The 56073-nt window shown below is 64.9% G+C and carries 55 protein-coding genes and 1 tRNA gene (2 of these 56 only partly in view); 33 read left to right on the forward strand and 23 right to left on the reverse strand.

The features are described 5' to 3' along the window. On the forward strand, positions 1-600 hold the 3' portion of the coding sequence (locus tag IVB40_RS02110; RefSeq protein WP_247432431.1) for a 2-dehydropantoate 2-reductase. 402 nt of this gene lie to the left of the window's left edge; 600 of the gene's 1002 nt are visible here — the last part of the coding sequence; its start codon lies beyond the left edge, outside the window; it ends in the stop codon at positions 598-600. A gap of 36 nt (positions 601-636) precedes the next feature. Continuing rightward, positions 637-852: a hypothetical protein gene (locus IVB40_RS02115; RefSeq protein ID WP_247363028.1), complete on the forward strand. Its 216-nt coding sequence runs from the start codon at positions 637-639 to the stop codon at positions 850-852. Between the two features lie 114 nt (positions 853-966). Here IVB40_RS02115 and IVB40_RS02120 read toward each other — a convergent pair whose 3' ends face one another. Beyond that, entirely contained in the window at positions 967-1599 is a 633-nt protein-coding gene (locus IVB40_RS02120; RefSeq protein WP_007599309.1) for a hypothetical protein, read from the reverse strand. Between the two features lie 208 nt (positions 1600-1807). Between IVB40_RS02120 and IVB40_RS02125 the strand changes: the two genes are divergently transcribed. The 6 genes from IVB40_RS02125 to IVB40_RS02150 all read left to right on the forward strand — a co-directional run bounded on the left by IVB40_RS02125 (position 1808) and on the right by IVB40_RS02150 (position 6830). Further along, on the forward strand, positions 1808-3325 hold the full coding sequence (locus IVB40_RS02125; RefSeq protein WP_247817975.1) for an AMP-binding protein: 1518 nt from the start codon (positions 1808-1810) through the stop codon (positions 3323-3325). Between the two features lie 25 nt (positions 3326-3350). Then, the gene (locus IVB40_RS02130) at positions 3351-3989 is read left to right on the forward strand and encodes an RraA family protein (RefSeq protein WP_247432426.1); all 639 of its coding nucleotides are present in this window, start codon (positions 3351-3353) and stop codon (positions 3987-3989) included. Between the two features lie 26 nt (positions 3990-4015). After that, entirely contained in the window at positions 4016-4387 is a 372-nt protein-coding gene (locus tag IVB40_RS02135) for a cupin domain-containing protein (protein WP_247432423.1), read from the forward strand. 47 nt (positions 4388-4434) lie between these two features. Next, positions 4435-5391, forward strand: a complete 957-nt coding sequence (locus IVB40_RS02140) for a tripartite tricarboxylate transporter substrate-binding protein (RefSeq protein ID WP_247817976.1) — start codon at positions 4435-4437, stop codon at positions 5389-5391. A gap of 97 nt (positions 5392-5488) precedes the next feature. After that, positions 5489-5565, forward strand: a tRNA-Arg gene (locus tag IVB40_RS02145). 125 nt (positions 5566-5690) lie between these two features. Beyond that, complete coding sequence (locus IVB40_RS02150) at positions 5691-6830, forward strand: amidohydrolase/deacetylase family metallohydrolase (RefSeq protein ID WP_247817977.1); 1140 nt, start codon at positions 5691-5693, stop codon at positions 6828-6830. A 23-nt stretch (positions 6831-6853) separates the two neighbouring features. Here IVB40_RS02150 and IVB40_RS02155 read toward each other — a convergent pair whose 3' ends face one another. After that, a complete protein-coding gene (locus IVB40_RS02155) occupies positions 6854-7999 on the reverse strand; it encodes an acyl-CoA dehydrogenase family protein (RefSeq protein WP_018452979.1) in 1146 nt (381 codons plus the stop codon). Positions 8000-8125: 126 nt separating this feature from the next. On the opposite strand from IVB40_RS02155, the gene IVB40_RS02160 reads away from it, so the two are divergent. Then, positions 8126-8803, forward strand: coding sequence for an alpha/beta family hydrolase (locus tag IVB40_RS02160; protein WP_247817978.1), 678 nt, complete (start codon positions 8126-8128; stop codon positions 8801-8803). A 4-nt stretch (positions 8804-8807) separates the two neighbouring features. On the opposite strand, the gene IVB40_RS02165 is transcribed toward IVB40_RS02160, so the two are convergent. After that, positions 8808-9782: a ketopantoate reductase family protein gene (locus IVB40_RS02165; protein WP_027569978.1), complete on the reverse strand. Its 975-nt coding sequence runs from the start codon at positions 9780-9782 to the stop codon at positions 8808-8810. Positions 9783-9936: 154 nt separating this feature from the next. On the opposite strand from IVB40_RS02165, the gene IVB40_RS02170 reads away from it, so the two are divergent. From IVB40_RS02170 to IVB40_RS02180, 3 genes are all read left to right on the forward strand, one after another. Next, on the forward strand, positions 9937-10740 hold the full coding sequence (locus IVB40_RS02170; protein ID WP_247817979.1) for an enoyl-CoA hydratase-related protein: 804 nt from the start codon (positions 9937-9939) through the stop codon (positions 10738-10740). 161 nt (positions 10741-10901) lie between these two features. Beyond that, positions 10902-11888: a TRAP transporter substrate-binding protein gene (locus IVB40_RS02175; RefSeq protein WP_247283086.1), complete on the forward strand. Its 987-nt coding sequence runs from the start codon at positions 10902-10904 to the stop codon at positions 11886-11888. A 15-nt stretch (positions 11889-11903) separates the two neighbouring features. Beyond that, positions 11904-13940 (forward strand): HAMP domain-containing methyl-accepting chemotaxis protein, encoded by a 2037-nt coding sequence (locus IVB40_RS02180; RefSeq protein WP_247283088.1) that lies wholly within the window; start codon positions 11904-11906, stop codon positions 13938-13940. Positions 13941-13986: 46 nt separating this feature from the next. Here the strand turns inward: IVB40_RS02180 and IVB40_RS02185 are convergent, their stop codons facing one another. Beyond that, on the reverse strand, positions 13987-14871 hold the full coding sequence (locus IVB40_RS02185) for a LysR family transcriptional regulator (RefSeq protein WP_247363017.1): 885 nt from the start codon (positions 14869-14871) through the stop codon (positions 13987-13989). A 111-nt stretch (positions 14872-14982) separates the two neighbouring features. Between IVB40_RS02185 and IVB40_RS02190 the strand changes: the two genes are divergently transcribed. From IVB40_RS02190 to IVB40_RS02205, 4 genes are read left to right on the forward strand one after another with little or no spacing between them, the layout of a single operon-like run. Next, positions 14983-16347, forward strand: coding sequence for an FAD-dependent oxidoreductase (locus IVB40_RS02190; protein ID WP_247432409.1), 1365 nt, complete (start codon positions 14983-14985; stop codon positions 16345-16347). A gap of 33 nt (positions 16348-16380) precedes the next feature. Continuing rightward, complete coding sequence (locus tag IVB40_RS02195; protein ID WP_247283094.1) at positions 16381-17385, forward strand: ABC transporter substrate-binding protein; 1005 nt, start codon at positions 16381-16383, stop codon at positions 17383-17385. A gap of 16 nt (positions 17386-17401) precedes the next feature. Further along, positions 17402-18175, forward strand: a complete 774-nt coding sequence (locus IVB40_RS02200) for an ABC transporter ATP-binding protein (protein WP_247817980.1) — start codon at positions 17402-17404, stop codon at positions 18173-18175. Then, positions 18168-18992, forward strand: a complete 825-nt coding sequence (locus tag IVB40_RS02205) for an ABC transporter permease (protein ID WP_247283097.1) — start codon at positions 18168-18170, stop codon at positions 18990-18992. The genes IVB40_RS02200 and IVB40_RS02205 overlap by 8 nt, the downstream gene beginning before the upstream one ends. A 108-nt stretch (positions 18993-19100) precedes the next feature. On the opposite strand, the gene gtdA is transcribed toward IVB40_RS02205, so the two are convergent. Continuing rightward, a complete protein-coding gene (gene gtdA, locus IVB40_RS02210; protein ID WP_247817981.1) occupies positions 19101-20141 on the reverse strand; it encodes a gentisate 1,2-dioxygenase in 1041 nt (346 codons plus the stop codon). Positions 20142-20230: 89 nt separating this feature from the next. Between gtdA and maiA the strand changes: the two genes are divergently transcribed. After that, complete coding sequence (gene maiA, locus IVB40_RS02215; protein WP_247817982.1) at positions 20231-20863, forward strand: maleylacetoacetate isomerase; 633 nt, start codon at positions 20231-20233, stop codon at positions 20861-20863. Further along, on the forward strand, positions 20853-21362 hold the full coding sequence (locus IVB40_RS02220) for a MarR family transcriptional regulator (RefSeq protein ID WP_247817983.1): 510 nt from the start codon (positions 20853-20855) through the stop codon (positions 21360-21362). The genes maiA and IVB40_RS02220 overlap by 11 nt, the downstream gene beginning before the upstream one ends. A 168-nt stretch (positions 21363-21530) precedes the next feature. Here the strand turns inward: IVB40_RS02220 and IVB40_RS02225 are convergent, their stop codons facing one another. The 4 genes from IVB40_RS02225 to IVB40_RS02240 form a co-directional block, all read right to left on the reverse strand. Further along, the gene (locus IVB40_RS02225) at positions 21531-23144 is read right to left on the reverse strand and encodes a benzoate-CoA ligase family protein (RefSeq protein WP_247817984.1); all 1614 of its coding nucleotides are present in this window, start codon (positions 23142-23144) and stop codon (positions 21531-21533) included. Further along, positions 23141-24280, reverse strand: a complete 1140-nt coding sequence (locus tag IVB40_RS02230) for an FAD-dependent monooxygenase (protein WP_027515222.1) — start codon at positions 24278-24280, stop codon at positions 23141-23143. The genes IVB40_RS02225 and IVB40_RS02230 overlap by 4 nt, the downstream gene beginning before the upstream one ends. Positions 24281-24545: 265 nt before the next feature. Beyond that, complete coding sequence (locus IVB40_RS02235) at positions 24546-25391, reverse strand: cysteine rich repeat-containing protein (protein WP_247817985.1); 846 nt, start codon at positions 25389-25391, stop codon at positions 24546-24548. A gap of 152 nt (positions 25392-25543) precedes the next feature. Continuing rightward, entirely contained in the window at positions 25544-26545 is a 1002-nt protein-coding gene (locus IVB40_RS02240) for an NADP-dependent oxidoreductase (RefSeq protein WP_247817986.1), read from the reverse strand. A 208-nt stretch (positions 26546-26753) separates the two neighbouring features. Between IVB40_RS02240 and IVB40_RS02245 the strand changes: the two genes are divergently transcribed. Together IVB40_RS02245 and IVB40_RS02250 are read left to right on the forward strand one after the other, a co-directional pair. Continuing rightward, the gene (locus IVB40_RS02245) at positions 26754-28049 is read left to right on the forward strand and encodes a dicarboxylate/amino acid:cation symporter (protein ID WP_027569994.1); all 1296 of its coding nucleotides are present in this window, start codon (positions 26754-26756) and stop codon (positions 28047-28049) included. Positions 28050-28061: 12 nt separating this feature from the next. Further along, the gene (locus IVB40_RS02250) at positions 28062-28982 is read left to right on the forward strand and encodes an amino acid ABC transporter substrate-binding protein (protein WP_247817987.1); all 921 of its coding nucleotides are present in this window, start codon (positions 28062-28064) and stop codon (positions 28980-28982) included. Positions 28983-29054: 72 nt separating this feature from the next. On the opposite strand, the gene IVB40_RS02255 is transcribed toward IVB40_RS02250, so the two are convergent. From IVB40_RS02255 to IVB40_RS02270, 4 genes are all read right to left on the reverse strand, one after another. Further along, positions 29055-29420 (reverse strand): nuclear transport factor 2 family protein, encoded by a 366-nt coding sequence (locus tag IVB40_RS02255; RefSeq protein WP_027569996.1) that lies wholly within the window; start codon positions 29418-29420, stop codon positions 29055-29057. 158 nt (positions 29421-29578) lie between these two features. Further along, complete coding sequence (locus IVB40_RS02260; RefSeq protein ID WP_007599359.1) at positions 29579-29929, reverse strand: RidA family protein; 351 nt, start codon at positions 29927-29929, stop codon at positions 29579-29581. A 115-nt stretch (positions 29930-30044) separates the two neighbouring features. Next, on the reverse strand, positions 30045-30965 hold the full coding sequence (locus tag IVB40_RS02265; RefSeq protein ID WP_247817988.1) for a PHB depolymerase family esterase: 921 nt from the start codon (positions 30963-30965) through the stop codon (positions 30045-30047). Then, positions 30966-32624, reverse strand: coding sequence for an FAD-binding dehydrogenase (locus tag IVB40_RS02270; protein ID WP_247819646.1), 1659 nt, complete (start codon positions 32622-32624; stop codon positions 30966-30968). Between the two features lie 293 nt (positions 32625-32917). Here IVB40_RS02270 and IVB40_RS02275 point away from each other — a divergent pair, with 293 nt between their 5' ends. The 5 genes from IVB40_RS02275 (at position 32918) to IVB40_RS02295 (ending at position 37342) form a co-directional block, all read left to right on the forward strand. Continuing rightward, positions 32918-33388 carry a hypothetical protein gene (locus IVB40_RS02275; RefSeq protein WP_027569999.1) on the forward strand — a complete coding sequence of 157 codons (471 nt, stop codon included), beginning with the start codon at positions 32918-32920 and terminating at the stop codon, positions 33386-33388. 305 nt (positions 33389-33693) lie between these two features. Beyond that, on the forward strand, positions 33694-33885 hold the full coding sequence (locus IVB40_RS02280; protein ID WP_247817989.1) for a hypothetical protein: 192 nt from the start codon (positions 33694-33696) through the stop codon (positions 33883-33885). Between the two features lie 24 nt (positions 33886-33909). Next, positions 33910-34500: an SCO family protein gene (locus IVB40_RS02285; RefSeq protein WP_247283115.1), complete on the forward strand. Its 591-nt coding sequence runs from the start codon at positions 33910-33912 to the stop codon at positions 34498-34500. Positions 34501-34592: 92 nt separating this feature from the next. Continuing rightward, a complete protein-coding gene (locus IVB40_RS02290; protein WP_247817990.1) occupies positions 34593-35519 on the forward strand; it encodes a transporter substrate-binding domain-containing protein in 927 nt (308 codons plus the stop codon). Positions 35520-35698: 179 nt separating this feature from the next. Further along, positions 35699-37342 (forward strand): lysine--tRNA ligase, encoded by a 1644-nt coding sequence (locus IVB40_RS02295; RefSeq protein ID WP_247817991.1) that lies wholly within the window; start codon positions 35699-35701, stop codon positions 37340-37342. Positions 37343-37469: 127 nt separating this feature from the next. On the opposite strand, the gene IVB40_RS02300 is transcribed toward IVB40_RS02295, so the two are convergent. Then, entirely contained in the window at positions 37470-38123 is a 654-nt protein-coding gene (locus IVB40_RS02300) for a helix-turn-helix transcriptional regulator (protein ID WP_247817992.1), read from the reverse strand. Between the two features lie 204 nt (positions 38124-38327). On the opposite strand from IVB40_RS02300, the gene IVB40_RS02305 reads away from it, so the two are divergent. Beyond that, a complete protein-coding gene (locus IVB40_RS02305) occupies positions 38328-38672 on the forward strand; it encodes a DUF952 domain-containing protein (protein WP_247283121.1) in 345 nt (114 codons plus the stop codon). Beyond that, complete coding sequence (locus IVB40_RS02310; RefSeq protein ID WP_247283123.1) at positions 38669-39766, forward strand: quinone-dependent dihydroorotate dehydrogenase; 1098 nt, start codon at positions 38669-38671, stop codon at positions 39764-39766. The genes IVB40_RS02305 and IVB40_RS02310 overlap by 4 nt, the downstream gene beginning before the upstream one ends. A gap of 100 nt (positions 39767-39866) precedes the next feature. Here IVB40_RS02310 and IVB40_RS02315 read toward each other — a convergent pair whose 3' ends face one another. The 5 genes from IVB40_RS02315 to IVB40_RS02335 form a co-directional block, all read right to left on the reverse strand. After that, complete coding sequence (locus tag IVB40_RS02315) at positions 39867-41198, reverse strand: MATE family efflux transporter (protein WP_247464276.1); 1332 nt, start codon at positions 41196-41198, stop codon at positions 39867-39869. Between the two features lies 1 nt (position 41199). After that, a complete protein-coding gene (locus IVB40_RS02320) occupies positions 41200-41934 on the reverse strand; it encodes an MBL fold metallo-hydrolase (RefSeq protein ID WP_247817993.1) in 735 nt (244 codons plus the stop codon). A gap of 78 nt (positions 41935-42012) precedes the next feature. Next, positions 42013-42315: a DUF6460 domain-containing protein gene (locus tag IVB40_RS02325; RefSeq protein ID WP_247362992.1), complete on the reverse strand. Its 303-nt coding sequence runs from the start codon at positions 42313-42315 to the stop codon at positions 42013-42015. A 121-nt stretch (positions 42316-42436) separates the two neighbouring features. Continuing rightward, entirely contained in the window at positions 42437-44095 is a 1659-nt protein-coding gene (locus IVB40_RS02330; RefSeq protein WP_247817994.1) for a cisplatin damage response ATP-dependent DNA ligase, read from the reverse strand. After that, positions 44092-45129 carry a ligase-associated DNA damage response exonuclease gene (locus IVB40_RS02335; RefSeq protein WP_247819647.1) on the reverse strand — a complete coding sequence of 346 codons (1038 nt, stop codon included), beginning with the start codon at positions 45127-45129 and terminating at the stop codon, positions 44092-44094. Before IVB40_RS02335 ends, IVB40_RS02330 begins: the two co-directional genes overlap by 4 nt. Before the next feature lie 66 nt (positions 45130-45195). Here IVB40_RS02335 and IVB40_RS02340 point away from each other — a divergent pair, with 66 nt between their 5' ends. From IVB40_RS02340 to pdeM, 4 genes are all read left to right on the forward strand, one after another. Next, positions 45196-46122 (forward strand): methyltransferase domain-containing protein, encoded by a 927-nt coding sequence (locus IVB40_RS02340; RefSeq protein ID WP_247817995.1) that lies wholly within the window; start codon positions 45196-45198, stop codon positions 46120-46122. Positions 46123-46236: 114 nt separating this feature from the next. Beyond that, entirely contained in the window at positions 46237-47466 is a 1230-nt protein-coding gene (locus IVB40_RS02345; protein WP_247817996.1) for an ABC transporter substrate-binding protein, read from the forward strand. Between the two features lie 274 nt (positions 47467-47740). After that, positions 47741-50317, forward strand: a complete 2577-nt coding sequence (locus IVB40_RS02350) for a ligase-associated DNA damage response DEXH box helicase (protein ID WP_247817997.1) — start codon at positions 47741-47743, stop codon at positions 50315-50317. Between the two features lie 53 nt (positions 50318-50370). Next, positions 50371-51042 (forward strand): ligase-associated DNA damage response endonuclease PdeM, encoded by a 672-nt coding sequence (pdeM, locus tag IVB40_RS02355; protein ID WP_247283134.1) that lies wholly within the window; start codon positions 50371-50373, stop codon positions 51040-51042. On the opposite strand, the gene IVB40_RS02360 is transcribed toward pdeM, so the two are convergent. Beyond that, on the reverse strand, positions 51039-51902 hold the full coding sequence (locus IVB40_RS02360; RefSeq protein ID WP_027570015.1) for a LysR family transcriptional regulator: 864 nt from the start codon (positions 51900-51902) through the stop codon (positions 51039-51041). The genes pdeM and IVB40_RS02360 overlap by 4 nt on opposite strands. A 99-nt stretch (positions 51903-52001) precedes the next feature. On the opposite strand from IVB40_RS02360, the gene IVB40_RS02365 reads away from it, so the two are divergent. Continuing rightward, a complete protein-coding gene (locus IVB40_RS02365) occupies positions 52002-52913 on the forward strand; it encodes a DMT family transporter (protein ID WP_247432344.1) in 912 nt (303 codons plus the stop codon). A gap of 12 nt (positions 52914-52925) precedes the next feature. After that, a complete protein-coding gene (locus IVB40_RS02370) occupies positions 52926-53699 on the forward strand; it encodes an MBL fold metallo-hydrolase (protein WP_247817998.1) in 774 nt (257 codons plus the stop codon). A 104-nt stretch (positions 53700-53803) separates the two neighbouring features. Here the strand turns inward: IVB40_RS02370 and IVB40_RS02375 are convergent, their stop codons facing one another. The 3 genes from IVB40_RS02375 to IVB40_RS02385 form a co-directional block, all read right to left on the reverse strand. After that, entirely contained in the window at positions 53804-54574 is a 771-nt protein-coding gene (locus IVB40_RS02375) for a TIGR02186 family protein (RefSeq protein WP_247432341.1), read from the reverse strand. Then, positions 54571-55488, reverse strand: coding sequence for a sulfite exporter TauE/SafE family protein (locus tag IVB40_RS02380; protein ID WP_247817999.1), 918 nt, complete (start codon positions 55486-55488; stop codon positions 54571-54573). Before IVB40_RS02380 ends, IVB40_RS02375 begins: the two co-directional genes overlap by 4 nt. Before the next feature lie 332 nt (positions 55489-55820). Further along, positions 55821-56073, reverse strand: the 3' end of a protein-coding gene (locus tag IVB40_RS02385; RefSeq protein ID WP_247818000.1) for a tetratricopeptide repeat protein. It continues 3212 nt past the right edge of the window; 253 of the gene's 3465 nt are visible here — the last part of the coding sequence; its start codon lies off the right edge, out of view; its stop codon occupies positions 55821-55823.

Raw genomic sequence — 56073 nt, forward strand, 5'->3', positions numbered from 1 at the left:
AACGTGGTCGGGATGGGCGAGGGCCGCTTCCACCGCTCGACCTCCGGCGACATTCATGTCGGCGAGGATGATGCGAGCACGGCCGCAGCGCTGTCGGTGCCGGGGCTCGCCATGCGCGCGAGCCACGACATCACCGGCGTGCAATGGGGCAAGCTGATCATCAATTTGAACAACGCGCTCAGCGCCTTGTCCGACATGCCGCTCGCCGCGCAATTGGCGAACCGCGATTGGCGAAGGCTGTTCGCCGACCAGATGGCGGAGGGGCTGGCTGCGATGAGGGCCGCGGGCATTACACCGGTCTCGGCGACGCCGATCCCGTCATCCTGGACGCCCAGCTTACTGAGACTGCCTGATCCGATTTTCAAGCTGATCCTGGGACGGACCATGAAGATCGATCCCGAGGCGCGTTCCTCAATGTGGCAGGATTTGAAGCAGGGCCGCAAGACCGAGATCGACTATCTCCAGGGCGCGATCATCGCGCTCGCCGAACAAAACAATGTCGACGTGCCGCTGTCGCGCCGCATTGTTGCGCTGATCAAAGAGGCTGAGGCCGCGGGCAAGGGCTCACCGCGGCTGACGCCGCAGCGGGTTCGCGGATAACGCATGAGTGCAGGCTGCGCGACGGGAGGAGCAACGATGAAACGTCGTCTGACGATCGGATTCGCGTTGGCCGTGCTCTGCGCCGCGTCCTCGGTCGCGGAGGCCCGGCCGCCGACGGTCATGAACTCTCCCGGCTATGACAGGCGATTGCAGGAGAGCAGGTCGCAATTGGGCAGTTCTCCGACGACAACGGCGCCTGCGAATGCACCCGTTGCGTCTCCCAAGCGCAGCAAGAAGAAGCCTCCGAACTGAGGATGTAAGCGCGGTCTCCATCACACCCGTCATTGCGAGCGCAGCGAAGCAATCAGAATCCCCACGCGGAAAGACCCTGGATTGCTTCGCTGCGCTCGCAATGACGGCGGAGACTCAGCCCTTCTTCGCCGGCTTGCTCGGCGTAGGGCTGAACAGCTTCTTGATGTCGTTCAATCCATCCGACAGCCGTGGCCATTCGCAGGAGAACGAGCCCTTGGTGCAGGGCGCGCCCTTCGGCCGCGGCCGCGCGTCGCCGATGGCGGCCTGCTGGACTTTCGGCCGCTCGACCGGCACCGGCACGCGCTCGACCTCGGTTCGCAACGCGACCCGCTGGAGCTGCTGCACCTGTTGTTCCTGCTGCTCGCGCTGCTGGCGCGCGGTGGCCTGCGCGGCTTCATTGCTGCGGCGCTGATTGGCGAGATAGGCGGTGTAGGCTTCGTCGATCTTCTTCTGCTCCTCCGGCGTCGGATTGGGGCCGGCGATATCGAAGGTGCGGTCCTGGAGGAAATCGTAATAGGAATAGCCGCCGCCTGCCTTGCGCCGGCCGGCGAATTTGGCGTTGCAGTCGGCAAGCGCAGCCGTCTTCTCGGATTTGGTCGTGGCTTTTTCGGCGGCGTCGGCGCAGGCCTCGAAGTCAACAGGCGCGCGCTTCCACCATTGTGCCTGGGCATGCGACGGCGCCAGCAGGAAAAATCCTGCTGCGGCAACCACAAGCGCCGCACGACGCGATGCAACTACGTCCGACATTCTACGAGAGCATTCCTTGCAAAACTCAACCCGAACTGAGTCGGGCTGATTTTTGCCCCTTTATGGCCGGCTTGTCACCCATGGAACCCGGGAATTTCATGACTGCGATGCTGACATTTTTTGCTTGACGTGGCGCAGGAGTCACAGCGTCACTTCATCCTGCGGTCGCCTCATTGGCGACGCCAAGAAAACGAAGTGGAAACGCCTGATGCTGCTGCCCCTGTCCGATGTGCCGCGCTGGTACGCCGAGCGCAAACCGCAAGGCACGATCGCCGTCCGTCACGGGCAGGATACGCTGACATGGAACGCGCTGGAGCGCGGCGCCAATCGGCGCGCGCGGGCGTTCATGGCCAAGGGCGTCAGGCCCGGCGACTTCGTCGCGATCGGTTTGCCAAACGGCAATGCGTTCTTCGAGACCTCGTTTGCGGTGTGGAAATGCGGGGCAACGCCGACCTCGCTGTCATGGCGGCTGCCGCGCGGCGAAGCCGCCGCGGTGCTCGATATCCTGAAGCCGGCGCTGGTGGTCGGCGGCGAAGCCGACTGGAACGCGCCGAACCGTCTGCCCGCGGATTTCGTGCCGGAAGGGTTTTCGGACGAGCCGCTCACCGCACCGGTGGCGCGCTATTGGAAAGCGATGACCAGCGGCGGATCGACCGGCCGCCCGAAGGTGATCCTCGATCACCAGCCGGCGGTGACCGACACCATCGCCGCGCCGCCGCTCAACATCCCCTTCGGGGTCTCGCTGCTCAATCCCGGTCCGCTCTACCACAACGCGCCGTTCATCGTGTCGCACTACGCGTTGTTCACCGGCGGCCAGCTCACCGGGCTTACCAGGTTCGACGCCGAGGAGACGCTGCGGCAAATCGCGCAAGAGCGCGTGCAATGGGTCAATTTCGTGCCGACCATGATGCACCGGATCTGGGCGCTGCCGGAGAGCGTGCGCAACGCCTACGACGTCTCGAGCCTTCAGACCGTGTTTCATATGGCTGCACCCATGCCGCCCTGGCTGAAGGAAAACTGGATCGCCTGGCTCGGACCTGACAGGGTCTGGGAGCTCTATGGCGGCACCGAACGCCAAGGCTCCTGCGTCATATCAGGCACGGAATGGCTGACGCATAAAGGCTCGGTCGGCAAGATCGGCGAGACGGCGAAGCTGCGTGTCATCGGCGAGGACGGCAACGACGTCGCGCCGGGCGAGACGGGCGAGATCTATTTCCTCAACAATGACGGCCAGGACGCCACCTATCACTATCTCGGCGCGGAGCCGAAGCGCCGCGCGGACAGCTGGGAATCGCTCGGCGACATCGGCCGGCTGGATGCGGAAGGCTACCTCTATCTCGGTGATCGCCTTGCCGACATGGTGTTGCGCGGTGGCGCCAACATCTATCCGGCCGAGATCGAGGCGGCGGTCTCCGAGAGTCCCGGTGTGCGCTCCTGCGTGGTGGTGGGATTGCCCGATCCGGAATTGGGCCAGCGCGTGCACGCCATCATCGAGCCGGAGGGCGATACGGATGGTCAGGCCATCGCCGACGGCATGGCGGACTTTTTGAAGGACAGGCTCAGCCGCTACAAACATCCCGAGAGTTTTGAGATCGTCAGCGTCCCGCCGCGCGATGATTCCGGTAAAGTTCGCCGCACGCTGTTGCGCGACGAGCGCGCGGCGTGGATGAAGGAGGGGCGCGCCTTCCGGATTTGGCCGGCGAAGGCGCGGGCGCACGCCGAGTAAGACAATTACGGAAGGATTTCTGGACATGACCATCACCATCGCTGCGAACAGCGTGCCGAAGCCGCCGGCCGAGATCATCGAGGGTTTTCGCGGAGCGCCGACCTCGGTCATTTCGGACAACCTCGGCCGGCTGCCGGGCGCAGTGGGGCTCAAGCCCTATCACCGAGGCGCCAAGCTGGTGGGCACGGCCTTCACGGTCCGCACCCGTCCCGGCGACAATCTCGCCATCCACCGCGCGCTCGAGCTGGTGGGCCCCGGCGACGTCATCGTGATCGATGGCGGCGGCGATGAGACCCGGGCGCTGGTCGGCGAGATCATGAAGAACATCGCGCAGTGGCGCAAAGCCGAAGGCTATGTCATCGACGGCGCGATCCGCGACGTCGCTGCGTTCGCGGCCGATGATTTTCCCTGCTACGCCCGCGCGGTGATCCACCGCGGCCCCTACAAGAACGGCCCCGGCGAGATCAACGTGCCTGTTTCGATCGGTGGCAGCGTGATCTCGCCCGGCGACATCGTCGTCGGCGACGAGGACGGCGTGGTGTCGTTTGCCGCCTCCGGTGCCGCGGCGCTGCTGGATGCCGTGCGGGCCCAGGTCGCGCGCGAGGAGGAGACACTGAAGGCGATCCGCGAGGGCCGTTATCAGGGCTCGTATGGCAAATCCTGAACAGAGAAAAAGAAGGGGAGGATGGCGTGAGCCAGAAAGAGGAATTCCACAATCTCGACGACACCGGCGACGGGCTGTTTCGCGAACTCGCGGCGGGGGTGACCACGCGCATCTTCTCCGGCGAGCAGGCGATGCTGTCGGTGGTGACGCTGGCGCCGCATGCGCAAGGCACGCTGCACCATCATCCCGAGGAGCAATGGGGCGTGCTGCTCGACGGCTCCGCCATCCGTGTCCAGGGCGATGAGGAGATTGCCGTGAAGAAGGGCGATTTCTGGCGCACGCCCGGCAACGTGCCGCACACCATGCGCGCCGGCCCCGACGGCGCTCGCGTGCTGGACATCTTTAGTCCGCCGCGGCCAGAATACAGAAAAGCGGGATCCGGTTTCGGAACGACCTAAAGCGCCAAGAGCAAAAGCCGGGCGCGAGAAAACAGGGGAGGGATAACATGACCATCACACGACGGACGCTGCTCGCAGCGCCGGCTATTCTCGCGATGACGCCGGCGTTGGCGCAGGCTTCAAAAATCACGCTGGTGGTGCCGTTTCCGCCGGGCGGATCGACCGATGCGATGGCACGGCTGCTCCAGAGTCATCTGCAAACCAGGCTCAACCGCATCGTCATCGTCGAGAACAAGTCGGGCGCCGCCGGCGCGCTCGGTGCGGCGCAGGTCGCCAAGAGCCCGCCTGATGGCTCGACGTTCCTGGTCACCTTCGATTCCCACGCGGTGATCCCCTCCATCCTCGACAAGCCGCCCGTCGATGTCGAGCGCGAGCTGATGCCGGTGTTGCTGGTCGGCACCGCGCCGTATGTGATCGCGGCCGGTGCGGGCCGTCCCTACAAGAGCTTTGCCGACGTGGTGGCGGCCTGCAAGGCGACGCCCGGCGCGGTGAAATATGCCTCCGTCGGCATCGGCACGCTCGGCCATCTCGCCATGACCGTGCTCGGCAACAAGGCCGGTGTCGAAATCATGCATGTGCCCTATCGCGGCGGCGGCCCCGCGATGAACGACGTGCTCGGCGGCCATGTCGATCTGATCGCGGGATCGGCGGCGCTGGTCTCAGCCCAACTCGGCACCAACATGCTGCGTCCGATCCTGCAACTCGGCCGCGAGCGGCTGCCGGGCCTGCCGGAGACGCCGACCGCGATCGAGGCCGGCTTTCCGGATTTCGAGACGCTGGCCTGGTGGGGCATCTTCGCGCCCACGGGCACGCCGCCGGACATTGTCGCAGCCCTCGCGACGGCGTCCAAGGAGATCCTGAGCGAGCCCGCGACCGCCGCCCAGCTCAAGGAGACGCAGCAGATGACGCTGCTGCTCGAGGATGGTCCCGCCTTCAAGACCTTCTTCGACAAGCAGGTCGCCATTTGGGGCAAAGTGGTGAAGGATAACAATATCCGGGCGTGAGGCTGTCCGGCTGGCGTTTGCATTGATCGAGGTGAGGGCTTCCGATCCCGCCTCCGCTTTGATATGAAGCCCCGGTAACCCGCTCTGCGGGTTCCGCGGTCCCGTAGCTCAGCCGGATAGAGCGACGGTTTCCTAAACCGTAGGTCGCATGTTCGAGTCATGCCGGGATCGCCAATTTTTCAGTGAGCAATCGTCGCGTTTGCCACGCTTGTCGGCGCAAAAATTGCTAGAAGCGCGAAGCTTCCTTCCTGGCCCGGACTGACTGCCGGCCCGCCTCACCGCCCCATCCGGAGACCACGATGCCCTTCGACTTGATCCTGCGCGGCGGCCGTGTGGTCGACCCGTCCCAGAAGCTCGATGCCGTGACCGATGTCGCCTTTTCCGGCGGAAAGGTCGCTGCGATCGGTAGCGGGCTCAAGGCCGATCCGGGCACCGATGTGCGCGATGTGTCACGCTACATCGTGATGCCGGGGCTGATCGATCTCCACACCCATGTCTATTGGGGCGGCACTTCTCTCGGCATCGATGCCGAGGAATTCTGCCGTCTCTCCGGCGTCACCACCGCCGTCGACACCGGCAGCGCGGGGCCGGGCAATTTCGCGGGCTTCCGCAAGCATGTGATCGAGCCGAGCCAGGTCCGCATTCTCGCTTATCTGCACGTCTCGCATGCCGGCATTTTCGGCTTCTCGCACCGGATCATGGTCGGCGAGAGCGAGGAATTGCGGCTGATGAATCCGATCGAGGCCGCCAAGGTGGCCGACGCCAACCGCGATCTCATCGTCGGCATCAAGGTGCGCGTGGGGCTGCACTCTTCGGGCACGTCGGGCGTCGTGCCGCTCGACATCGCGCTCGAGGTCGCGAACGAGGTCGGCATGCCGCTGATGGCGCATATCGATCATCCGCCGCCGAGCTACGAGGAGGTGCTGGCGCGCCTGCGCCCCGGCGACGTGCTCACCCACGCGTTCCGGCCCTTCCCCAACACGCCCGCGACCGCGCAGGGCACGGTGAAACGTGCGGTGCTCGACGCCCGCGAGCGCGGCGTGCTGTTCGACATCGGCCACGGCAAGGGCTCGTTCGCGTTCAAGACCGCGCGTGCCATGCTCGCCAACGGCTTCTATCCGGACACCATCTCGTCCGACATTCATCAGCTCTGCATCGACGGCCCGGCCTTCGACCAAGTGACGACCCTGTCGAAATTCCTGTGCATGGGCATGCCGCTGTCCGACGTCGTCGCAACCTCGACCGTCAACGCCGCGATGGCGCTGCGGCGGCCCGAACTCGGCAGCCTCAAGCCGGGCAGCGTCGGCGACGCCACGCTGATCTCAATCAAGCAAGGCCAGTTCGACTATGAGGACGTCGTCGGCGAGCACCTGATCGGTGACCGCAAGATCGTCTCCGAAGGCGTCGTGATCGGCGGCCGCTGGTGGCATCCGAATTGAGCGGCGGGCCGCTCACGACCTGCTTACAGCGACCTCGCGATCAACAGCTTCATGATCTCGTTCGTGCCGCCATAGATCTTCTGGATGCGGGAATCGATGAAGATGCGCGAGATCGGATATTCCTGCATGTAGCCGTAACCGCCGAACAGCTGGAGGCATTCGTCGGCGGTCTCGACCTGCTTCTCCGAGCACCAGTATTTCGCCATCGACGCCGTGACGGTGTCGAGGTCCTTGGCGACCAGCCGCTCGATGCACCAGTCGACGAAGACGCGCGCGATCATCGCTTCGGTCTTGCGCTCGGCGAGCTTGAAGGCGGTGTTCTGGAAATCCATCAGCGGCTTGCCGAACGCCTTTCGCTCCTTGGTGTAGTCGACGGTGAGTTTTATCGCGCGCTCCATCGCGGCGACCGCGCCGACGGCGAGCGCGAGGCGCTCCTGCGGCAATTGCTGCATCAGCTGCACGAAGCCCTGGCCTTCCTCGCCGCCGAGCAAATTGTCTGGCGGGACCGCGACGTTGTCGAAGAACAGCTCGGACGTGTCGGAGGCATGCAGGCCGATCTTGTCGAGGTTGCGCCCGCGCTTGTATCCATCCGCGCCTGAGGTTTCGACCACGATCAGCGAAATGCCCTTGGCGCCGACATCGCCGGTGCGCGCGACCACGATCACGAGATCGGCGGCCTGGCCGTTGGTGATGAAAGTCTTCTGTCCGTTGATGACGTAGGAATTGCCCTGCTTCCTGGCGGTGGTCTTGACGGCCTGCAAATCCGAGCCGGTGCCGGGCTCGGTCATGGCGATGGCGCCGACCATCTCGCCCGAGGCCATCTTCGGCAGCCAACGCTTCTTCTGCTCCTCGGAGCCGTAATTGAGGATGTAGTGGGCGACGATGGCGCTGTGCACGGAGACGCCGGTCGTCAGCTCCGGTACCGTGCTTTCGAGGTCGTCGAGCACGGCGGCGTCATAGGCGAAGGTCGCGCCGAGGCCGCCATATTCCTCCGGCACGCTCGCCAGCAGCGCGCCCATCTCGCCGAGCCCGCGCCAGGCAAAGCGGTCGACCATCTTCTGCTCGCGCCATTTTTCGGCATGCGGGGCCAGATCCTTGGCAAGGTATTTCCGGAACTGGTCGCGGAAGATTTCGAGCTCTTCGGTCATCCAGGAGGAGCGGTAGGACATGGAAACCTCGGTTGATGCAGTGTTCCGGCTTGGTAGGCCAGTCGGCAGCGGCAATTATTGTGTTTTCAGGCTGCGCCGGTGACGCTACCAAGGCGGCCGGAGTAGCGTCTGTCGGAATGGTTGATCTTGGCCGTCAAAACCAAAGAGCTCAAGCTCGACATCGAGCGCATCGGCACGGTCTCGGCGATCCTGATACAGCCGGACAATGCGCGCGCCTGTTACGTGCTGGCCCATGGTGCCGGCGCAGGGATGCGGCATGCATCCATGGACAAGATTGCGGAGGGGCTCGCTGCTCGCGGTATCGCGACTTTCCGCTTCAATTTTCCCTACATGGAGAACAAGCTGGGCCGTCCCGACCAGCCGGCAGTCGCCCATGCCACGATCCGCGCGGCAGTCGAGGAAGCCGCGCGGCTCTGCCCAGGTGTGAACCTTGTCGCGGGCGGAAAATCCTTCGGCGGGCGCATGACATCGCAGGCGCAGTCCAAGACGCCGCTGCCTGATGTCAAAGGGCTCGCCTTCCTCGGCTTTCCCCTGCACGCCGACAAGAAGCCGTCGACGGAGCGCGCCGAGCACATGGCCCGTGTCGAGATCCCGATGCTGTTCCTGCAAGGCACCCGCGACGGGCTCGCCGATCTCGGCCTCCTCAAGCCCGTCATCGCCGCTCTTGCCCCGAAAGCGACGCTGCACGAGGTCGAAGGCGGCGATCACTCCTTCGCGGTGCTCAAAAGGTCCGGCCGCAGCAATGAGGAGGCGCTTGCGGAGGTGCTTGATGCGCTGGTGGTCTGGATCGACAAGCTCGCCTGAAATCTCACGACGAATAAAGCCCTTTGTCGCGCGCTTTCTGGATCGCGAGGGCGGCGATCAGGTCGAGCGTTGGCGTGGACAGGCCGGCGGTGCGCGCGAAGGCTTGGGGCGCCTTCACCAGGACGTCGATCTCCATGGCGCGGCCGAGCTCGTAATCCTGCAGCAGCGACGGCTTGTGATTGGGGGCGGGGCCGCTGCGTGATACGCGCTTGACCTCGGGGATGAAGTGCTGGGCGATCTCGTTGGCCTCGTTCAGCATCCGCGGGATAACCTCGGCGAACGCAGGATCGTCGCGCACGCCGCGCGCGGTCTGGCCGGTGAGCAGGCACAGCACCGACAACGACATGTTGGTCAGCAGCTTTGACCAGATCGCCTCGCGGATCTCGGCGACCGGCGGCGATTCCAGCCTCGCGTCTGTGAAGACACCGCGCAGCGTCGTGATGCGCTCGCAATTGCGATCGTCGCATTCGCCGATCAGCAGGCGGTTGCGGTCCGGCGTCAGGTTCTGCACCACACCGGGCGCGATCACCTCATTGGAGGAGAAGACCACGCCGCCGACGATCCGCTCCTTCGGAATGCAGGCGCGCAAGCGCCCGCCCGGGTCGAGGAACGAGATGTCGGGCGGAGTCGGGTGTCGCGGCGGCAGGCCGATCCCGTACCACCAGGGAATGCCGTTCTGCGCGAACACGATGGCGGTGTCGTCCTGCAGCAGCGGCTTGAGACTGGAGACCAGCCCGGTCAGCGCGGTTGCCTTCAAGGTGCTGATCACGACGTCCTGGGGGCCGAGCTGGGCCGGATCGCCGGAGGCGTTCACCTTGGCGGAGACCTCGGAATCGCCGACGCGCAGCTTGAGGCCGTTGGCCCGGACCGCCTCCAGGTGGGCGCCGCGCATCACGCACGAGACCTCGTGGCCGGCGCGGGCCAGTCTGACCGCGAGATGGCTGCCGACGGCGCCCGCGCCGAAAATGCAGATGCGCATGTAATGTCCGTCCCTGATCCCTTGATGCCGCCCCGCGACAGCATGACACAAGCCGCCATGCGATGGACGCGGCTGCCCTACGCTCGAAAGATATGGATCAAGGTGCGGAGCCTCGGTCATAGTGCGCGCCAAACAAACGAGCGGAGGAACACCAATGACCGACAGCCCCGTCCTGTGGACCCTGGACGCGCGTGGGGTTGCGACCGTCACGTTGAACCGGCCGGAGGTCAACAACGCCTATGACGGCGCATTGATCGCGGGCGTGCTTGCGGCCATGGACGATCTCGGCAGCAAGCCCAACCTTCGCGTCGTCGTGCTCCGGGGTAATGGCAAGCATTTCCAGGCCGGCGCCGACCTCAAATGGATCAACGGCGTCCGGCCGCAATCGACTGAGGTGAACGAGGCCGCGTCGCGTGCGACGTTCGAGGCCGTGCAGCGGCTCAACACGCTGCCGATCCCGACGGTTGCGCTAGTGCAGGGCGGCTGCTTCGGCGGCGGCACCGGCGTGATCGCAGCCTGCGACGTCGTGATCGCGGCCGACAACGCCCTGTTCTCGATCACCGAAGTGCGCTGGGGCCTGACCGCGGCCATCATCATCCCGCAGCTCTGCGATGCCATCGGCGTACGGCAAGTCCGCCGCTACGCGCTGACAGGTGAACGTTTCGGTGCCGAGGACGCCCGCCGCATCGGCCTCGTCCACGAGGTCGTGCCGCTCGCCGATCTCGAGGCCGCCGGCGCCAAGGTGGTCGAGCAGTTGCTTGCCAACGGACCGGAGGCGATGGCCGAGACCAAGCGGCTGGCGCTGGAGAGCTCGTTCGGCGGCATGGCGGTGGACGATGCGGCTTACACTCGGCTCGTGCAGCTGCATTCGCTGAAGCGCCAGAGTGCGGAAGCCGCGGAGGGGCTGGCGTCGTTCGCGGAGAAGCGCGCGGCGAATTGGAGTGGCGGCAAGGCCTGAGCGCGCCGCTCAGCAGCAATTCGATACGATCTGCATCGTGCACCATCCCAAATCTTGCCCACGGGACCGATTCGAATCCCCGTAATTCCGCGGGGCCGTCCTTAAGAGTTCAATCATTCCCGGCCATTATGGTTACGACAATTGTCACGCCATGGTGTCGAATGCACAGAGAAGTTCTGGGGTTTTGGAAGGCTGGATCGATCGTCGCGGCGGCAACGCTGCTGGTCCTGCATCCGGTTGCCGCTTCACCTCGGCTGGTCTCTCTGGCGTTCAATTCCCAGCTTGGGAGCCCCCAGCAGATCGGGGCGGATGAGTTTCGCCAGAAGCTGGTGGCATTGCCCGGCAAGCCCATCGTGATCGATCAGCGCGCCACCAATGCGCTCGGGAGCGAGAACGCCATTCTCGCAGCGACGCAGTCCGGCGCCGTCGATATGGCGGTGCTGTCGGGTTCGGTGGTCAGTGCGGTCGTCCCCGAACTCGGCGTGTTCGACATTCCCTTCCTGTTTCGCGATACGGCTCACGCCAAGGCCGTGGCGCAAGGTCCGGCCGGCGCGGCAATCGCCGCCAAATTCGGCGATAAGGGGCTGACCCTGCTGGCGATTGGCCGACAGGGCTTCCGCAACGTCACGAATTCAAAACGGCCCGTTCGTAGCCCCGACGATATCAAGGGTCTGAAGATTCGTGTCATCCCGAACCCGATCTATCAGATGACGTTCAAGGCGCTCGGTGCTGAAGTGGTCCCGATGGAATTTCCGCTGGTCTATACCGCGCTCAAGGACGGCCGGCTCGATGGGCAGGAAAATCCGGTGCCGACCATTGCCGGCTCGCGTCTCTATGAAGTCCAGAAATACCTCACATTGACCGGCCACTTCTTCGCGCCGGTCGTGTTCATCGCCAACCGGGCCATGTTCGAGCAGCTCACTCCGGCCGACCAGGCAACGTTGATCGCGCAGGCAAAGGCGGGAGCGGAGGCGACATGGCAGGCGAAGCTCGATGCCGCGTCGCTCGAGCAGGTGCGCAGCGGCGGCATGGACGTGATCGAGAAATTCGATCGCCAACCCTTCGTCGACGCGGTCAAGCCGCTCGATCAGGAATTCGAGAAGCGGTTCGGCAAGGATCTGCTCGCCACCATCCGGTCCACCCAGTAAGAATTTCGGGATCCCATGAAATTATCGCACATGATGTCCCGGGTCGGCATCCGTCCGCGCGTGTTTGGCGGTTTCGCGCTGGTTCTCAGCTTCCTGATCCTGCTGGCGGGCTTTGCCGTGGTCCAGGTCGAGCGGATCGGCGGAACGGTCAATGACCTCGTTACCAGCGCTGCTGGCGACGCGGGCATGTCACAGGCGCGTGCCGCGCTTTTGGAAGCGAACTCGGCGGTCGAGAAATTCATCCGAACCTGGAATGTCGGCGACAAGGATGCCGCAGCCAAGGCGATCGACGGCGTGGGCAAACTGGCCGATCAGGCCGATCGGCAATTCGGCAAGCTGCAAGCGATCGCGGAAGGCATCGGCCCGGTCAAGACGGCGCTCGAAACCTATCGTTCGTCGTTCACCGCGGCGGCGGATGCCGCGGATCGGCTGCGCGCCGCCACCACGAAGACCGACGCCCAGGGCGCGGCCGCCGGTCTCAATGTCAGCGGCATTCAGGTTGCGCTCGCCAATCGCTCGGATGACGCGGAACGGCTTGTCAACCCGATGCGGCTGGCCGGCGTCGTCGACGCGCTGCGCGTCACCGTGATGCGCTATGGCTCCACTTTGTCGACAGGCGATGCCGACGACGCCAGACAGGCGTTGTCCTACGCCCAGTTGGCGATCGCAGACACCGAGGCTGAGCTGGCGACGGCGGACGCCCCCAAATTGAAGACACTGGTCGCAGCACTCAAGACCGCGATCGCCGCCGACACGACGGCGCTCGAAGAGGTCATCAAGGTTGCCGCCGATCTACGCGCCAGGCAGGCCGAACTGAAGAAGGCGAGTGCGGCGATCGACGATCAGGTCAACAAGATCAATGCGAAGCTCGGCACCGTGCGCGCCGAGCAGGGTGACAAGACCTCGGCAGCGGTCGATCAAACCAAACAGACCGTCATCGCGACCGCGGCCGGCGCGCTGCTGCTGGGAGCGGTGCTCGCATGGCTGATCGGCGCCAGCGTATCCGGCCCGATTCGCGGCATGACAGACCGGATGCAATCGCTGGCGGCGGGCGAGCTCGATGATCCCATTCCGGGCGGCGAATCGCGCGACGAAATCGGCCGCATGGCGCGTGCCGTCGAGGTGTTCCGCGAAAACGCACTGGCGGTTCGTCGTATGGAAGGCGAAGCCACGGCACAGCGCGAAGCTACCGAGGCCGACCGTGCCCGCATGATGTCTGATCTTGCCGGCCGCTTCGAGCAGGGCATGCAGGGGGTGATTGCCGGTGTCGGTGGTCGCGCCGACGACATGGGGCGCAGCGCCGAGGAGTTGGCAAAGGTCGCCGAGCGTGGTCGAGGGCTCGCCGAAGCGGTCGCGACCCGCGCCGAGCAGGCATCGATGAACGTGCAGACCGTCGCCTCCGCCACCCAGCAGCTCGCGGCCTCGATCCGCGAAATCTCGAGCCAGGTGCATCGCTCCGTCGCGGTCTCGAACCGGGCCACCGACGAGACCAACCGCACCTCCGATTTGATCCATGGGCTCTCGGACGCAGCCGAAAAGATCGGCACCATCATTCAATTGATTCAGGCCATCGCCAGTCAGACCAATCTGCTGGCACTGAATGCGACCATCGAAGCGGCCCGCGCCGGTGACGCCGGCCGGGGCTTCGCGATCGTCGCCAGCGAGGTCAAGAGTCTCGCCACCCAGACAGCGCAGGCGACCGAGCAGATCGCCAGCCAGATCGCGACGATCCAGAGTGCGACCGGCCAATCGGTCCAGGCGATCAAGCAGTTCGGCACCACCGTCAAGGAAATGGCCGACATCGCCACCGCGATCGCCGCGGCGGTCGAAGAGCAGGGCGCGGCAACGGGCGAAATCGCCCGCAACGTCGAAGAGGCGGCCAACGGCACCACGGCGGTGACGCAGGAAATCGGTCAGGTGCGCGCGGTGGCGGGCGAGACCGACGCCGGTGCCGAAGCCGCTCTTACGGTCGCGGCGGCCCTCAAGCAGCAGGCGGATTCAATGAAGTCGAACGTCGACGATTTCCTCCACACCATCCGCTCGGCGGCCTGAATTCCCGGAGAAATCGGCGACGGCGCCGGTGCAAACGAAACGGGCCTTACAGCACCGGCAACAGCGAACTCTTCAATTCGCGCAATAGCGCCTGAACCGCTGCAGCCTGGACCCGTCGCTCGGGAATGGTGGCCTTGACCCATAGATCGGGGATTGGAAAATCCGGCAACACGACCTGCAACGTGCCTTGGCGTAGGGCCTCTTCCGCAAGGTAGTGCGAGATGAAGGCGATGCCGTTGCCGGCGATCGCGCTCTTCACGAGCACGTGGCCTTCGTTCGAACTCAACAGCGGGCGGACCTGAACGGTGATACGGTCGCGCGGCCCGTCGAACACCCAGTCCGGGCCGGTGGGAAGAAAACTCAGGCAACGATGATCGACCAGATCGCGCGGGTGCCGCGGCATGCCGTGTGCGCTGAGATAGGCCGGTGACGCGCACAACAAGCGCTTCAATCGGCATAGGGGTTCGTCGACCACGCCGCCGAACGAATGCGGGAACGCGCCGATGGCGATATCGAATCCTTCCGTCACCGGATCGACGGGACGGTCGATCAAGACGATTTCGAGTTTCAGCTTCGGGTTTTGGGTCTGGAACGCGCTGAACACATCGGCAAGCCGGGCGATGGTCAGCGATGTCGGTGCCTTGATACGCAAATGATCGATAAGATCATGTCCTTTCTCGCCCATGCGCGACAGGAGATCGCCGACATCGGCGACCACGCTCCGCGCCCTCTGGACATATTCCTGGCCGGCCGCGGTCAGCCGCAATTGCCGCGTCGAGCGATGAAACAGCGGCGTGCCGATCCGCGCCTCCAATTGGGTGACCCGCTTTGCGACCACCGAAGTCGCGACGTTGAGTTTTCTCGCCGCGGCGGAAAATCCGGCGGCGTCCGCGGTGGCGAGGAAGGCTTGGAGGTTCACGAGGACGTCCATTTTTCACCTTTCTCGATTCGCGAAAGCTGATCGTGTATTTTGGTGGATTGTAGCCCGGCACGCGTTAATTCATAGTCGGCTTAACAAGAGATTTCGGGAGCAGAACGCGCCATGCAGGCCATGACGATCGAAGAACCGGCGCGCCATGTGCCGATCTATGGCGAATATGAAGTGGTCGTGCTCGGCGGCGGTCCGGCCGGCATCGTGGCGGCGGCCTCAAGCGCACGCGCGGGACGGAAGACGCTGCTGATCGAGCGCTACGGCTTTCTTGGCGGCATGGGGACCGCTGCCGGCGTCACCAATTTCTGCGGCCTGCACGGCAATGTTTACGGCGAGGCCCACCGACTGGTGCAGGGCATGGCGTCCGAGCTGCTGGCGCGGATCGATCGCTTGAACGGCCTCAATGCGCCGCATCTGATTCTCGGCAAGGTCTTCGCCCAGGCCTACGACACCGCCGCCTACAAGATCGCGGCCGACCAACTGCTCGCCAGTCACAAGGTGCACATCCTCTTCCATGCGCTCGGTGCCGGCGTCGTGATGGGCAACGATCGGCGCATCGATGCGCTAATGGTCGAGACCAAGGCCGGCCGGCAGGCGGTGCGATCGGAGATCTTCATCGATTGCTCCGGCGACGGCGATCTTGCGGTCTGGGCCGGCGCGCCGTTCGAATTCGGCGACGAGCACGGTCATCCGATGTACCCGTCGATGATGCTCCGTCTCAACGGCATCGATCCCGCGAAGGCCGGCGATGCCTGGCGCACCATCCCGCAATTGATGGAGAAGGCAACCGCCGCCGGCACCCACACATTCCCGCGCAAGAGCGCGATCGTGCGGCCGCAGAAGTCCGGCATCGAATGGCGGGTGAACTTCACGCAAGTGGCGCGCGAGGACGGCCATGCCATCAACGGCATCGAGCCTGACGATCTCACCCGCGGCGAGATCGAGGGCCGCAAGCAAGCGCTCGCCGCATTCGAATTCCTGCGCACCGTGCCGGGCTTTGAAAAATCCTACATCGTCGACCTGCCGCCGCAGCTCGGCATCCGCGAAACCCGCCGCATCACCGGCGGCTATCAGCTTAGCGGCGAGGACGTGCTCGGCTGCGCCTCGTTCGAGGATTCCATCGGGGTCAATGGCTGGCCGATCGAGGCCCATGTCCCCGGCGACGTCGTCTTCACCTTCCCGCCGATCCCGGAATCGCGCGGCTATAACGAGCTGCCTTACCGCATGCTGGTGCCCGAAGGCGTCGACAATCTGCTGGTCGCCGGCCGCTGCGCCTCGATGACCCATGAGGGCCAGTCGGCGGCCCGGGTCTCCGGTGCCTGTTTCGTGATGGGGGAGACCGCCGGTTCCGCCGCCGCGCTGGCGCTCTCCGGAAACCGGATCCCGCGTGACATCCCCGTTGAAAAGCTGCAGGAAACGTTGAAACAACAGGGCGCCTTCATCGGACGGGACCAGCCCGTGCCCGAGGGCCTGTAACCGACTGCAAGATAACGACGGCGAGGAAACGAAATGACCGGAATTGTGCGGCTCGCGCTAGCTGGCTTGATGGCGATCACAGCGATGGGCACGGCCCGAGCCGAGGACGCGCTGAAAGCCAGGATCGGGGTGCTCAGGCTATCCTCCTCCGCGCCAGTCTTCATCGCGCAGGACAAGGGCTATTTCCGCGAGGCCGGCCTCGACGTCGAGCTGAAATTCTTCGATGCGGCGCAGCCGATCGCGGTGGCTACCACATCCGGCGACGTCGATTTCGGCGTCACCGCCTTCACCGCCGGTCTTTACAATCTCGCCGGCAAGGGCGTGCTCAAGGTGATCGGCGGCATGAGCCGCGAGAAGGCCGGCTATCCCCTGATCGGCTATTTCGCCAGCAACAACGCCTATGCGAGCGGCCTGAAGACGCCGAAGGATCTCGCGGGCAAGCGCGTGGCGATGACGCAGGTCGGCTCCTCCTTTCACTATTCGCTCGGCCTGCTTGCCGACAAATACGGCTTCAAGCTCGCCGACGTGAAGATCGTGCCGCTGCAATCGCTGTCGAACGCGGCGGCCGCGCTGAAGGGCGAGACCGTGGATGCCGCGCTGCTGCCGATCTCCACCGCGCGAAAGCTGATGGACGACGGCGGTGCGAAGTTTCTCGGCTGGGTCGGCGACGAGACGCCCTGGCAATTGGGCGCGGTGTTCGCTTCACCGAAGACGCTGACCAACAAGGTGCTGGTGACGAAGCTGCTCGGCGCTTTGGCAAAAGCCGACCGCGAATATCACGACGTCATCCTTGCCGCGATGAAGGACGGCGTCGCGCCGATCAATGACAAGACAAAGCCGCTGCTGGAGATCATCGCCAAGTATACGAACCTCCCGGTCGAGCAGGTGGTCGGCAATTGCGCCTATATCGATCCCGACGGCAAGCTGGATGTGAAGAACGTCGACAATCAGATCAAATGGCTCCAGGAGCAGGGTTTTGCCGACAAGGGCTTTGACGCGAATGCGATCATAGCCAAGGAATTTGTGAAGGCGGATTGAGAGTAGAACGCAGCCTATGGACCTGATCGCCAACCACATCACCCATCGTTTCGGCGAACTCGCGGTGCTCGACGACGTCTCGTTCACCGTCAGCGCGGGCGAGGTGGTGGCGATCGTAGGGCCCTCGGGCTGCGGCAAGAGCACGCTGCTGTCGATCCTCGGCGGGCTGTTGCTGCCGACCTCCGGCGCGCCTGAGCTGCGTGGATCGCCGCCGGCGGACAGTCTCAATCCGCTCACCTTCGTGTTCCAGGATTTTGCGCTGCTGCCCTGGGCCAATGTGGAAGAGAACGTCGAATTCCCACTGCTGCACACCCAGCTCTCGACCGTGCAGCGCCGCGCGCTGGTCGACGACGCCTTGCGCCGCACCGGTCTGACCGATTTTCGCAAAACCTATCCGAAGCAGCTTTCCGGCGGCATGCGCCAGCGCGTCGGCATTTCGCGCGCGCTCGCTGTGCGCCCCGCCATCCTGCTGATGGATGAGCCGTTGTCGGCGCTGGATTCGCAGACCCGCGAACTGCTGATGGAGGATTTCGTCCGGTTGCTCGCCGATGGCGGCATGGGGGCGGTCTATGTCACACATAATCTCGAAGAGGCGGCGCGGCTTGCCGATCGCATCGTGGTGCTGTCGCGGCGTCCTGGCCGTATTCGCGAAGTCGTGAGCGTGCCGATGACGCGCACCGAGCGTGGTGACATTGCAGCCCGTGAAAAGCTGCTCGTGCTGCAGAACCAGATCTGGTCGCTGATCCGCAACGAGGCGATCGATGCCGAGCGCGAGGTCCAGCATGCTTGATCGCGCTCCGGCGGGAACATCTGTGAAGGATGAATTGGTCCGGCGCGTCCGTTTTCGCGGCGCCGGCTTCGTGCCGGCGAGCAGCCGTTTCGGCGGCTGGATCGCGCTCGCGCTGGTCATTGCGATCTGGCAGGCGGCGGGCAGCGGCGGTCTCGTCAATCCGCTGTTCCTGCCACCACCATCGGCGATCGCGCGTGCGATCTACCAGCTCGCGATCTCGGGTGCGCTGTGGCAGCACCTTTCCGCGTCGCTCCTGCGCATCGGTGTCGGCTGGCTGCTCGGCACGGCGGCCGGTGTCGCGGTTGGCTTTGCCATCGGCCTGTCGCGGCTGGCGCGCAGCGTCGGCATCACTTTCATCTCGGCGCTGTTTCCGATCCCGAAAATCGCGCTGCTGCCGCTGTTGATCCTCTGGCTCGGCATCGGTGAAGAGCCCAAGATCGCGACCATTGCGCTCGGGGTGTTCTTCTCGACCGCGATCTCGGTCTATAGCGGTGTCGACGCGGTGCCGCGCAATCTGATCCGCATGGCACAAAGCTTCAACGTGCCGTTCGCCACCATCGTGCGCAAGGTGGTCTGGCCGGGCGCGCTGCCCGCGATCCTCGCCGGCTTCCGCATCACGTCGTCGGTGGCGCTGCTGCTCGTCGTCAGCGCCGAGATGATCGGCGCGCAATACGGCATCGGCGCGTTCGTGCTGCAGGCCGGCAATTTGATGCAGACGGATCAGCTGCTCGCGGGCGTGGTGATTTTGTCGGTGTTTGGATTGATGGTGGGGCGGGTGATCAACTGGCTGGAGACACGGCTGTTGCACTGGCGGTGAGGTTTACTCCGTCATTGCGAGCGCAGCGAAGCAATCCAGACTGTCGCCCCAGAAAGATTCTGGGTTGCTTCGCTGCGCTCGCAATGACGACGGGGCTGACAGCGCAGCCTAAACGTTCCCACGATCCTCGCGGAACAAGTCCAGCTTCTGCTGCACGGGTCGGTCCGAGAAGCTGAACAGGACCGCGTCCATATCCGCCTCGTGCGTGACCCATTGCCAGCTCGGCACCACGAACAGGTCGCGCGGGCCCCATTCGAAGGTCGAGTCCCCGATGCGGGTACGGCCGTGGCCTTCGATCGGACAGAACACCGTTGCGTCCGTCGCGCGATAGCGCGCGGTCTTGAAGCCCTTGGGCAGCAGCTGGATGAAGGTGCCGATGGTCGGCATCGCGAAGTCGCCGGTCTCGGGGTTGCTGAACTTCAGCTTCAGCCCGTGACATGCGTCCCACTCCTGGCTCGCGCGGGCCTTCTCCAGTGCCTCGCGCGTGTAGGCATAGGGATAGCTGAAGATCGGCGAGGTCTTCGAGCTCCGCTTCACGTCGACCGGCAGCAAATTGTGGCCGTAGCGCGCGAAGCTGTCGCCGGCGGGCCTTGTAATCTTCTGCTGATCCTCGTTGGAGCCTTCCGCGAAGGAGCAGTCGAAGAACTGCACCAGCGGAATGTCGAGACCGTCGAGCCAGAACATCGGCTGGTCGGTCTCGTTGGAATGATCGTGCCAGGTCATCGACGGCGTGATGATGAAGTCGCCGGGCTCCATCGCGGTGCGCTCGCCGTCAACCGCTGTGTGGGCGCCCTTGCCTTCGAGAACGAAGCGCAGTGCCGATTGGCTGTGCCGGTGGGCGGGCGCGACGTCGCCGGGCACCACCATCTGCACGCCGGCATAGAGGGACGTGGTGATTTTCGACTGCCCGCGCAGGCCGGGATTCTCCAGCACCAGCACACGCCGCTCGGCTTCTTTCGCCGTGATCAGCTTGCCGGCTTCAGTCATGTAGTCGCGGATGATGTCGAACTTCCACAGATGCGGCCGGCAGGCGCTCTTCGGCTCCGGCGTGATCAAATCGCTCATGACGGTCCAGAGCGCGGTGAGATTCTCGCCGTCGATCTTCTTGTAGAACGCCTCGCGTTCCGGCGTCTTGGTCACGGCTTCCATGGTGCGCTCCCGTCGTTTTGTTGATTGACAGTATACTTACGATCCAGGTAACGTCAACGTGCGAACGAGAACGAAACGGGAGGGTTCCGATGAAGCTGCACGGCTATTTCCGCTCCAGCGCCGCCTACCGGGTACGGATCGCACTGAACCTCAAGGGTCTCGGTGCCGAGCACCTGCCGCATCACCTTCGCAAGGGCGAGCAATGCGCGCCCGCCTATCTCGCCATCAATCCGCAGGGTCTGGTGCCCGCGCTGGAGAACGATGCGGGCGCAGTGCTGACCCAATCGGTTGCCATCATCGAATGGCTCGACGAGACCCATCCCAACCCGCCGCTGCTGCCGAGGGATGCGTTGCAGCGCGCCAAGGTGAGGGCGTTCGCGCTGGCGATCGCCTGCGATACTCACCCCGTGCAGAATCTGAAGGTGCTGGCGCGGCTACGCGAGCTTGGCCTTGCCGAGGAGAAGGTTCAGGATTGGGCGGCCTGGGTCAACCGCGAGGGGCTCGCAGGCTGCGAGACGCTGATCAGAAACGAGCCGGGCCTGTTCTGCTTCGGGGATGCGCCGACGCTCGCCGATCTGTGTCTGGTGCCGCAGCTCGCCAATGCGCGCCGCTTCGGCGTCGACGTCTCCGCCTATCCGCGCCTGCTTGAAGCGGAAGCTGCGGCCAAGGCGCTGCCGGCGTTCGTCAACGCCGCGCCGGAGAACCAGCCCGATGCCGAGTAAGCCGCCTCCGATCACGATAGACGCGGTCTATGCCGCGCCGGGCTATCTGTTCCGGCGCATGCAGCAGATCGCGGTCTCGATCTTCATGGAGGAGTGCAAGGCGTTCGACCTCACGCCGGTGCAATACGCGGCGCTGATCGCGATCCACACCCATCCCGGCATCGACGCGACGCGGCTGTCCGCGGTGATCGCCTTCGACCGCTCCACGCTCGGCAGCGTGATCGAGCGGCTTCAGGCCAAGGATTTCGTCGAGCGCAGGCCAGCGCCGGAAGACAAGCGGATCAAGCTGCTCTATTTGACCAAATCAGGCGCGGCGATCCTGCGCGACATCATTCCCGCCGTCGAACGCGCCCAGGCGCGGATGCTCGAACCGCTCAAGCCGGCGGACCGCAAGGCGCTGATGGGGCTCCTGGTGCAGCTCGTCGATCTCAACAACGAGGCATCGCGGGTGCCGCTCCGGGCGGAGGATGCGCTGGAGCATCTGGGGAAGGCGGGGTGAGGGTGGGGGCGTCAAATACCGCCGTCGTCCCGGCGAAGGCCGGGACCCATAACCACCTAGTTTGGTTTGGCGAAGACAGGTGGTGACCAGCTCGCGCAATAACTCTCACTCGGCGTATGGGTCCCGGCCTTCGCCGGGACGACAGCGAGAGTGTGGCCACATCCTTCCTCACATCCTCAACAGCGCCTGCCGGTCGATCTTCCCTGTCCCCGTCTTCGGCAATTCGTCGATGAAGATCACCTCACGCGGATACTTGTACGGAAGCAGCTTGCCTTTCACGTAGTCCTGCAGCCTGCGGGTCGTCTCGCTCTGATCCGCCGCGCGGCTGTTCATCACCACGACTGCCTTCAGCGTCATGCGCCGGTCCGGCAGCTCGGCCGCGAACACCGCGCATTCGCGGATGTCCGGGTGATCGGCGAGGCACAGCTCGACCTCAAGCGGGTAGACCCACTGGCCGGAGATCTTGATGAGATCGTCGGCGCGGCCGCGGAAGAAGTGAAAGCCGTCGGCATTGCGGACGAAGCGGTCGCCGGTGTAGATCCAGCCGCCTTCGCGGATGGTCTCGGCGGATTTGTCCGGCCGGTTCCAGTACAGCGGCGTGTTGGAATCGCCGCGCACCCACAAGATGCCTTCCTCGTCGTCGGCGACGTCCCGGCCGTCCTTGTCGCGCAGCGCGACCTCGTAGCCGGGCACGCGCAGGCCGGCGGCGCCGAGCTTCTTCCGCTCGGGGCGGTTGGAGAGATAGATGTGCAGCACCTCGGTCGAGCCGAGGCCTTCGACGATCTCGAGACCGGTGAGCGTCTTCCAGCCGTTGAAAACGTCGGCCGAGAGCACCTCTGCGGCTGAGAGCGCCATGCGCAGGGACGAGAAGTCGGTCCTGTCCGCACCCTCGGCCTTGGTCAGCGACGTATAAAGCGTCGGCAGGCCGAAGAAGACGGTCGGCTTGTATTGCTCGATCGCCTTGAAGATCGCCGCAGGCTTCGGCTGGCCCGGCAACAGCAGCGTGGTCGCGCCCGCCGAGAACGGGAAGGTGATCGCGTTGCCAAAGCCATAGGCGAAGAAGATTTTTGGCACCGAGAAGCAGATGTCGTCCGGCGTCAGCTTCAGCACGTTCCTGGCAAAGGCGGCCTCGCTATAGGCCATGTCGTGCTGGAGGTGCACGATGCCCTTGGGCCGGCCGGTCGATCCGGACGAGTACATCCAGAACGCCATGTCGTTGCGGTGCGTGTCGGCTTCCGCGAGCTCAGTCGGAAATTGCGGAAGCCAACCGGCGGCAGAAATGGCGTTTGGTGCGGCGTGATCGCTCACCGCGCCATTGACGACGACCAGCGTATGCAGGGCCGTGTCCTTGCAGGCCTCGGCGTTGAAACGTGCACAGAACTCGGCATCCGCCACCGCGACAGAAGCGCCGGAATCGGCGAGATAGAATTGCAGCAGATCCGGCGGCGTCAGCGTGTTGATCAGCAGCGGCACGAAGCCGGCGCGCACCGCGCCGAAGAACGCTGCCGGATAGGCCGGGGTATCGTCGAGGAACAGCAGCACGCGGTTGCCGCGCTCGAGGCCGAGCGAGGCAAAGCCGTTGCCCCAGCGCCCGGCTTCCGCGCAGAGCTCCGCGTAGGTGCGCGTGCCCGCGGGGCCAATGAGCGCGAGCTTGTCGCCGCATCCTCCCGCGAGATTGTCGAACAGCACGCGGCTGGCATTGTAGACCTGCGGAACGGAAAAGCCGATCTCGCGCGCGCCCGCGCTGTTGGCGGGCACCTGGTCGTGAATCTGCCCGCTCATGCCTCGTCCCCACCGTTCTTGGCGGCTTCGTAGCGCGCCATGAAGGCCGGCGACATCGCGCGCAGGCGGGAGTCGTCGATGCGGCCTGAGCGGGTGATGTAGCTATAGGCAAAGTCCATCAGGCCCTGCTGCATGTGCTGAGCAAAGTGCTCGTACCAGAACGCGCTGGTCCGCGCGGCGTTGACGAGCTTCTGCACCACCGGCTTTCGCGCGGCCTGGTAGCGATGCAGGGCGGTCGAGAGATGAGCATCCGATTCCAGCGCCTTGACCAGCGCAATGGCGTCCTCGATCGCGAGCCGCGTGCCCGAGCCGATCGAGAAATGCGCCGAGTGCAGGGCGTCACCGAGCAGCACCATGTTCTTGAACGACCAGTGCTCGTTCCAGACCCAGGGGAAGTTGCGCCAGACCGATTTATTGGAGACCAGCGAGCGGCCGCCGAGCGTGTCGGCGAACACCTCCTCGCAGACACCCTTGGACTGCTCCACGTCCTTGTAGGCGAAACCGTAGGCCTGCCAGGTCGCGTGATCGCATTCGACCAGGAACGTGCTCATGGTGGGCGAGTAGCGGTAGTGGTGGGCGTTGAAGGCGCCGCGGTCGGTCTTGACGAAGGTCTGCGACAGCGTGTCGAAGCGTTTCGAGGTGCCGTACCAGACGAACTTGTTGGAGGAGTAGGACAGCGAGGTGCCGAAATCGCCCTCGAAGGCGCGGCGTACCAGCGAGTTCAGCCCGTCGGCGGCGACGATCAGATCATGGCCGTTGAGCTGGTCGATGGAGTGGATCGGCGTGTCGAAGCGTGGGGTGACGCCGGCATCGAGCGCGCGCTGCTGCAGGAATCGCAAGAGTTCGAGCCGGCCGATCGAGGAGAAGCCGACACCGTCGATGGCCACGCTGTCGCCGCTCAGGTTCAGCGTGATGTTCTCCCAGCTCTCCATGTGCGGCGCGATCGCGTCGACCGTCTCGGGGTCGTCGGCACGCAAGAATTCCAGGGCCTGATCCGAGAACACGACGCCAAAGCCCCAGGTCGCGTCGGCCGGGTTCTGTTCGAACAGGTCGACCTGATCCTCGGGATGACGCTTCTTCCAGAGATAGGCGAAGTAGAGCCCACCGGGCCCCCCGCCAATCACGGCGATCCGCAACGTCTGTCCTCCCTGATTGACAGTATACTTACTATCTAGGGGTAGACTAATGTGCTCCAGCTTCCCGCGCCAGCGGAATTACCGGCGAAGCGCGCGGCACGCCGAAGCTCATGCCCGGACGCGCGTTTGGCGCGTGTCCGAAGCAGTGACGTGCGAAGCATAGCCAAACCGCGCCGGCTTGGCCATCCGCACCGTCAGACGCAGGCTGATCCAGCCGCCGTTCACCAGCGCCGTGGTGCGGCGGGCCGCCGGATGGCTTGCTTCTCTAGCGTGCAGCAAACGGCGCCAGCACGTCCTTGCAGGCGGGCGACAGCGAAGCGGCATTGTTGGCAACGCATTGGATGATCCGACCGCCACCTGGCGCCACGCTGCCGCACAGCGTGCGGACATCCTCGCGACATGCGGACTGGACGATGAACAGCTCTTCGCGTGGCCGCAGCGGGCGCAGCACGATCACGGCAGGCGCGGCTGCCGGTGCAGGAGCGGCGCCCGCAGGTGCCGCCGTTGCTGCCGCGCCACCGCCGGCCGCGGCGCTCACGGCCTTCTCGCAGGCCGGCGAAACCTTTGTCTTGTTCTTCTCCAGGCATTCGAGCGCGGGCGCGCCGCCCGGCGGGACGCTGGCGCACACCTTGGGATAATCGGAGCGGCACGCGCTCTTGACGGCGGCGACCTGCGCGCTGCTCGGCGGTTTGGCCGCAGCGGCGGCTGCAGCGGCCTTCGGCGCGGCCGCGGCAGCGGGCTTTGCGGCGGGAGCGGATTCAGCCTTCGGCGCGGCAGGCGCGGTCTCCGCCTTGGGTGCAGCCTCCTTGGGTGCAGCTTCGGCCTTCGGCGCGGCCTCGGTCTTTGGCGCCGCAGCAGGCTCGACGGCGCGAACCGCGGTTTGGCATCCCGATGACAGGCTGGACATGTTCTTCTGCAGGCATTGATAGGCTTCTACACCGCCGGGCGTGACGCTCGAACAGTGCGCCATGAAGTCCGAGCGGCATGCGGAGCGGATCGCGCTCTTCTGCGCCTCGGTCGGTGCTTGTGCGAACGCGCCTGCTGCAGTTGCGAAGAGAGCCGCCGCCAGCAACGTCCCGCGTGCCGACGCATGTTTCAACATGTTGAACATCTGAGTGAATTCCCGCCCTGTCGATAACGCCGACAATTTTTCAAATGTGATGCAAACAATCGTCGCGGGTGATGCCGCGCGCGGCATCATTGGCCGCCGCGACCTCTACCGCAAGTAGATATTGGCTTTGCAATTGCGACGTAACTACGTCGTCAGAGCTTGACCATCCGCTTGCCGCGGTTGTCGCCCGCCAGCAATCCGATCAGCGCCTTCGGCGTGTTCTCGAGGCCGTCGATGATGTCCTCCTGCACCTTCAGCTTGCCGGACGTGACCCATGCCTGGAGGTCGGCGAGCGCGCGCTGGCTTTCCTTCATGTAATCCATCACGATGAAGCCTTGCATGACGAGCCGTTTCACCACGATCAGGCCGGGCACGCCGCGCGGGCCGTGTGCCGAGGGCGCGCCGTCATATTGCGAGATCGCGCCGCAGCAGGCGATGCGGCCGTAATTGTTCATCTGCGGCAGACAGGCCTCGAGAATGTCGCCGCCGACATTGTCGAAATAGACGTCGATGCCCTTCTGAGCCGCCGCGCGCAACGCCTTGAACACCGCGCCGTCCTTGTAGTCCACGGCGGCATCGAAGCCGAGCTCGGAGGTCAGCCAGTTGCACTTGTCGGCGCCGCCGGCGATGCCGACCACGCGGCATCCCTTGATCTTCGCGATCTGCCCGACGATCGAGCCGACCGAGCCCGCGGCCGCGGAGACCACGACCGTCTCGCCCTCTTTGGGCTTGCCGATCTCCAGCAGGCCGAAATAAGCCGTGAGGCCGGCGATGCCGAACACGCTGAGCAGATGCGTCATCGGCTCGAGCTTCGGCATCTTGGTGAGGTGCTTGGCGGGCACTGCCGCCAACTCCTGCCAGCCGGTGTCGCCGAACACGATGTCGCCCGGCGCAAGCCCCGGCGCCTTCGAGCTGACGACCTCGGCGATGGCGCCGCCGGCCATCACGCTGTTGGCTTCGACTGCTGAACGATAGGTCGCGCCGTGCATCCAGGCGCGGTTGGCGGCGTCGAGCGAGATGTATCGCACGCGCAGCAAGGCCTCCCCGTCCTTCGGCTCGGGCACCGCACCTTCGACCAGCTTGAAGTGCTCGGGGCCGAGCTTGCCGCTGGGCTTTTCCACCAAAAGAATCTGACGATTGACGCTGCCGATCATGATGTTTCCCCTCGGTCGTTTGACGATTATTGATGCAGCTGCCGCAAGAAAAACGTGCAAGCCGCTTTCGTTGTGCGCTGCATGAAGGCTAGATCGCGGGCGCCAGTTTCGCAACGGGAACATCCGCCCCGACGATCGCACGCCAAGCGTGTTGCGCAGCCGTCATATCTGCGACATCATGAAGCGGTCGGTGTAGCGGGGGTGTTCAATGTCGAACAGGTTTACGCAATTCATTCTGGTGGCGATGGTGCTCGGCATCATCATGGGCGCGGCGATCTACAATTTCCTGCCCGATACGCGGGGCGATTGGGCCTCGTCCATCAACCTGATCGCCGTGATTTTCCTGCGCCTGATCAAGATGATCATCGCGCCGCTGGTGTTTGCGACCCTGGTCGGCGGCATTGCTCATATGGGTTCGGGCTCCAAGCTCGGCCGCATCTTCGCCAAGACCATGGGCTGGTTCGTCAGCGCCTCTTTCGTCTCGCTGATGCTCGGCCTCGTGATGGTCAATCTGCTCCAGCCCGGCGCGAATTTCCCGGGTACGCTGCCTGACAAGGCGCAATCGACCGGCCTGCCGGTTTCCGCCTTCTCGATCGAAAAATTCCTGACCCATCTGATCCCGACCTCGATCGCGGACGCGATGGCGCAGAACGAGATCCTGCAGATCGTGATCTTCGCCGTGTTCTTCTCGGTGGCGATGGGTTCGATGCCCGAGCGCTCCAAGCCGATCCTGGCGCTGATCGACGATATCGGCCACATCATGCTCAAGGTGACGGGCTATGTGATGCTGTTCGCGCCGTTCGCGGTCTGGGCCGCCATCACCGCGACGGTTGCCAAGAACGGCCTGCTGGTGCTCTGGAAGCTCATCGTCTTCATGGGTGGCTTCTATCTCTCGCTCGCGCTGCTGTGGGGCATCCTGGTGGTCGTGGGCTTCATCGTGATCGGGCCGCGCTACGCCCATCTGCTGAAGCTGATCCGCGAGCCGCTGATGATCGCGTTCTCCACCGCGAGCTCCGAAGCGGCCTATCCGAAAACCCTGGAGGGGCTGAACAAGTTCGGCGCCTCGTCACGGATATCGAGCTTCGTGCTGCCGCTCGGGTATTCCTTCAATCTCGACGGCACGATGATGTACTGCACCTTCGCGAGCGTCTTCATCGCGCAGAGCTACCACATCGACATGCCGCTCGGCACTCAGCTCGCGATGCTGGCGACCCTGATGATCACCTCGAAGGGCGTCGCCGGCGTGCCGCGCGCCTCCCTCGTGGTGATCGCCTCGACGCTGTCGCAGTTCGGCATCCCCGAGGCGGGGCTGTTGATGATCATGGGTATCGACACCTTCCTCGACATGGGCCGCAGCGCCACCAACGTGATCGGCAACACGCTCGCGACCTCGGTGGTGGCCAAGTGGGAAGGCGAGCTCGGGCCCGAGCACGAGCTTGAGCCGGGTGATGCCGTGCCGGGGGACATGATCCCCGGCGAAGTGCCTGCGATGGCCGGCCATTGATCGGAGTGCATCATGCGCCTTTCAATGGCGATATCGGGCGGCTTGTTGCTGGCAGCGTGCCAGCTGGCCACGGGTGCCTCCGCCCAGACCGGTGGCAGCGAAGGGCTTAGCCCGACGCTGTCAGCGATCAAGACCGCGCACACCGTGCGGCTCGGCTATCGCGAGAGCTCGCCGCCGTTCTCCTTCCTCGATCAGGCCAACCGGCCGATCGGCTACAGCCTCGAGCTTTGCGAGGCCATCGTCGAGGAGATCGGCGTCGAGGTCGACGATCCCAATCTCAAGATCGTCTACGTCAAGGTCACCTCGGATGACCGCATCGACGCCGTGCTCCAGAACAAGATCGACCTGGAATGCGGCTCGACCACGGCCAATGCCGAGCGCGGCAAGCGCGTCGCCTTCTCGCCGCTGATGTTCGTCGCCGGCACCAAACTGATGGTGCCGAAGCCGTCCAGCGTCCAGTCACTGGCTGATCTGAAGGGCAAGACCATCGTGGTGACGAAGGGCACCACCAACGAGCAGGCGATCCAGGCGGCCGACAAGAAGTCCTCGTTGGGACTGACCATCGTTGTCGGTGCTGATCACGAACAGTCATACCAGATGCTCGTCGACGGCAAAGCCGATGCGTTTGCGACCGACGACATCCTGCTGTCCAGCCTGATCGTGCGCCACAAGGCACAGGACAAGTTCCGCGTCACCGGCGATTACCTGTCCTACGATCCGTACGGCATCATGTTCCGAAAGGGCGAGCCGCAACTGACGGCCGTGGTCGATCGCACCTTCCGCAAGCTCGGCTCCAACCACGACCTCGTTCCGCTCTACAACAAATGGTTCACCGCAAGGCTTCCGACCGGCGAACGGCTGAACGTGCCGATCTCGCTGCAGCTGGAGGAAGCCTTCAAGGCGATGGACGATTCTGCGAGCGCGAATAACTAGTGCCTGTGCGACGAGCGCCGCTGCGCCCTCTCCCTTTACAAGGGAGAGGGCCTGGCAACGATCAGCGCGCCCTCACGCGCCTGCGGGCACCTGGTCCAGAAATCCCGTGATGCTCCTGATACGGCCGTCCTTCAGCACGGCGAAATCAGTCCCCTTGATCGGGCTGTCGATGCCATCGGGACCAAGGCCCCAACTGAAGCGGACATGGTCGCCGTAGCCGTTGGGCTCGCCGATCAGCTTGAACTTGAAATCGGGGAAACGCTGCTGCACGCCTGCGATCAGCGCATCGACGCCGTCATGGCCGTCGCCCTTCATCAGGGGATCGACATAGCTTGCATCCGCGGTCCAGTTCTGGCTCAGCAGTTCGCGTCGGCGGCCGGCTGCACGCTCGTTCCAGAGATCGATGTAGCGGCGGGCGATGGTGATGGGGTCGGTCATTCTCGTCTCCTTCGATGGCGCCGTGTCGTTCGGCTGACCTGACTATCGAAGGTTTGCGCGCGCTGATCGATTACCTCGGAGGTCATGCGCATGATCCGGGAAGGCGGTTTCCCGATCGGATCATGCGTCGACAAGCGCGCGCAAATGTCGTCGCGAACTTACTTCGCCGCCGTGACCATGATTTCGACGGTGTATTGGGCTGCCGCGAGCTTGGCTTCGACGGTGGCGCGTGCCGGCGTGTTGCCGGGCGAGACCCAGGCGTCCCACACCGCGTTCATCTCGCCAAACGTCTTCATGTCGGTGATGTAGATCGTGGCCGAGAGCAGCTTCGACTTGTCGGTGCCGGCCTTGGCGAGATGGCTGTCGATGGTCGCCAGGATGTCCTGGGTCTGCTTCGTCACGCTTTCGCCGGCGGCGTTGTTGGCGACGACACCGGCGAGATAGACGGTGTTGCCGTGCACGACGACCTGGCTCATGCGCGGGCCGGTTTCAAGACGCTGAATGCTCATTGGGAGTCTCCTTTGAATGGCGGCTCTGTCTAGCGCAGCGGCCTGCCTCGTGCCACCCTAGGCACGCATGCGTTGCCAGGCACGCATGCGTCGCTGGCTATGCATGCGTCGCACTTCAAGGAAACTGGCCGAAGAACGTCCAGATCGTCTCGGCGGCGTCGATGTCGCCGTTCTGCGATCCGAGCAAGCTGGCGGCGACCTTCGGGAAGCGCGCATCCGGAGAAAATCCGGGCATGCGGTGACCGCCTTGATTGATGCGATAAAGCACGACATCGTGCCCTCCAGGACAGCGCGAGGAGATCCGTGTCACCGTGGACTGGTCTGCAGGCGCCCTGTCGGGCAAATCGGTCATGTCGGAATTGTCGGTCTCGCAGCCGTTGAGCTTGCGCCAGAACGCAAGCGTCTCGTCGGTGGACCAGAACCCGTCTGCGGCATAATAGCTCGATCCGCGGCCGCCCTCGTAGGGGACCAGCGGGTCGGCGGTGCCGTTCATCAGCAGCATCGGCAGCGGCCGCGACGGATGGCACGTGACCGCGGCCTCATCGGTGAGGTTCATGCTCACGCTCGCGCCGGCAGCAAACAGATCGGCGCGGGCACAGACCAGCGTCATGGCCATGGCGCCGCCATTGGAGAAGCCGGTGACATAGACGCGGCGAGGATCGGCGGTGCCGTTCGCCACCAGCTTCTCGACGAGCTTTGCGATGAAAGCGACGTCGTCAGTGCCCGCGGGCGGGCCACGGAGCGCCGGTCCCGCCTTGGTCCTCGCATCGGCCCATGCGTGGTTGAGGCCATCAGGAAAGACCACGGCAAACCCTTCGCGCTTTGCGACCTGCGGCCACGCCGTCCGCGTCATCATGTCGGCCCCGCGCTGGGTCTTGCCATGCAACACCACGACGAGCGGCACGAGCCGCTTCGTTGGCAGTTGCACCGTGTAGGACCGCTTCACGCCGTCGATGTCGATCGTGTCGGCGGACGCAGCCGAAGTGGCGGCCAATGCCGCGACAAACGCCGCGATGCGCGTTCGCCGCCGCATCATCTAGCCCACGGCTTTCGCCGCGGCGCGGCCCGCATTGCGGCCCGAGAACAGGCAGCCGCCGAGGAACGTGCCTTCCAGCGAGCGATAGCCGTGCACGCCGCCGCCGCCGAAGCCGGCGGCTTCGCCCGCTGCATAGAGACCGGGGATGACGCTGCCCTCCTCGCCGAACACGCGCGAAGAGAGGTCAGTCTCGAAACCGCCCAGCGTCTTGCGCGTGAGGATGTTGAGCTTGACCGCGATCAGTGGCCCTTGAGCGGGATCGAGGATGCGGTGCGGGGAGGCGGTGCGGATCAGCCTGTCGCCGATATAGCGCCGCGCATTGTGGATGTTCATCACCTGCGCATCCTTGACGTAAGGATTGGCGATCTCACGGTCGCGCGCCTCGATCTGCATCCTGATGTGCTCGAGCTTGAGGAGGTCGCTGCCGGCCAGCTTGTTCATGGCCGCAACGAGGTCCTCGATCTTGTCGCGCACGATGAAGTCGACACCATGGCTTTTGAACGCTTCCACCGGCGCCGGCGCGCCCTTGTTGGTGGCGCGCTTGATGGTCATGCGCCAGCTCTTGCCGGTGAGGTCGGGATTCTGCTCCGAGCCCGACAGCGCAAACTCCTTCTTGATGATGCTCTGGGTCAGGATGAACCAGGAATAATCGTAGCCGGTGGACATGATGTATTGGAGCTGGCCGAGCGTGTCGGAGCCGGGAAACAACGGCGCCGGCAAGCGCGTGCCGGTGGCGTCGAACCACATCGAGGAGGGGCCGGGCAGGATGCGGATGCCGTGGCGCGGCCAGATCGGTGACCAGTTCTGGATCCCTTCGACATAATGCCACATGCGGTCGCGGTTGATCAGCCGCGCGCCTGATTTCTCGGTGATGCCGATCATGCGGCCGTCGACATGCTCGGGCACGCCGGAGATCATGAATTTCGGCGGCGCACCGAGCCGCTTCGGCCAGTTCTGCCGCACCAGCTCGTGATTGCCGCCGATGCCGCCGGACGCCACGATCACGGCTTGGGCCTTCAACGCAAACTCGCCGACGACGTTGCGCGATGAGCTCTTGCCGCGCTCGACATTATCCGGGGCGAGAATGGCGCCGCTGACGCCATCCACCGTGCCGTTGGTGATCGAGAGCGCATCGACGCGATGGCGGAACCGAAAGCTCAGCCGGCCGGTTCTGACGGCCTCGCGCGCGCGGCGCTCGAACGGCTCGACGATGCCGGGTCCGGTGCCCCAGGTGACATGAAAGCGCGGCACCGAATTGCCGTGGCCCATGGCGTCATAGCCGCCGCGCTCGGCCCATCCGACCACGGGGAAAATGCGATGGCCCATCGCGCGCAGCCACGCACGCTTCTCGCCGGCCGCGAACGCCACATAGGCCTCGGCCCATTGCCGCGGCCAGAAATCCTCGTCACGGTCGAAGCCGGCGGTGCCGAGCCAGTCCTGCATCGCGAGGTCGAAGGAGTCCTTGATGCCGAGCCGGCGCTGCTCCGGCGAATCGACCAGGAACAATCCGCCGAACGACCAGAACGCCTGGCCGCCCAGCGACTGCTCGCCCTCCTGGTCGACCACGATCACGCGCTTGCCGGCGTCCGCGATCTCGGTTGCGGCCACGAGGCCCGACAGTCCTGCGCCGACAACGATGACGTCAGTCTCTTCAGCCATCTGTTCGGCCATATGTTTCCCCCTTCATGTGTCTTCCCCTTCACAGGTTCCCCCCTGTAGTTGCCCGGATTGAAGCCGGCGGTTGCAACTGAGATCAAGAGTGTGCCGCGTAAGACATCGTTAACTTGTTCCACTTCGGGAAAAAGACCGGCTGAGTGCAGCGCCGGCGCAACACTGGATGTGAATTTGTTTTGAGCGAGCCGGCATGCCTAGACAAAACCGCGGTTACGACGGACCCTAGCAGGGCATCACCACCTGACACACAGATTCGAATTCGACTGGGGCGGGGGCCAATGAAGTTTCTGACGGGGTTGCTTGCGGCGGTTCTCCTGATCGCGAGCATGGGCGCTTCTCACGCGGTGGTTCGGATCGCGGATGACCGCGGTGGCCGGATCGGAACCTACGTCGACAAATATCAGGACCTGCGACAGTCGGGCGACACCGTCATCATCGACGGTCTCTGCGCCTCTGCCTGCACCATCGTCCTCGGCGCCATCCCGCCTGACCGCATCTGCGTGACGTCGCACGCGACACTGGGCTTCCACGCCGCGTGGGATTTCGGCAGCAACGGCCGCGCCGTCACCAATACCGAAGCGACCCAGATGCTCTATGCGATGTATCCTTCGCAGGTGAAACGCTGGATCAATCAGCGCGGCGGCCTCACCCCGCATATGCTCTTCCTGAAGGGCAGGCAGCTCCAGGCCATGTACAAGCCCTGCTACCTCGACGCGCAGGCCTCGGCCAACAAGCCGTCGCCGCGGTAGGCCCACTGCAGCCATTCGCCTTTCACTAATTGATCGTCATGGCCGGGCGTAGCCGTCCGAAGGACGGCGTCGCTTTCGCTCGCCTATGTCCCGGCCATCCACGTTTTTGGCCCGGCTGGAAAGTCCGTGGATGCCCGGGCCTTCGCCTCGCCGGAGCGGCTTCGGCCGCGCAGGCGGGACAAGCCCGGGCATGATGGAGATCCTCCGCCCCAATTGATCTCCGGCCCGCCGGCTGCGCTTGCCCGGTCCCATCCCAGCGCCTATTTGAAAGGCAGGGAATTCCGGCCTTCACCCCGATCGTTGTCATGGCTCAACTGCACCCCGCACATCCTGTATCGGACAATTCGCCCACTGCCGGCCGGATGCCGTTCGTGCTGTTGTTGGCGGGTGCTGGCGTCGGCGGCCTGGTCGTGCTCGGCGTGCTCGCGCTCTGGTTCCACTACGGCAGCCAGGTGTTCTTCGAAATGATCAGGACCGGTTTCGCCGCCTGCTTCTGACCCGCGACAGGAAGTTTTCCGCCCATGAGCTCCGCCGCCCGTCCGCTGGTGATCGCGACCGCCTTCGCCGCAAGCCTCATCCTCGGGCTGCTGATCGTATTCTGGGCCATGGGCGGGGTCAGCAAGGTGGCGCAGCCGGCCGCGATCGGCGGCCCGTTCCAGCTCACTGACCAGAACGGCAAGGCCGTCACCGACAAGAACCTCAAGGGCAAGCCGACCCTGATCTTCTTCGGCTACACCCATTGCCCCGACGTCTGCCCGACTTCGCTGTTCGAGATCTCGGAAGTGCTGCGCGCGTTGGGCAAGGACGCCGACAAGGTCAATGCTGTCTTCATCTCGGTCGATCCCGAGCGCGATACGCCGGCGGCGATGAAGGATTATCTGTCGAGCTTCGACCCGCACCTTGAGGGCCTCAGCGGCGATCCTGCCGAGACCGCCAAGGTGATCACCTCCTACCGGGTCTACGCCAAGAAGGTCCCGACCAAGGACGGCGACTACACCATGGACCACACCGCGCTGATCTATCTAATGGACCGCGACGGCCGCTTCGTCTCGCCATTCAACCTGAAGCGCACGCCTGAAGAGGCCGCGGTGGACTTGAAGCGGTATCTGTAGGCTTCCCTATTGGCCGCAATCCGCGCTCGCGTTCCCGGCCGGATGGGCTATAAGGCCCTCCGATCCCAACGAAATTCGTTCATTTTCAGCCGATGGCCCCATCGCAACAGGCGAAATCGTCCAAATCCGCCCGTGGCTTGCTGACCGGGCTGGTCGTCGGCGTCTGCCTGCTCGCTGCTGCGCCGCGCGCGCAGGCGCAGGCCCCGGCCAAGCAGCCGCCGCAAGCCTCACCCCAAGTCGCGCCGCAAGCCGCCCCGCAGGCCGTGCCGGGCTTCTGGGACCCCCGGCGGCGGCCGGAGCGGCCGGATTTGTCGCGCCTGACCGTGATCCGTTTCCTGACCGAGACTGATTATCCGCCGTTCAACTATACCGGCGCCGACGGCAATCCGGCCGGCTTCAACGTCGATTTCGCCCGCGCGCTGTGCGAGGAGATCAAGGTCACCTGCACGGTGCAGATGCGCCGCTTCGAGACGCTGGTCGATGCGCTCGCCTCCAACCGGGGCGACGCCATCATCGCCTCGATGGCGGTGAGCCCGCAGCTCCGCGCCCGGGTCGACTTCACCGACCCCTATTACCGCGTGCCGGCGCGCTTCGCCTCGCGCAAGGACGCGGTGATGCCGGAGATCCGTCCCGAATATCTCGAGGGCAAGAAGGTCGGCGTCATCGCCGGCTCCGCGCATGAAGCCTATCTCAAGGCGATGTTCACCGACGCCGAGCTGCACCCCTATCCCAACGACGATGCCATGCGCGGCGCCTTGCGCAAGGGCGAGGTCGATTTCATCTTCGGCGACGCCATCGCGCTCGCGTTCTGGATCAACGGCACCGATTCCGGCGATTGCTGCGCCTTCTCCGGCGGCCCCTTCGTCGAAAGCCGGTTCTTCGGCGAGGGCATCGGCATCGCCGTGCGCAAGGGCAACGACGTGCTGCGCCAGGCCCTGAACTGGGCGATGTTCCGCGTCTGGGAAAAGGGCCGCTACACGGATCTGTGGCTGCGGTACTTCTCGGTGAGCCCGTTTTAGCTTCGCTGTCTGCTCTGCCGTCATTGCGAGGAGCCCTTGCGACGAAGCAATCCAGGCTGTTTCCGCAGTGGCAGTCTGGATTGCTTCGCTTCGCTCGCAATGACGGCGCGGTGGCAGTACCCCGCAAAATTGCATTCTGCCTGGAAATCGCTATTTTCCGCGCCCCGGAGGCCCCTTAGATGTCCGTTATCGATCTTGCCGCGAACCCGAGCGATCTGCGTGCGCTCGCCGAACAATCCAACGCCTGGCCATTCGAGCAGGCGAAGGCCATTGTCGCGCGGCTGAAGAAAAGCCCGAAGGACGAGGTGCTGTTCGAGACCGGCTACGGGCCATCAGGCCTGCCGCATATCGGCACCTTCGGCGAGGTCGCGCGCACCTCGATGGTGCGGCACGCTTTTCATGTGCTGACCGAAAACAAGATCAAGACCCGCCTGCTCGCGTTCTCCGATGACATGGACGGGTTTCGGAAAGTGCCCGACAACGTCCCCAACAAGGAGATGCTGGCCGTGCATCTCGGCAAGCCGCTGACCCGCGTGCCGGATCCGTTCACCAACGAATATCCGTCGTTCGGGCACCACAACAATGCGCGGCTGCGCGCCTTCCTCGATCATTTCGGCTTCGACTACGAATTCGCGAGCTCGACCGACTATTATACGTCCGGCCGTTTCGACGCGACGCTGCTCAAGATGTTAGCTGCCTACGACAAGGTGATGGCGATCATCCTGCCGACGCTCGGACCCGACCGCCGCGCGACCTATTCGCCGTTCCTCCCCATCAGCAAGACCACGGGTGTCGTGCTGCAGGTGCCGATGATCCGCCGCGACGTTGCGGCCGGCACGGTGACCTATCTCGATCCCGATACCAACCAGGAGGTCGAGACACCGGTCACCGGCGGCAACGTCAAGTGCCAGTGGAAGGCCGACTGGGCGATGCGCTGGGTCGCGCTCGGCGTCGATTACGAGATGGCCGGCAAGGATTTGATCGACTCGGTCAAACTCTCCGGCGCGATCGCGAGGGCGCTCGGCGCCACGCCGCCGGAAGGCTTCAACTACGAGCTCTTCCTCGACGACAAGGGCCAGAAGATCTCGAAGTCGAAGGGCAACGGCCTCACCATCGACGAATGGCTGCGCTACGCCTCGCCGGAATCGCTGTCGCTGTTCATGTATCGCGAGCCGAAGGCGGCCAAGCGGCTGTATTTCGACGTCATCCCGCGCAACGTCGACGACTACCAGCAATTCATCGACGGCTTTGCCAAGCAGGACGCCAGGCAGCAGCTCGGCAATCCGGTCTGGCATGTCCACAGCGGCCATCCGCCGAAGTTCGACATGCCCGTCACGTTCCAGCTCTTGCTGACGCTGGTGTCGTCGTCGAATGCGGAGAATGCCGAGACGCTGTGGGGTTTCATTGGCCGCTACCGGCCCGGCGTGAGCCCGCAAACGCATCCCAAGCTCGATGCGATGGTCGGCTATGCCATCAACTATTATCGCGACTTCGTCGCGCCGACGAAGACGTTCCGCGAACCGACCGACACCGAGCGCGCGGCGCTGCAGGATCTGCGGGATGCATTATCGCAGCTTCCGCAGGACGCCTCGGCCGAGGACATCCAGAACGTCGTCTACGAGATCGGCCGCCGCGAGCCGTTCCTCGACCAGGTCAAGAAGGGCAAGGACGGCCGTCCCGGCGTGACACTCGACTGGTTCAACATGCTCTACCAGGTGCTGCTCGGCCAGGAAAAAGGCCCGCGCTTCGGCTCCTTTGTCGCGGTGTATGGCGTGCAGAACGCGGTGAACATGATCGACGGCGCGCTGGCGCGGAGTGCGTGAGTCCAGCACTCACCGTCATCGTCCGCGAAGGCGGACGATCCAGTATTCCAGAGACCGCCGTGCTGAACCGAGACGCCGCGGCGTACTGGATTCCCCGCTTTCGCGGGGAATGACAGCGGAGCACCCCTCACTGGCTCGCCCACACGATCCTTGCGATCCACGCAACCTCGCTCGCTGCCATCGTCCGCTCGGGCTGTGGCGGATCGAGCGGCTGCAAATCCAGAACCTTTGCTGTGCGGCGCTTCAGCGTTGCCACCGTGACCTCGCCCGCTTTGGTCTTCACCACCACGCGATCGCCTTTGCGGACCGGTGTGCCGGGTGAGACCAGGATGACGTCGCCGTCGCGATAGGCGGGCTGTAGCGCTTCGCCGGAAATCTGCAGCGCGAAGCTGTGGCTGTCTTTGGCGGTGGGAAGCGCAAACTCGGTCCAGCTCTTGCCGATGGGAAAGCCGGACTCGTCGAAGGCGCCGCTCGCGCTCGCCAGCGCGAAGCCGAGCAGCGGCACCGAGCGGCCGCCGCCCGTCTCGTCGCCGACCAGTCTGGCAAAGGTGTCGATCGAGGAATCTGCCGCCGCCAGCGCTTTCGCGATCGATTCGGTCGAGGGCCAGCGCTCGCGGCCGTCGGAGGTGACGCGCTTGGACTTGTTGAAGGTGGTGGGATCGAGCCCGGCGCGCTTGGCAAGGCCCGACGGTGACAGGCCGGCACGCTCCGCCAGCCGATCCAGCGCGCCCCAGATCTGGTCGTGAGAGAGCATCCTCTGCGCTTTGGCCTGTCTGACCATGGAAGGTCCAGCCCGTCGCAACTCAGGAAAACTATCCTCAAATCAATCGGTTTTCCGTTTTCGGTGCAAGAGGCGGCGTCTAAGTCTTGAGTTCGGCAGGGGTGGCCTTTACGGTCCCGCCCGGGATTTAACGACCCACGAGAGACGAAAATCCCCAGGAGACTCAAAGAGCTGTCTCCACGGGCAAACAGGACTGCGTAAGCGGTGGTCAAGATCTACAAAATCTGTCCGGCCTCGGCCTGGCGTGAGGCGGAACGGCAGGGTGTCTACCGCGGCAGCGCGGACGATTCGCGCGACGGATTCATCCATTTCTCGACCGCATCCCAGGTTCCCGAGACCCTGCAGAGGCATTATGTTGGGCAGCGCGCGCTGTTCCTGGTCGAGGTCGACGGCGATGCGCTCGGCAGCGCATTGCGCTGGGAGCGTTCGCGCAATGAGGAGCTGTTTCCGCATCTCTATGGCGAGCTCGATCTCGGCGCTGTGATGGCCGTGATGAACCTCAACACGCGCTCCGACGGCGGCCACGACGTTCCGGAGCTTGCCCCGTGATCCGCGCTTTCGACGCTCTCTCGCTGCCGGTGTTGCGTTGGCTCGATCCGGAGGATGCGCATCGCCTCGCGATCCAGGGCCTGCGCTTCCTGCCGCCGGGCAAGCCGCAGGCTGACGATCCCAAGCTCGCGGTGCGTGCCTTCGGGCTCAACTTCCCCAATCCGATCGGCATGGCCGCGGGCTTCGACAAGAGCGCCGAAGTGCCGGATGCGCTGCTGCGGCTCGGCTTCGGCTTCGTCGAGATCGGCTCGGTGACGCCGAAACCGCAAAGCGGCAATCCGCGGCCGCGGCTGTTTCGCCTGGAGCGCGACGAGGCCGTGATCAACCGCATGGGCTTCAACAATGACGGCGCGGAGACCGCCCTGCGCCGGCTCGCGGCGCGCGCGCAGCACGGCGGCATCGTCGGCGTCAATGTCGGCGCCAACAAGGATTCGCCCGATCGCGTCAATGACTACGTCAAGCTGATCGAGACCTTTGCGCCGGTCGCGAGCTATTTCACCGTCAACGTCTCCTCGCCGAACACGCCGGGCCTGCGCAATCTGCAGGAAGGCGCGCTGCTCGACGATCTCCTCGCCAGGGTGATCGACGCGCGCCAGCGGGTGCGCGAGAGCGCCGGCGACACGCCGGTGCTGCTCAAGATCGCGCCGGATCTGAGCCTCGCCCAGCTCGACGACGTCGTGCAGGTCGCGCGCTCGCGCCGGGTCGACGGCATGATCGTGTCGAACACCACCATCGCGCGGCCGAGCACGCTGCGCGAGGAGATGCGCGCCAAGGAGCAGGGCGGCCTGTCAGGCCGGCCGCTGTTCCGGCTGTCGACGCGGATGGTCGCCGAGACCTATGTGCGCGTCGAGGGCGCATTCCCCCTGATCGGCGTCGGCGGCGTGGATTCGGGCGGCGCCGCGCTGACGAAAATCCGCGCCGGCGCGAGCCTGATCCAGCTCTATTCGTCGCTGGTCTACAAGGGCCTCGGCCTCGTCGACGAGATCAAGCGCGACCTCACCTCAACCCTATTGCGCACCGGGCGGGATTCTCTCTCCGAGATCGTCGGCTCCGACGCCGCCACGTTGACGGCGGAAACCTGGCCGGGGATGTAGCTCTTCGCGGCGTAGCCCGGATGGAGCGAAGCGCAATCCGGGATTCGATCCGCGGACGCGAAGGCCCCGGACTACGCTTTCGCTCCATCCGGGCTACGCGTTACAGCGACTGCTTCGGAAACGTCTTCCTGTACAGCGCCGGATAGCGCGCGGCCTGCAAGCCGCCGCGCGAGACGTAGGAGGCGATCAGCGCGCTCCACAGCCCGGCATTGCCGAACGATTGCAGCGCCCACCATGTGGCGAGGAAGATCGCGAGCGAGGCCAGCATCAGATTGCGCATCTCGCGCGCCCAGGTCGCGCCGATATAGATGCCGTCGAAGCCGAAGGCGAACACGCCGGGAATGGGCGCAAGCACGACGAACGGCAGGAATTCCCGCGCACCGCGACGGACGGCCTCGCTCGCCGTCATGACATCGATCAAATTCGGCCCAAACAGCGCGAACAGCGCGGACACGACCAGCGCGAAGCCGAGCCCCCATAGCAGCACCAGCCGGGTCGAATCCGCAAATCCCCTCGCGTCGCGTGCGCCGAGCGTACGGCCGCAAAGCTGCTGGGCTGCGTTCGCTAGACCGTCGAGGAAGAAGGCGCTGACCAGCAGAAAATTGTTGAGCACGGAATTGGCGGCCAGCGTGACGTCGCCAGCCCGTGCGCCCTTGGCGGTGAAAAACAGAAACACGGCGATCAGTGCCGCGGTGCGGATCAGGATGTCGGAATTCACCGCCAGCAGCCGCATCAGCTTGGTCCGGTCGAACAGCTCTGCGTATGGCACCGCGAACCCGCCGTCCGCATAGCGGCGGCAGACCATCATGCCGAGCCCGAATCCGGCCGCTTCAGATAGCAGTGCGGCGATCGCAGCACCCGCGATGCCGGTGTCGTAGACCAGCACCAGCAGGATCGTCGCCGCCGCGTTGACGAGATTGATGACGACCTGGAGCGCGAGCGCCGGATTGGCGCGGGCCTGGCCGACCAGCCAGCCGAGGATGACATAATTGGCGAGCGCCAGTGGCGCCGACCAGATCCGGATCACGAAATAGGTTTTCGCCGCGCGCGTAACGCCTTCGCTGCCGCCCATCAGGTCGAACAGCACGGCGGCCAGCGGCAGTTGCAGCGCGATCAGGGCTATGCCGATCAGGCCCGCGACGATGAAGCCGCGCACCAGAATCGCGGTCAGCTCGCGCGTCTCGCCGGCGCCGAGCGCCTGCGCCGTGAAGGCGAGCGTGCTCATGCGAAGGAAGCCGAATAGCCAGAACAGGCAATCGAAGATGACGGACGCGATGGCGACGCCGCCGAGCAGCGCGGCATCGTCCAGCCGTCCGATCGCGGTGGTCGAGACCACGCCGATCAGCGGCGTGGTGAGGTTCGCGACCATCGCAGGTCCTGCGATGGCGAAGACCTGACGGGAACCGATCTTCACGTGAACGGGTGCGTGCATGTCAGAACACGAGCACCATGCCGTCTTCGGCGGCGAGATGGGCGATGTCGTCGAGGCGCGACAGCACGTCTTCGCTCATATGGGTGAGCACGAGCCGTTTTGCGCCGATTTCGGGAAGGTGCTGTTCCAAGGTCTTCAGGCTGAGGTGATTCTTGACCACCTTCTCGTACATATAGGCCTCGGCGATGAAAAGGTCCGCGCCATGCGCCAACGGAATGAGCGTCTCCGTCCATTCGGTATCGGCGCTGTAGGCCAGCGTGCGGCCTTCCGCTTCGACGCGATAAGCGAGGAACGGTCCGCCGGATTCACCGTGCACGACGGGGTAGGGCGTCACCGTCACCGCGCCGAAGTTTTGGCTCTGCTCGGGCGCGAGCTCGACGACCGACAGCTCGAAGCGCTGTTTCGTCTTCGAGGAGTGCTCGAACAGAGCCTCCATCACCGCACGCAGCCGCGTCTCGATGCCTTTGGGGCCGGCGATCGTGAGCGGCCGCGTCCGCCGCGAGAATTGCGCGTCGAGCAGAACAAACGGCAGCCCCGCAAAATGGTCGCCGTGGAAATGCGTGATCAGGATGAGATCGATCTCATTGCAGTCGATCTCGAGCCGCTTCAGCGCCGGCAAAGCCGACGCGCCACAATCGATCAGGAAGTTGGCTTCGCGCCCCGAGACGTGGAAGCAGGTGTTGAGCCTGCCGCCCGATCCGAAGGCGTCGCCGCAGCCGACAAAGCGCAATTGCATCGGCTGCGAGCTCCCTAAAGCATGATCCGGAAAAGTGTGAAGCGGTTTTCCGACAAGACCATGCTCAGAACTAACGACTTACCTGCGCGGCGCGCCGAAAACGCGCATCAGCAGCCAGATCGGGATCACGATGACAGCGCCGAGCAGGAAGTAGCGCCACAGCCAGTTCACGGTATCGAAGCCGAGATCCCACAACCGCTGGAACAAGAGACGAATGCTGTAGAGAATATTCCAGGGATCGAAGCCGATCGTCGCCAGCACGACGCCGACCAGGATCGAGAGCAGCACCAAGCGAAACGCGACCGCCAGCGGCGAGCCGCCGAGAAAGCGGTTCAGGCCATCACTGCGGCCGGCCGGCAAATCTCTGACGTCGTGGGCCATCTCAAACTCCTCAGGGGATTCGACCCTATCATAGGGCAAGGCGGTGGACATGGGGAACCCGTGAGGGGGCGTCAATCGGCTTACGGGATTTTAATTCGGGCAAGCACACGCCCGGGGCTTCTTAAGCCTCAATCTCCGCCGCCTCCGCTTTCAGCATCTTTTCCAGCGTTTCCAGTCGGTCGGCCTCCCGCGGCGGCTTGTCCCAGCGCAAGCGGCTGATGCGGGGAAAGCGCATCGCGACGCCGGATTTGTGCCGTGGTGAGCGCTGCAGCCCCTCGAAGGCGACCTCCAGCACCAGGCCTTTGTCCGGCTCGTGCACGACGTGGCGGACGGGACCGAATTTTTCGGTGGTATTGCGACGCACGAAGCGGTCGATCTGGAGCAACTCCTCGTCGGTGAAGCCGAAATAGGCTTTTCCGACCGGCACCAGCTCGTCACTGCCCGCGCCTGCGGTCCAGACGCCGAAGGTGTAGTCGGAATAGTAGGACGAGCGTTTGCCGTGGCCGCGCTGCGCATACATCAGCACGGCGTCGATGATGTGCGGATCGCGCTTCCACTTCCACCACTGTCCCTTCGGCCGTCCCGGCAGATAGGGGGCATCGCGCCGCTTCAGCATCACGCCTTCGACGGCGTCCGCGTCTTCGCCCGCACCAGCGCTCGCGGGATCGGCGCGTGCGGCGGTCAGCGCCTCCCAGCTTGCGAAGGGCACGGTGGGCGAGAGATCGATGCGGGAATCGTCGAGCTTTTCGATGAAGGTCTCCAGCCGTTCGCGCCGCTCCGCAAAGGGCAGCTCGCGCAGATCATTCTCGTCGTCGCCGAGCAGATCGTAGGCGCGCAGATGAACTGGAAACTCCTTGATCAGCTTCGGAGACACGACCTTGCGGTTGAGCCGCTGTTGCAGAACATTGAAACTCTGCACGCGCCCTTCGCGCAGAATCAGAAGCTCGCCGTCAATGGCGCCGGGTAGCCGCAACGCCGGCACGAGATCCGGAAAGCTTCCGGTGATGTCCTCGCCGGTGCGCGAATAGAGCCGCGCGGTGATCTGGCCGTGCTCGTCGAGGCCGGCGACCGCCTGCACGCGGATGCCGTCCCATTTCCATTCGGCGATGTAGTCGGCGGGATCGAGCGCGGCGAAATCCGTGTCCTCGATCGCATGCGCCAGCATCACCGGGCGAAACGGCGCGGGATCGCGATTGACCGGCTTGTCGCCGCGGCCTTCCAGCCAGGCGAACAGGTCGAGATAGGGCGGCGCGAGACCGGGCCAGATCAGCTCGACCTCATGCGGGTCCTTGTCGCCGAGTGCCGCGGCCGCAGTCTTGGCCAAGCGCGCGGAGATGCCGATGCGCAACGCGCCGGTTACGAGCTTCAACAGCGCCCAGCGGCCGGTCTCATCCAACTCGTCGAGCCAGCGCTCGATCTGTTTTGGCAGCTCGGTCTTGCCGAGCGTGCGCAGCGTGGTGACGACCTCGGTGAGGGTTGGGGGTGGCGGGTTGTTGTGGACACCCATGGCCTTCGGCCACATCAGCGCCACCGTCTCGGAGAGATCGCCGACATAATCGTAACTCAGCCCGAACAGCACCGGATCGGTGCGCGAGGCGATCAGGTCGCGGATCAATGCGGGCTTGGCGTGCTTGAAGCTGAGCGCACCGGTCAGCGCGGCCAGCGCGTAGCCGCGGTCGGGATCGGCGACCTCGCGAAAATAGCTGGTGATCAGGCGCAGCTTGTTGTTGCGGCCGGGCTCGTAGGCGAGGCGGTCGAGCAGTTCGGCGAAGCGGTTCATGCTTCGGCCTCGTCAGCGAGCGGGGTCTCGGTCTCCTCCTCGTCGCCGTAGCCGACGAGATCGAGCGGCCGCGCCCGCAAGCCCTTGCTTTGGCACCAATGCACCAGCGCGTCTTCCTGGCCGTGGGTGACCCAGATCTCGCCGGCACCGGTCGCCGCGATCGTGGCGGTAAGGCCGTCCCAATCGGCGTGATCCGAGATCACCAGCGGCAGCTCGATGCCGCGTTGCCGCGCGCGGGCGCGCACCCGCATCCAGCCGGAGGCGAATGCCGTGACCGGATCGGGAAACCGCCGGGTCCAGAGATCGGATGTCGCAGAGGGCGGCGCCAGCGTGATGGTGCCGGCGAGCGCCGCTTTCTTCACCCCCTTCACCGGCCGCAACTCGCCGAGCTCGATCCCGCGGCTCTGATAGTAATGCGTGATCTTCTCCATCGCGCCATGCAGATAGATCGGCGCGTCGTAGCCGGCTTGGCGCAGCAGCGCGATCACGCGCTGCGCCTTGCCGAGCGAATAGGCGCCGACGAGATGCGCGCGCTCCGGAAACAGCGCCACCGAAGCCAGCAGCTTCTTGACCTCATCGGCCGCATCGCCATGCCGAAACACCGGCAGTCCGAACGTCGCCTCGGTGATGAAGACGTCGCAGGATACCAGCTCGAACGGCGTGCAGGTCGGGTCGGGTGCATCCTTGTAGTCGCCGGAGGCGACGATGCAGGTGTCCTTGCAGGTGACCGCGACCTGCGCCGAACCGAGCACATGGCCGGCCGGGTGAAACTTCACGCTGACGTCGCCGAGCCGGATCTCCTCGCCATAGCGGATCGCCTGCGTCGAGCCGGCGAAATTCTCGCCATAGCGCAGCCGCATCATGTCCAGCGTTTCCTGCGTCGCCAGCACCGCGCCGTGGCCGGCGCGGGCATGGTCGGAATGGCCATGGGTGATCACGGCCCGCTCGACCGGCCGGACGGGGTCGATATGGAAGCCGCCCGGCTTGCAGCATAGGCCGGCAGCAACTGGCAGCAGGATGTCTTGCGGACGCACGCCTGTTATATAGGTCGCGATCCCGCATCTTCGAGTCACCCGCCCACTTCGCTTCCTGGTTCCCCAATGCCCCTGCGCCTGTTCCTGACCTCCGGCGATCTCATGGCCGACCGCCGCTTCGAGTTCGCGCGCGATCTTCAGCTCAAGGGCGATCTGGCGGCCGCTGCCGATCTGCTGGAGCAGACCATCGAGCTTGCGCCGAATTTCACCTCGGCCTGGTTCACGCTCGGCGAAATCTGCGCGCAACTCGGCGAGCGCGACAAGGCGATTGCGGCCTTTCGCAAATCGCGCGAGTCCGACCCGAGCGATCAGCACGGCGCTCATCTGCATCTGATGCGCCTCGGCGACGCGCAATTGTCCGAGATGCCAAAGGCCTATGTGCAGGCCTTGTTCGATCAATACGCGCCGCGCTTCGAGCACGTTCTGATCAACGATCTCGGCTATCGCGCGCCGTCGTTGATCTTCAAGGCGGTGGTGGCTGCCCGCGTCGCCGCGAAGAAGCCCGCCCTGTTCAAGCGCGCCATCGATCTCGGATGTGGGACGGGGCTTGCGGCCGCCGCCTTCGCAAAACAGGTCGACCAGTTCATCGGCATCGATCTGTCGCCCGGCATGGTCAAGGAGGCGCGCGCCACCGGCCTCTATGCCGAGCTCGAAGTCGCCGACATGATCGAGGGCCTGCGCAGCAGGAGCGATGCGAGCACGAACCTCGTCGTCGCGTCCGATGCGTTCGTCTATCTCCCCGATCTCGCCCCGGTGCTCAGTGAAGCCAGGCGCGTGCTCGCGCCCGGCGGCGTGCTTGCGTTCACGCTGGAGACCCATGACGGCAGCGGGATCGTGCTCGGCGACGGCCTGCGCTATGCCCATTCGGCGGAATATGTGCGCGATACGATGGCGCAGGCCGGCTTCAAGCTCCTCACATTGGAGCAGGCCTCGCCACGCACCGAGAACAACGAGCCGGTGCGCGGCCTCGTCGTGGTCGCCGAGAAAACTTGAGTCTAGGCGCTATATGCGGCGGTTTAAGCGTCATTGCGTCGCAAAGCCGTGACTTCCCACTTGCGAGCCGTGCGGCGATGCCAGCACAATGCGCGCACCAGGGAGAAACGAATAATGACGAAGAATCCATCGCGGCGCGATTTCAGCGCCGCCGCGCTTGCCACCATCGCGGCATCCACCTTGTCCGCGCCCTCCGTCTGGGCCGCGGAGAAGAAATACGATGCCGGCGCCAGCGACACCGAGATCAAGATCGGGCAGACCGTGCCGCATTCCGGCCCCGGCTCGCTCTACGGCGTGCTCGGGCGCATCGGCGAAGCCTATTTCCAGATGCTGAACGAGAAGGGCGGCATCAACGGACGCAAGGTCAAATTCCTCACCATGGACGATGCCTACAGCGCGCCGAAATGCGTCGAGGCGACGCGGCGCCTGGTCGAACAGGAAGAGGTGCTCGCGCTCTACGGCTCGCTCGGCACCGCGCCGCAAACCGCCGTGCACAAATATCTGAACTCAAAGGGCGTGCCGCAGCTTTTGCTCAACACCGGCGCCTCCAAGTGGAATAATCCGAAAGAGTTCAAATGGACGATGGCGGGCCTGCCGCTCTATCCGACCGAAGCCCGCATCCTGGCGCGGCACGTCCTCAGCGTGAAGCCGAATGCCAAGGTCGGCATCCTCTATCAGAACGACGATTTTGGCCGCGACTTCCTCGGGCCCTTCAAGAAGGTTCTGGAAGATTCCGGCGGCACCGCCAAGGTGATTATGGAGCAGACCTACGATCTGACCGATCCGACCGTCGATTCCCAACTCATCAACCTCTCGAAGTCGGGTGCGGACGTCTTCTACAACATCTCCACCGGCAAGGCCTCGTCGCAGTCGATCCGGAAAGTGGCCGAGCTCGGCTGGAAGCCGCTGCAGCTGCTGTCGGCCGGCTCGACCGGCCGCTCGATCCTCAATGCCGCGGGGCTCGAGAACGCCGCCGGCATCGTCGCCATCCGCTACAACAAGGAAGTCGGCCTGCCCAAATGGGAGAAGGACCCCGACGTGATGGCGTTCGAGGAGCTGCGCAAGAAGTACACGCCGGCGATCGATCAGGACAACACCATCGCCTTCGCCGGCTACGGCCAGGCCGTCACCATGGGCGAGATCCTGCGTCGCTGCGGCGACGAGCTCACCCGCGCCAACGTGCTGAAGCAGGCCTCCAACCTCAAAGGCTTCCACTCGCCTTATTTCCTCGACGGCGTCACCTGCGACTACACGCCTGACGATTACACGCCGATGAAGACGCTCTTCATCTCCACCTTTACCGGCAAGGACTGGGACATCTCCGACAAGCCGATGTCGGAGTAGGGGAGCTTTCTTCCTTCTCCCCTTGTGGGAGAAGGTGGCGTAGGCGGCCTCCGGCCGCCGTTCTTAAGAACGCCGAAACGTAGCTTCGGCTATAGCGCCGGATGAGGGGTCTTTCTCCGCGTACTCGCTGTATCGTGCGTGGATAGAACCCCTCCCCCGTCTCGCCGCTTCGCGGCGATCCACCCTCTCCCAGAAGGGGAGGGGGAATGGCAGGATCGCGCTCGCCGTTCACCCCACCCCTCGACGAACCCACCCCACGGCTTACCTGTGATGCGTGCCGCCCCGCATCCGCAAATCTTCGGCCGAGCCTGCCGCGCTGTTGCCCGACCGCTTCCAGGCGTGGTTCGCAGCCCGCGGCTGGTCGCCGCGCGCGCATCAATTGGCGCTGCTGGAGAAGGCGCGCGAGGACCGGTCCGCGCTGCTGATCGCACCGACGGGCGCCGGCAAGACGCTGGCGGGATTTTTGCCGACGTTGGTGGAGCTGAGCTCTGCGCCCAAAGCTTCGGCGACATCGGTGGTCTCCACCGGCCGCAGCCTGCAACGCAGCGGCGGCCTGCACACGCTCTACATCTCGCCGCTCAAGGCGCTCGCCGTCGATATCGCGCGCAACCTCGAGCGTCCGGTCGCCGAGATGGGACTGCCGATCAAGATCGAGACCCGCACCGGCGACACGCCAACATCGCGGCGGCAGCGGCAGCGGCGCTATCCGCCTGATATCCTGCTGACGACGCCCGAACAGCTCGCGCTGCTGCTGTCCTCCGACGACGCGCCGTTCCTGTTCTCCTCCTTGAAGCGCATCGTGCTCGACGAGCTGCATGCGCTGGTGACGTCCAAGCGCGGTGATCTTCTGTCTCTTGGGCTCGCGCGGCTGTGGCGATTGGCGCCGCAGATGCGCGCCATCGGCCTGTCGGCGACCGTGGCCGAGCCGGAATCGCTGGCGCGCTTCCTGGTGCCGCAGCCCGGCGGCAAGGAAGCGGCGGCCGACATCGTCATTGCCGGCGGCGCGGCGCCGCCGCTGGTCGAGATGATGGACACGCGCGAGCGCCTGCCCTGGGCCGGCCACAGCGCGCGCCATGCGCTTCCCGAGATCTACGAGCTGATCAAGGCCAACAAGACCACGCTTGTTTTCGTCAACACCCGCAGCCAGGCCGAGATGCTGTTCCAGAACCTCTGGAGCATGAACGACGACAACCTTGCCATCGCGCTGCATCACGGCTCGCTCGACGTCGCGCAACGTCGCAAGGTCGAGGATGCGATGTCGGCGGGCAAACTGCGCGGCGTGGTCTGCACCTCCTCGCTCGACCTCGGCGTCGACTGGGGCGACGTCGATCTGGTCGTCAATATCGGCGCGCCCAAGGGCTCCTCGCGCCTGATGCAGCGCATCGGCCGCGCCAACCACCGGCTCGACGAAGCTTCGCGCGCGGTGCTGGTGCCGGCGAACCGCTTCGAGGTGCTGGAGTGCCGCGTCGCGATCGACGCCATCGCGGAGAATGCGCAGGACACGCCGCCGCTGCGGATCGGGGCACTCGACGTGCTGGCCCAGCACGTGCTCGGCTGCGCCTGCGGCGAACCGTTTTTCACCGACGAGCTCTATGACGAGGTGCGCACCGCCGCGCCCTACGCCGATCTCACGCGGCAGGATTTCGACGACGTGGTCGATTTCGTCGCCTCCGGCGGCTACGCGCTGAAGACCTATGAGCGCTTCGCCCGCATCAAGCAGGACAAGAAGGGGCGCTGGCGCGTCGCCAATCCCAGGGTGCGGCAGAGCTACCGGATGAATGTCGGCACCATCGTCGAGGACGACATGCTGAAGGTGCGGCTGGTGCGCTCGCGCGGCGGCGGCCAAGGCAAGGCAGGCGGCTCGACGGGCGTGATCGCGCGCGGCGGCAGGCTGCTCGGCGAGATCGAGGAAGCCTTCATCGAGGGCCTCAGTCCCGGCGACACGTTCGTGTTCTCAGGCGAGGTGGTGCGCTACGAGACCCTGGTCGAGGACCAGGTCTACGTCTCGCGCGCCAACGACAAGGACCCGAAAGTGCCGTCCTACATGGGCGGCAAGTTTCCGCTCTCGACCTACCTTGCCGAACGGGTCCGCCGCCTGCTCGACGACGGGCGCGCGTGGGGCGCCTTGCCGGAGCAGGTGCGCGATTGGCTGTCGTTGCAGAAGGATGTCTCGCGCGTGCCTGAAGTGCGCGAGCTGCTGGTCGAGAGTTTTCCCCGCGCCAACAAGCATTACATCGTCTGCTACCCCTTCGAAGGCCGTCTCGCGCACCAGACGCTCGGCATGCTGTTGACGCGGCGGCTGGAGCGCGCCCGCGCCAGGCCGCTCGGCTTCGTCGCCAACGAATATGCGATCGCGGTCTGGGCGCTCGGCGACCTATCCTTCATGATCCGGGACGGCAGGATTGACCTCGACGCGCTGTTCGATCCCGACATGCTCGGCGACGACCTCGAAGCCTGGCTCGCCGAATCCGCGCTGATGAAGCGCACCTTCCGCAATTGCGCGATCATCTCCGGCCTGATCGCGCGCCGGCACACTGGCGAGGAGAAGAGCCGTCGCCAGGTGCTGTTCTCGACCGATCTCGTCTACGACGTCTTGCGAAAACACCAGGCCGATCACGTGCTGCTGCGCGCCGCGCGCGCCGATGCCGCCACCGGCCTGCTCGATCTGCGCCGTCTCAGCGACATGCTCACCCGCATCCAGGGCCGCATCACACATCGGGAACTCGATCGCGTCTCGCCGCTCGCGGTCCCCGTGATGCTGGAAATCGGCCGCGAGTCAGTTTATGGCGAAGCTGGAGACGAGCTCCTGGCCGAAGCCGCCGACGAGCTCGTCAAAGAGGCGATGGGATAAGAGCAGGTTTTGACGTGACGGCAGGCGCGCTGGTTTCAGGGGATAACGAGGACATGCGCGTTTCGAATGTCAGCATCAGCAGCGTGACGTTCGCGGCCGATCTTTCCGGCGCGCTGTTCTGGGAAGAGCAGCGCCTGCTCGTCGTCTCCGATCTGCATCTGGAAAAAGGTTCCAGCTTCGCCATGCGCGGCGTGCTGCTGCCGCCTTACGACACCATCGCGACGCTCAGTCGTCTCGCTGCTGTCATCTCCCGCCATGATCCGCGAATCGTCATTGCGCTCGGCGACAGTTTTCACGATCGCACCGCGCATGGACGGCTGTCGGCGGAGGATCGCGACGCGGTCGCCGCCATGCAGGCCGGCCGTGACTGGATCTGGATCTCAGGCAATCACGATCCGGCGCTGCCGCGTGATCTCGGCGGCACCGTCGCCGACGAAGTCGCGATCGGCGCGATCACCTTCCGCCACGAACCGACCGGCGCGAGCGGCGAGATCGCCGGCCATCTTCATCCCAAGGCTCGCGTCTCCGCGCGCGGCCGTTCGATGGAGCGCCGCTGCTTCGCCTGCGACGGGATGCGCGCCGTGATGCCCGCCTTCGGCGCCTATGCCGGCGGCCTCAGCATCCGCGACGCGGCGTTTGCAAAGATCTTTCCAAAGAACGGTTTTGTCGCGCATTTGCTCGGCGACCGCCGCGTCCACGCGATCGCCGCGTCACGGTGCAGTTAAGCCGCCTTCGCCTGCACATCGTCGCAGAACTCAGCCAGCCGATCGGCGAGCCGCAGCGTCGCGGGACTTGCGCCCGGCGCGGCCATCAACGCGACTTCCGTCCGGTTGATTGGCGCAAAGCCGTCCTTTGCGGTCAGCACGCGATGGTCGGACTGGATCGCCATCTCCGACAGGATGCTCAAGCCCATGCCGGCGGCGACCGCGGCCTGGATGCCGGCGAGGCTCGATGACGTATAGGACATGTGCCAAATGCGGCCCGCGCTTTCCAGCGCGTGGATGGCGCCGGCGCGGTAGAGGCAGCCGAGCGGAAAGCCGATCAGCGGCACCGAGGCGACATCGGCATGGATCGGATGGCTCTTGCTGGTGACCCAGTGCACCTGCTCCGGCCACACCGCTATCGCGCCCTTCGCGCCGGCCTCGCGCTTGAACAGTGCGAGGTCGAGTTCGCCGCGATCGAGGTCGCGCGCGAGATTCTTGCTCTGGTCGGCGCGCACATCGAGCCGCAGACCCGGATGCGAGCGCGAGAAGGCGCCGAGCAGCTTCGCCAGCCGATACGCCGCGAAATCCTCGGGAATGCCGAGCCGGATCGCGCCTTCGCCGTCGGGCTCGCGCAGCACGTCGCGCGCCTCTTCCGCAAGCGACAACAACCGCCGCGCATAGGACAGCAGCCGCTCGCCGGCTTCGGTCGGGCGCACGTCCTTGCCGTCGCGATGCAGCAGCACCTGGCCGACATCCTCCTCCAGCCGCTTGATCTGCTGGCTGACGGTCGATTGCGTCCGATGGACGCGCTCGCCGGCGCGGGTGAAGCCGCCGGCATCGACCACCGAGACGAAGCTGCGCAGGAGTTCCAGATCGAGCATGGACGGCCTCCATTCGAAAATCCACTGATCGGTAGTTAATCATTTAATTTCCAAATGGCAAGCGGGCTCCCTAGATCGAGGGCTAGGAGAATGTCCCTCATGTCGCTCGCCCCTTCGATCTCCGTTCCCCGCAGTCGCTTCAACACGCTGCCGCTTGCGATCGGCCTGTTCTGCCTGCTCTGGAGCTACGCCTTCGTCGCCGGCAAGATCGGCGTCACCCATTGCCCGCCGCTGATCCTGCTCGCCGCGCGCTTCTCGCTGGCCGGCATCCTGATCCTTGGCGCCACGCTCGTTCGCGGCGATGACTGGTCGCTGTCGTGGCGCGATGCCGCGATCTTCGCCGTGCTCGGCGTCGCCAACAACGCGCTCTATCTCGGGCTTGGCTACACCGGCCTGCAGTCGGTTTCGGCCGGCCTCGGCGGCCTGATCGTGTCGGCCAATCCGGTGTTCACGGCCGGCCTCGCCGCGCTTCTGCTCGGCGAAGGCATGACGTGGCGCAAGGCGAGCGGCCTCCTGCTCGGCATCATCGGCGTGACCTTGATCGTCTGGCACCGCCTGTCCGTCGGCACCGACTCACTGCACGGCATCGTGTTCACGCTGGCCTCGCTTGCCTCCCTCGTCGCCGGCACCATTTTGTTCAAGCTGCTCGCGCCAAAAGGCTCGTTGTGGATCGGCAATGGCGTGCAGAATCTCGCCGCCGGCATCGTGCTGACGCCGGTGGCGCTGACCTTCGCCGATGTTCATGCCATCGACTTCACGCCGGGCCTGATCGGCGCCTTTGCTTTCCTCGTGCTCGGTGGCTCGATCCTGGCCTACTGGCTCTGGTTTCATCTCCTGAAAGTGTGTGGCGCGACGGCTGCCAGTGCCTATCATTTCCTGATGCCGCCGCTCGGCATGCTGTTCGCGTATCTCGTCCTGGGCGAGCACGTCGAGGCGCGCGATCTGCTCGGAATCATCCCGGTCGCACTCGGCATCTACCTGGTGACGCGGCCCGCCAAATCCGTCTCGTAACAGGAGCCCATCATGCCCATTTCCATCACCCTGATCGGCGGTCCCACTGCCCTGATCGAGATCGATGGCTTTCGCCTGCTCACTGACCCGACCTTCGATGCGCCGGGCGCCTATCAACTGCCGCATGTGAAGCTGGAGAAGACGATCGGCCCTGCGCTCAAGGCCGATGCGATCGGCCCGATCGATGCCGTGCTGCTCAGCCACGACCAGCATTCGGACAATCTCGACAATTCCGGCCGCGAGTATCTCAAACATGTGAAGCGCGTGCTGACCACCGAGGCCGGCGCGCAGCGCCTCGGCGGGCATGTCGAAGGTTTGGCGCCGTGGGGCACGGCGCAGCTGAAAGATCGTGACGGCAGCACGCTGACGATCACCGCCACGCCCGCGCGTCACGGCCCGGCCGGCATCGAGCCGCTGTCAGGCGATGTCATCGGCTTCGTGGTGTCGTCGAGCCGGACCGACACCACATCGGTCTACATCAGCGGCGACACCACCTGGTTCGATGGCGTCGCCGAGGTCGCGCGCCGTTTCAAATGCGGCGTGGTGATGCCGTTCGCCGGCGCCGCGCAAACGCGCGGACCCTTCCATCTCACCATGGACACCAACGACACCATCGAGACCGCACGCGCCTTCCCCGATGCGATGATCGTGCCGGTTCATACGGAGGGTTGGGCGCATTTCCGCCAGAACAGCGAGGATCTGCGCAAGACATTTGATGTGCTGGGTTTCGGGACGCGGCTGCGGTTGCTCGAGCCCGGCGTGCCGACGGTGGTGCAGGCGCCGTAGTTAGCACCACAGCCGTCATTGCGAGCGCAGCGAAGCAATCCAGAATCCCTCCGCTGCGACAGTCTGGATTGCTTCGCTGCGCTCGCAATGACGAGCGTATGCGGCTAATCCTTCCGAAACACAATCGACGCCATCCAGCCCGTCATCAGCGCCATCGCCGCGGTGACGAGGCCGTAGATCAACCCGTTCTGCCGCGCGGTGGTGGCGACGAACTGCTCGAAGCCGACCTTGACGATCTCGAACGCGGTCTCGGTCTTGCCGATGAACGCGCCGTCGGCGAACAGCTTGATCTCGACCTCATAGGTGCCGATCGGCACCTCCGCCGGCAGTGGAATGCCGGTGCGAAACAACGTTGGCGTCAGGAACGTCACCGCGCTCGGATCCTCGCGGTAGAGACCGCGCTGGGTGCGCAGGCGGATGAAGGCGGAGCGGAACGCGTCGTTCGGCACCACGTCGGCATAGTCGCCGCTGACCCGTTGGGTCAGCAGCACGTTGTTGAGCCCGATCTGCTGGCGCCGCGCGATCTCGGGCGAGGTGATGACATCGAAGGAGCGGTTGGCGAACAGCGCAAGATAGCTCGGCACCGCCAGGAACTGACGGTAGTCGGTGTTGATCCAGATCCCGAAGGTACGCTCCTTGCGCCGCGTCACCATGTCGGCGCGCGGGCCCATCACGGTGACGACGAGATCGTAGGTCTTGCGGTCGGCGCCCGTGGAGGCGTCCTTCTCAACCGAGCCAAACAGTACCAGCTCCTCGCCGGAATAGTTTGGCGTCACCGTGACGCGATGGTTGGAGACCGACACGATCAGCCGCTCGGCGCGCGCGGCGGAGCCGAGCAGCAGAACGAGCAGGACTGCGAGAGCTGCGCGCATCATCCGTTCACCCCCAGCTCGCGGATGGTGAAGAGGTCCTCGGTCCGGATCACCAGCTCGATGGCGAAGCGAACGCCGACCGAGAGGATCAGCAGGCCGAGCAGCAGCCGCAGCTGCTCGCCGCGGATCTTCTGGCCGGCGCGTGCGCCGAACTGCGCACCGGTGACGCCGCCGACCATCAGGATCAGCGCCAGCACGGCGTCGACCAGGTGGTTGGTCACGGCATGCAGCAGGGTCGCAAACAGCATCGTGACCAGCGTCAGGACCATCGAGGTGCCGATCACCGTCGAGGTCGGCACCCGAAGCAGGTAGATCATGATCGGCACCAGGATGAAGCCGCCGCCGATGCCCATGATGGCGCCGATGAAGCCGATCAGGATGCCGACGATCACGACCGGAATGACCGAGAGGTAGATCTTGGAGCGCTTGAACCGCATCTTCAGCGGCAGGCCATGAATCCAGCTATGCGTGCGTCGTGGCGCCAGCGCGCCGCGCCGGGTCCGCATCAGGGCACGCAGGCCTTCGGAGAACATCAGGCTGCCGACGGTGGTGAGCAGCACGACGTAGGACAGTGCGATCATCAGATCGAGCTGGCCGAGCGCGCGCAGCTGCGTGAAGGTCCACACGCCGAGCGCCGTCCCGGTGACGCCGCCGCACAACAGCACGCTCGCCAGCGCGGGGTCGATCGCGCGGCGCCGCCAATAGGCAAGCGCGCCGGAAAAGGACGAGGCTGCGATGTGGCTCGCGACGGAGGCGACCGCGACCGCCGGCGTGATGCCGATGAAGATCAAAAGCGGCGTCATCAGGAAGCCGCCGCCGATTCCGAACATGCCGGAGACGAAGCCGACCGCGGCGCCCATCGCCAGCACGAGGAAGACGTTGACCGGAAGATCGGCGATCGGGAGATAGAGCTGCATCGAGAGACCACGCTTCCCGCGAGACGGATCGGTTGGGCGGAATGCTCGCAGGAGGGCAGAACGATTGCCGCGTCCCTCAATAGCGGAATTCGGCGGCGGGCGGGACCAGGAATTTCGGGCGTGGTGAATGGGGGTGAGGAGGGCGATCGAGGAAGCCGTGGCTCCTCCAATGTCGTCCTGGCGAAAGCCAGGACCCATTATCCCGACTGGTAGTTATCGCGGCAGGCTGTGGCCACACTGTCCTCCAACAACGATCGCTTGTGGTAATGGGTCCTGGCTTTCGCCAGGACGACCAGTCCAGATTTTCGTCAGAGACGGTTGAGTGACCCCTCTCAATGCACCGCCGACGCCGCGCGCTTGGCGGCAACCGGCTTCGGCGCAGGCTTCGCGTTGGCCTGCGGCGCGCTGTCCCAGCCGCCGTTCGGGGCCGCAACATTGACGGCGTCGTCGGGCTGCGGCTCGGCGCTGAAGGTCTGGATCGCGAGCTTGGCGGCGGCGAGCGATTGCGGGTCGAGCCGCTTGGCAACATCATCGCGCTTGGTTGCTGCGTCCGCATCGCCCTGGGCGGCGGCGAGGGTGAACCAT

Source organism: Bradyrhizobium sp. 40 (assembly GCF_023100925.1).
GTDB lineage: Bacteria > Pseudomonadota > Alphaproteobacteria > Rhizobiales > Xanthobacteraceae > Bradyrhizobium.

Coding starts and splice junctions, on each gene's coding strand:
- IVB40_RS02115 (WP_247363028.1), top strand. CDS start 637: ATGAAACGTCGTCTGACGATCGGATTCGCGTTGGCCGTGCTCTGCGCC.
- IVB40_RS02120 (WP_007599309.1), bottom strand. CDS start 1,599: ATGTCGGACGTAGTTGCATCGCGTCGTGCGGCGCTTGTGGTTGCCGCA.
- IVB40_RS02125 (WP_247817975.1), top strand. CDS start 1,808: ATGCTGCTGCCCCTGTCCGATGTGCCGCGCTGGTACGCCGAGCGCAAA.
- IVB40_RS02130 (WP_247432426.1), top strand. CDS start 3,351: ATGACCATCACCATCGCTGCGAACAGCGTGCCGAAGCCGCCGGCCGAG.
- IVB40_RS02140 (WP_247817976.1), top strand. CDS start 4,435: ATGACCATCACACGACGGACGCTGCTCGCAGCGCCGGCTATTCTCGCG.
- IVB40_RS02150 (WP_247817977.1), top strand. CDS start 5,691: ATGCCCTTCGACTTGATCCTGCGCGGCGGCCGTGTGGTCGACCCGTCC.
- IVB40_RS02155 (WP_018452979.1), bottom strand. CDS start 7,999: ATGTCCTACCGCTCCTCCTGGATGACCGAAGAGCTCGAAATCTTCCGC.
- IVB40_RS02165 (WP_027569978.1), bottom strand. CDS start 9,782: ATGCGCATCTGCATTTTCGGCGCGGGCGCCGTCGGCAGCCATCTCGCG.
- IVB40_RS02170 (WP_247817979.1), top strand. CDS start 9,937: ATGACCGACAGCCCCGTCCTGTGGACCCTGGACGCGCGTGGGGTTGCG.
- IVB40_RS02175 (WP_247283086.1), top strand. CDS start 10,902: ATGCACAGAGAAGTTCTGGGGTTTTGGAAGGCTGGATCGATCGTCGCG.
- IVB40_RS02180 (WP_247283088.1), top strand. CDS start 11,904: ATGAAATTATCGCACATGATGTCCCGGGTCGGCATCCGTCCGCGCGTG.
- IVB40_RS02185 (WP_247363017.1), bottom strand. CDS start 14,871: ATGGACGTCCTCGTGAACCTCCAAGCCTTCCTCGCCACCGCGGACGCC.
- IVB40_RS02190 (WP_247432409.1), top strand. CDS start 14,983: ATGCAGGCCATGACGATCGAAGAACCGGCGCGCCATGTGCCGATCTAT.
- IVB40_RS02195 (WP_247283094.1), top strand. CDS start 16,381: ATGACCGGAATTGTGCGGCTCGCGCTAGCTGGCTTGATGGCGATCACA.
- IVB40_RS02200 (WP_247817980.1), top strand. CDS start 17,402: ATGGACCTGATCGCCAACCACATCACCCATCGTTTCGGCGAACTCGCG.
- IVB40_RS02205 (WP_247283097.1), top strand. CDS start 18,168: ATGCTTGATCGCGCTCCGGCGGGAACATCTGTGAAGGATGAATTGGTC.
- gtdA (WP_247817981.1), bottom strand. CDS start 20,141: ATGGAAGCCGTGACCAAGACGCCGGAACGCGAGGCGTTCTACAAGAAG.
- maiA (WP_247817982.1), top strand. CDS start 20,231: ATGAAGCTGCACGGCTATTTCCGCTCCAGCGCCGCCTACCGGGTACGG.
- IVB40_RS02220 (WP_247817983.1), top strand. CDS start 20,853: ATGCCGAGTAAGCCGCCTCCGATCACGATAGACGCGGTCTATGCCGCG.
- IVB40_RS02225 (WP_247817984.1), bottom strand. CDS start 23,144: ATGAGCGGGCAGATTCACGACCAGGTGCCCGCCAACAGCGCGGGCGCG.
- IVB40_RS02235 (WP_247817985.1), bottom strand. CDS start 25,391: ATGTTCAACATGTTGAAACATGCGTCGGCACGCGGGACGTTGCTGGCG.
- IVB40_RS02240 (WP_247817986.1), bottom strand. CDS start 26,545: ATGATCGGCAGCGTCAATCGTCAGATTCTTTTGGTGGAAAAGCCCAGC.
- IVB40_RS02245 (WP_027569994.1), top strand. CDS start 26,754: ATGTCGAACAGGTTTACGCAATTCATTCTGGTGGCGATGGTGCTCGGC.
- IVB40_RS02250 (WP_247817987.1), top strand. CDS start 28,062: ATGCGCCTTTCAATGGCGATATCGGGCGGCTTGTTGCTGGCAGCGTGC.
- IVB40_RS02255 (WP_027569996.1), bottom strand. CDS start 29,420: ATGACCGACCCCATCACCATCGCCCGCCGCTACATCGATCTCTGGAAC.
- IVB40_RS02260 (WP_007599359.1), bottom strand. CDS start 29,929: ATGAGCATTCAGCGTCTTGAAACCGGCCCGCGCATGAGCCAGGTCGTC.
- IVB40_RS02265 (WP_247817988.1), bottom strand. CDS start 30,965: ATGATGCGGCGGCGAACGCGCATCGCGGCGTTTGTCGCGGCATTGGCC.
- IVB40_RS02270 (WP_247819646.1), bottom strand. CDS start 32,624: ATGGCTGAAGAGACTGACGTCATCGTTGTCGGCGCAGGACTGTCGGGC.
- IVB40_RS02275 (WP_027569999.1), top strand. CDS start 32,918: ATGAAGTTTCTGACGGGGTTGCTTGCGGCGGTTCTCCTGATCGCGAGC.
- IVB40_RS02280 (WP_247817989.1), top strand. CDS start 33,694: ATGGCTCAACTGCACCCCGCACATCCTGTATCGGACAATTCGCCCACT.
- IVB40_RS02285 (WP_247283115.1), top strand. CDS start 33,910: ATGAGCTCCGCCGCCCGTCCGCTGGTGATCGCGACCGCCTTCGCCGCA.
- IVB40_RS02290 (WP_247817990.1), top strand. CDS start 34,593: ATGGCCCCATCGCAACAGGCGAAATCGTCCAAATCCGCCCGTGGCTTG.
- IVB40_RS02295 (WP_247817991.1), top strand. CDS start 35,699: ATGTCCGTTATCGATCTTGCCGCGAACCCGAGCGATCTGCGTGCGCTC.
- IVB40_RS02300 (WP_247817992.1), bottom strand. CDS start 38,123: ATGGTCAGACAGGCCAAAGCGCAGAGGATGCTCTCTCACGACCAGATC.
- IVB40_RS02315 (WP_247464276.1), bottom strand. CDS start 41,198: ATGCACGCACCCGTTCACGTGAAGATCGGTTCCCGTCAGGTCTTCGCC.
- IVB40_RS02320 (WP_247817993.1), bottom strand. CDS start 41,934: ATGCAATTGCGCTTTGTCGGCTGCGGCGACGCCTTCGGATCGGGCGGC.
- IVB40_RS02325 (WP_247362992.1), bottom strand. CDS start 42,315: ATGGCCCACGACGTCAGAGATTTGCCGGCCGGCCGCAGTGATGGCCTG.
- IVB40_RS02330 (WP_247817994.1), bottom strand. CDS start 44,095: ATGAACCGCTTCGCCGAACTGCTCGACCGCCTCGCCTACGAGCCCGGC.
- IVB40_RS02340 (WP_247817995.1), top strand. CDS start 45,196: ATGCCCCTGCGCCTGTTCCTGACCTCCGGCGATCTCATGGCCGACCGC.
- IVB40_RS02345 (WP_247817996.1), top strand. CDS start 46,237: ATGACGAAGAATCCATCGCGGCGCGATTTCAGCGCCGCCGCGCTTGCC.
- pdeM (WP_247283134.1), top strand. CDS start 50,371: ATGCGCGTTTCGAATGTCAGCATCAGCAGCGTGACGTTCGCGGCCGAT.
- IVB40_RS02360 (WP_027570015.1), bottom strand. CDS start 51,902: ATGCTCGATCTGGAACTCCTGCGCAGCTTCGTCTCGGTGGTCGATGCC.
- IVB40_RS02365 (WP_247432344.1), top strand. CDS start 52,002: ATGTCGCTCGCCCCTTCGATCTCCGTTCCCCGCAGTCGCTTCAACACG.
- IVB40_RS02370 (WP_247817998.1), top strand. CDS start 52,926: ATGCCCATTTCCATCACCCTGATCGGCGGTCCCACTGCCCTGATCGAG.
- IVB40_RS02375 (WP_247432341.1), bottom strand. CDS start 54,574: ATGATGCGCGCAGCTCTCGCAGTCCTGCTCGTTCTGCTGCTCGGCTCC.
- IVB40_RS02380 (WP_247817999.1), bottom strand. CDS start 55,488: ATGCAGCTCTATCTCCCGATCGCCGATCTTCCGGTCAACGTCTTCCTC.